This window comes from Pseudomonas sp. PME37.24/025, assembly GCF_055556615.1.
Map to the genome: position 1 here is coordinate 173015 of NZ_JBVHNK010000013.1, position 57671 is coordinate 230685.

Consider the following 57671-nt stretch of genomic DNA (forward strand, 5'->3'; position numbering starts at 1 on the left):
TGCGCATGGTCGGGGTCATTCAGATCAAACGATTACGCTTGGCGAAGTCTCGCAAGTGCACCGCTGCGTTCACCCCGAGCTTTTCGATCAAGCGAGTCTTGTAGGTGCTGACCGTCTTGTGGCTCAAGTGCATAAGCTCGCCGATCGCCTTGTTGGTCATACCCCGGGCCAGGTATTGCAGGATGCTCAATTCACGGTTGGAGAGTTTGTCGATCATCTGTTTTTCGCTGCTTTGCAGGGGGTTCTGCGAACCCGAAGGCAGTCGTGCGAAATAGGTGTAACCAGTCATCACCGCATGCACGGCCTTTTGCAATTGACTCAGGACGTTGGTCTTGGAGACATACGCCATGGCTCCGGCGCGCATGCAACGCTCTTGAAAAAACAGCGGATCCAGGGACGTAAAAACCAGTACCTGACATGACCAATCACTGGTACTGATCCGGTCCAGAAGCTCCAGCCCATCGCCTTCGGGCATGACCAGATCCAGCACCATCAACGTGGGTGAATGCTCCCGGAGCATCGACAGCGCCTCGCTACCGCTGACAGCCTCATGAATCCGTTTGAAGCCCTCCTTCTCCAGTACGATTTTGACTGCGGCGCGTACCACCGGATGATCGTCCACAATCAGCACTGACTTCATGACAACTCCCTGTGCAAAGACCTGACGATTGCGCACGAATGTACGCCGGATGACCACGAACCGGACGCAACGGCTGCGCTAAGACTTTTGCATGGAAGGCAGAAAGAATGTACCTGACAGAAGTGATAGTACCGACGAACGGTAGCCCCGAAAATCAACCGATCCGTTGCCGATATCGCTCTTGATTCAAGGAGGGTGCAGCTTCACACGCAGGCGGGTCGATGAGCGTCATCAGCCGTTGAATGGACGTAAAATCCGGCAGCGCCGAGTGGCTTATCTGAATCTTCCGCTCAACACCAACGACAGGAGTTGGCGGCAGTTGTACCTGCCGACCATCGTAAATCAAGGCATGACGAACCTGACGGTTATCGAGGAAGAACCCAGGCAGGTCCAATACCCCACCTGCCAGTGAGGCATTGATGACGACCAGATCAAATGGCTCGCAGCCGTACTCGACCAGGGTCAACATCTCCGCAAGGCTTTGCACCGGTGCCACCCGGTAATAACCGAGCTGATTGAACAACCGCTCGGTTTTCATTCGATGAAAATGCTGTTCGTCGGCGATCAGGATACGCAAGGTTTTGTTCGTCATCGCGTGCCTCCAGGTCAATGCCTGATGAGTGAGGCGGCAAGACTACGCAAGAGCCATGAAGCGTTCTGTAGGACGTTTCCTAAAAGCTGTGTCACTTATCCCTTCAGTACATGGCTCTCAGGGACGGGCCGGGATTCGCCGCGCAGTTGCAGTGCGGAGTTAGTCAGAAGGGTTCAGGATTCAAGATTTGTGGTGCTTTTGAGGGCCCCATCGCGGGCAAGCCCGCTCCCACAGGGATCTTCAGTGAACACCACTTGGGTGATTGAAGATCAAACTGTGGGAGCGGGCTTGCCCGCGATGGCGGCCTGGCAGGCGCCGAAGATTTAGCTGGCAGTGGCCAACAACAAATCCATCACCGACCGGCCATGCCCACGCGACTTGCCATGGTCATACAGCGAGCCGGCGATTTCATCGGCGCGGATCGGCAGGATCGACAGCAAGGTGTCGCTCAAACCGTGGCTGGCCTGGCAGAAGCCCTGCATGTAGATGCCGGCCTTGCAGCGCTCGTCGGTGATCAGTTTGTAGTGGCGATCGACCTCGAAATCGCCCAGGTACTGTTCCAGCGGTGCCAGCAGTTTGCGGTGCATCTGACGCTCGTAACCGGTGGCCAGCACCACGGCGTCGTAATGGCGAACGGTGACTTCACCGGTGGCGTTGTTGCGCACCGCCAGTTCGATACCGCGCTCGGTGGCGGTGGCTTTCTCGACCGTGGTCAGCGTGCGGAACGCATGACGTGCGATGCCCGAGACCTTCTGGCGATAGAAGATGCCGTAGATGCGTTCGATCAGGTCGATGTCCACCACCGAATAGTTGGTGTTGTGGTACTCGTTGACCAGACGCTCGCGTTCGCTGCTGGCCTGCTGGAACACCAGGTCGGTGAACTCCGGCGAGAACACTTCGTTGACGAAAGGGCTGTCATCGGCCGGCTTCAGGGCCGAGCCACGCAGGATCATGTCCACCTGCACCGACGGGAAGCTGTCGTTGAGGTCGATGAAGGCTTCCGCCGCACTCTGCCCGCCGCCGATGATCGCGATGCTCATCGGTTGGTTGTTCACGCACGGCTGCTTGGCCATGCGCTCCAGATACTGGGAGTGGTGGAACACCCGGCCGTCATCCTTGAGTGCCTTGAACGCTTCGGGAATGCGCGGTGTACCGCCGGCGCTGACCACCACCGAACGGGTGGTGCGCACATGCTGCAGACCTTGCATATCACGCGAAATCACCCGCAGCGCTTCGACCTGCTGCTGGTGCAGCACCGGTTCGATGGCCAGCACTTCCTCGCCATAGCGGCTCTGCTCGGTAAATTGCCCGGCGACCCAGCGCAGGTAGTCGTTGTACTCCATGCGGCACGGATAGAAGGTGCCAAGGTTGATGAAGTCCACCAGACGACCGTGGTGCTTGAGGTAATTGACGAAGGAATACGGGCTGGTCGGGTTACGCAGCGTCACCAGATCCTTGAGAAAGGAAATCTGCAGTTCGCTCTGGGTGACCAGGGTGTTGCCGTGCCAGCGGTAGTCCGCCTGCTTGTCGAGAAACAGCACATCCAGCTCGCCCTGGCTCGGCCCGCGCTCTTGCAGGGCGATGGCCAGAGCCAGGTTCGAAGGGCCGAAACCGACGCCGATCAGGTCGTGAACGATGGGCGATGCAATTGCCTGTGTCATTTCCAGTGTCCTCTGGATGAACCCCGGACCAGCGGGGATAACGCCTGGGTGACCTGACCGGCCTTGTTCGGCAGCAGATCGTCTGTTGAATAGAAACGAGGACAATGAAAAAAAATTTAACGAGGCCTGATTAAACGGTAATGCTGTTCACTTAAGGCTTGCCTGAATCCTTGTGGCGAGGGAGCTTGCTCCCGCTTGAGTGCGAAGCGCTCACAAAAGAGGGCTGCTGCGCAGCCCAGCGGGAGCAAGCTCCCTCGCCACAGAATCATTTCATCCGCTTAAGTGAACAGAATTACGACTAAACGTGCCGATCAGTGGGCGTCCCACTGGCGCATGCGCACCCGGCAATGCTTCATCGCATTGACGATGTGCTTTTCCACCAGCGCCCGGGAAATACCCAGGTGCTCGGCGATTTCCGGGTGCGACAAGCCATCGATCTTGCGCAACAGAAAACTCTCGCGACACAGCCGTGGCAACTCCGCCAGCGCGCGCTGGAGCATGTCCAGGCGTTGACCGTGATCGAGGCTGTTGTGGGGGGATGGCGTGAAGTAGCGCTCTTCGCTGTCGAGCACATCCAGGGATTCGACCTGCCGCAAGGCATTGCGTCGGTGGTCGTCGATCACCAGATTGAGCGCGGTGCGATAAAGAAACGCCCGGGGTTGTTCGATCGGCGTGTCACTGGAACGCTCCAGTACCCGCAGATAAGCGTCATGCACCACATCTTCGGCCACCTGACGGTTGCCTAGCTTGGCGTTCAGGAAACACACCAGCTCGCGATAGTAGTTTTCCAACATGACTCCCGGTTCTTGGGCCAATCTGTGCCATAAAGAGTGCGCCATAAAAGAGATGGCGGCACGATGATGGCAGCGCGCAAGGGGCGTAATTTATAGTAATTCTCATATAGATTTAAAGCACTGGATCCATTTGCCTGAGAAATAACCTCATTTGTCGTCCTGTAACCCCATGTATCAAGGCTTAAATTCTGCTCAGGGGTTCTCGTTTACAGGACAGCTTCCCGTGTCTGTCGGTCCACCGACAGCGTTCAGCGGCGCCGGTCACTGCCGCGTTCGCCGAGCGACGGGCCGATTTTCACCGGCTGGAACCCCGCATGAAACGTCCCCGCCCCACCCGACGCGCCCTGCTTGTCGCTTTGTGCCTGATCCCCGCCGTGGCCCTGGCCGCCTGGCAAGTGATCCCGCCGGGGCGTGAAAAACTTGCCACCGCCGCCGTGACCCGCGCCGATATCGAAAACAGCGTGACCGCCCTCGGCACCCTGCAACCGCGACGTTACGTCGACGTCGGCGCCCAGGCGTCCGGGCAGATCCAGAAGATTCATGTCGAGGCCGGCGATCAGATCAAGGAAGGCCAACTGCTGGTGGAGATCGACCCTTCTACCCAGAAAGCCAAACTCGACGCCGGGCGCTTTTCCATCGACAACCTAAAGGCTCAGTTGCAAGAGCAGCGCGCCCAGCACGACCTGGCGCAGCAAAAGTATCAGCGCCAGCAAAACCTCAAGGCCGGCGGCGCGACCCGCGAAGAAGATGTGCAAACCGCCCGCGCCGAAGTGCGGGCGACCCAAGCGCGCATCGACAGGTTCCAGGCGCAGATTCGTCAAGCCCAGGCCAGTTTGCGCAGCGATGAAGCGGAGCTGGGTTACACGCGGATCTACGCGCCGATGTCCGGCACGGTGGTCGCCGTCGGCGCCCGGGAAGGCCAGACGCTCAACGCACAACAGCAAACGCCGCTGATATTGCGCATTGCCAAGTTGTCACCGATGACCGTATGGGCCGAGGTTTCGGAGGCCGATATCGGCCAGGTCAAACCCGGCATGACCGCCTGGTTCACCACGCTCAGCGGTGGCAGCCGGCGCTGGAGCAGCACCGTGCGGCAGATTTTGCCAGTGCCGCCACGCCCGCTCGAACAGGCCCAGGGTGGCAACCCCACCAGCGGTCGCAGCGGCAGTGAACGGGTGGTGCTCTACACCGTGTTGCTGGATGTCGACAACGCCGACAACGCCTTGATGACCGACATGACCGCCCAGGTATTTTTCGTCGCCCGGCAGGCGCAGAACGTACTGACGGTGCCCACCGCGGCCCTGCAAAACGGCACCGCGGCGGATCGCCAAGTGGCGCAAGTAGTAGCAGCTAACGGCGAGGTTCAGCGCCGCGAGGTTCGGACCGGGATCAGCGACCGGTTACGTACGCAGATTCTCGACGGGCTGGCGGAAGGCGATCACGTGCTGAGTGCTCCGCCCACCGGCAGCGGAGGCTGAATGCAAACGCCCCTGATTGACCTGCGACAGATCCGCAAAGCCTACGGCGGTGGCGACAGCCCCTTGGTGGAAGTGCTGCGCGGCATCGACCTGTCGATCCATGCCGGCGAATTTGTCGCCATCGTCGGCGCTTCCGGCTCCGGCAAATCGACCCTGATGAACATCCTCGGCTGTCTCGACCGCCCTACCAGCGGCGACTACCTGTTCGCCGGGGAAAACGTCGCCGGCCTGGGCAGTGACGAACTGGCGTGGTTACGGCGCGAGGCCTTCGGCTTCGTGTTTCAGGGCTATCACCTGATCCCGTCCGGATCGGCCCAGGAAAACGTCGAGATGCCAGCCATTTATGCCGGCACCCCGGCGGTCGAACGCCATGCCCGCGCGGCGGCCCTGCTCGAGCGCCTCGGCCTGGGTTCGCGCACCGGCAACCGTCCGCACCAGCTCTCCGGTGGCCAGCAACAACGAGTGTCGATCGCCCGCGCCTTGATGAACGGCGGACACATCATCCTCGCCGACGAACCCACCGGCGCCCTCGACAGCCACAGCGGCGCCGAAGTCATGAGCCTGCTCGATGAACTGGCCAGTCAGGGGCATGTGGTGATCCTGATCACCCACGACCGCGAAGTAGCCAGGCGCGCCAATCGGGTCATCGAGATCCGCGACGGCCTGATCATCAGTGACACCGCCACCCATCCCTCGGCCGCCCCGCGCACGGCCCGTCCCGGCGCGCTGCAAGCCGTGGACCTGCGCCAGCGCCTGAGCGCCGGCAGCGAGCCCAATGGCGCCTGGAAAGGCGAACTGCTGGACGCGATTCAGGCGGCCTGGCGCGTGATGTGGATCAATCGCTTCCGCACCGCCCTGACGCTGCTGGGGATTGTCATTGGCGTCGCGTCGGTGGTGGTGATGCTGGCGGTGGGCGAAGGCAGCAAGCGACAGGTAATGGCGCAGATGGGCGCCTTTGGCTCCAACATCATTTACCTCAGCGGCGCCGCGCCCAATCCGCGTACACCGCCCGGAATCATTACCCTCAACGACGTCACCGCGCTCGCCAACCTGCCCCAGGTGCAGCGGATCATGCCGGTCAACGGCTCGACGGCCGGTGTGCGTTTCGGCAACGCCGATCACACCGCCTATGTGGGCGGCAACGACACCAACTTCCCGAGCATTTTCAATTGGCCGGTGGTTCAGGGCAGCTATTTCACCCAGGCCGATGAAGACAGCGCCGCCGCGGTCGCGGTGATCGGCCACAAGGTCCGGGAGAAGCTGTTCAAAGACCTGAGCGACCCGATCGGCCAGTACATCCTGATCGAAAACGTGCCGTTTCAGGTGCTCGGCGTGCTGGCCGAAAAAGGTTCCAGTTCCGGCGACTCCGACAGCGACAACCGCATCGCCGTGCCCTACTCGGCCGCCAGTGTGCGTCTGTTTGGCAGTCGCAACCCCGAGTATGTGGTGATCGCCGCCAAGGATGCGCACAAGGTCAAGGAGGCCGAGCAGGCGATCGAACAAACGATGCTGCGCGAGCACAACGGCAAGCGCGATTTCGAGCTGACCAACAACGCCGCGATGATCCAGGCCGAGGCCCGCACCCAGGGCACGCTGTCATTGATGCTCGGTTCGATTGCGGCGATTTCGCTGCTGGTCGGCGGCATCGGCGTCATGAACATCATGCTGATGACGGTGCGCGAACGCACCCGGGAAATCGGTATTCGCATGGCCACCGGCGCCCGTCAGCGCGACATCCTGCGCCAGTTTCTCACCGAGGCGGTGATGCTCTCGGTGGTCGGCGGTGTCGCCGGGATCGGCCTGGCGCTGCTGGTCGGTGGCGTGCTGCTGCTGAGCAACGTCGCGGTCGCGTTCCAGTTGTTCGCCGTGCTCGGCGCCTTCGGCTGCGCCCTGGTCACCGGTGTCATCTTCGGCTTCATGCCTGCCCGCAAGGCTGCCCGGCTCGATCCGGTCACGGCCCTTACCAGTGAATGATCGACCTATGAAAGTGCCCCTGACCCTTCTGGCGGCCAGCCTGTTGCTGGCCGCCTGCAGCAACCCTGCGCCGCGCCCCGACAGTGGCCTGCAACCACCCGCTGCCTGGCAATCGCCGAACACCGCGGCCGCTGCACACAGCAATCGGCAATGGTGGATGCAGTTCGGCAGCCCACAACTGAATCGCCTGATCGAACAGGCCAGTGTGGGCAGCCATGACCTGGCTGCCGCCGTCGCCCGGGTGCAACAAGCCCAGGCCAGCGCCACCATCGCCGGTGCCCCGCTGCTGCCCGAACTCAAGGCTGGCCTCAACGCCAATCGTCAACGCTTGCTGCATGGCAAGGGGTATAGCCAACTGGACGTCAACCCCAACAATCGCTCGCTGGATTATTACGATGCCGCGCTGAGCGCCAGCTATGAAATCGATTTCTGGGGCGGCAAACGGGCGGCCCGGGACAGCGCCCTGCTCGGCTTGCAGGCCAGCGAGTTCGATCGGGCCACCGTGGAGCTGACCTTGCAAAGCGGCGTGGCCAACAGCTACACCCAGGCCTTGTCGTTACGTGAACAGCAACGGATCGCCGAGCTGAACCTGGCCAACGCCCAAAGCGTGCTGCGATTGGTGCAGACCCGTTACGACGCTGGCAGCGCCACCGCGCTGGAACTGGCTCAGCAAAAAAGCCTGGTGGCCGAACAGCAACGCAAACTGCCGCTGGTGCAGCAACAGGCCCGGGAAGCGCGGATCACCCTCGCCGCCCTGCTCGGCCAACCGGTGCAGGCGCTGACACTGACGGAGCAGCCGTTCGATCAATTGCATTGGCCGCAGATTGCCAGCGGCGTGCCCAGTGAACTGTTGAGCCGCCGCCCGGACATCGCCAGCGCCGAAGCCAAACTCGCCGCCGCCCAGGCCGATGTGACCGTCGCCCGCGCGGCGATGCTGCCCACCCTGACGCTCACCGCCAGCCTGGGCACCGGCGCCGACCTGGCCTCGGATTTGTTGCGCACCACCTTTTACAACCTGTCCTCGGGGCTGGTGGCGCCGGTCTTCAACAATGGTCGCCTCAGCGCCACCCGCGACAAAGCCACGGCGCGTCAACAGGAACTGCTGGAAACCTATCGCGGGGCAATCATCAATGGCTTTGCCGATGTGGAAAAAGCGCTCAACAGCATTCACGGGCTGGACGAACAACGTCAGTGGCAAGGGGAAGAACTGAGCCAGGCGCAGACCGCTTTCGACATCGCCCAGAGCCGCTACCAGGCCGGCGCCGAAGACCTGCTCACGGTCCTGCAAACCCAGCGCACGCTGTATGCCGCCCAGGATCTGAATGTGCAACTGAGATTGTCGCGGTTGCAGGCCAGTATTGCGCTGTACAAGGCGTTGGGTGGGGGGTGGCAAGTCCTTTAGCTCAGTGTGAACATTGAGATTGCTATCGCGAGCAGGCTCGCTCCCACACTGGACCTGTGTTCGCAGGACTAATGTGGGAGCGAGCCTGCTCGCGAAAAAACGATAACGCGGTCTATCTGCTTAAACCGGCCATCCCTTGACCTTCAAATGCCGCGCATACCACGGCCGTCGCGGCACTTTGCGCAACAGGTCACTCATGTTGTCTTCATCGCCAAAAGTAATGCGCAACGCCAGCTTCATGGTTTCCGGGTCCATTTCCACCGAGCGCCCCGTTTGCAGGCCCGGGGTCGTGCTGCAGCCGTGAGTGTCCGGCCCGAGCCATGGGTCGCCCACTTCCACCCAACGCCCCGGCGCAAACCACGGCACGCCATTGACCTCCAGGCGGCTCAGCTCGCCGGGGTGAAAACGCTCATGGGCGCGGAACCAGTCTTCGATGCGATCGTCGATCCAGCCGTGGAAACGCCAGAACACCGGGTTGACGTGGGACGAAAACGGATCGCCGAGAAAATCGTTTTCCGGGGCATACCAGCGCGCCGCGAAGTCAGCCTGATCCCGGGCCATCGGCACCGGTATCTCGTTGGACGGGTCCCGGGCCACCGACGCCCAGCGCATGTGCAACCAGTCGTGCAGGCCCAGTTCGACCTCCGAGCCGAACTGGCCGAGGGTCAGTTTCGACAGGTAACGCGGATCGCGGTACTGCGACTCCCAGACCTGGAAGTTGCTGTGATAGGTCTCTGCGGCTTTGATGTCACTGACCCACTTGGTGTACTCGTCGTCGCCTTCGGTCAACCAGGTCGGCGGCAAGGCATTGCCATCGTGATTGTCGAAATAGCGCGCGAAGCCCTGGCGATCGCGCTCGAGTTCCGGCTGCGGCAAGGGGAACGCCGGCCATGAGGGCAAATCCTGCATGGACCGGGCAACGCCGAGCATGTGCCGGTGCATGAAGAAAAAATCGATGCCCGAACCGTTGCGGTCCTTGCGCGGCCCGCGGGCATCACGCTCCTTGTCCCGTGGGCCGGGTTGCCAGCCGATACCGCGCAACGCCTCGCGTTTTTTCTCCGAGAGCTTGTGCCATTTGTCCCGGGACGCGTGCCAGAGCTGATGAAACAATCGATGCTCGGGGGACACCAGCCACGCCAGAAACGTCGGATTGAGGGCAGTCCGCTCCCGCGCTTCGGGAAACCGGCGCTTGATGGCGATAAAGCGGTTGTCGAGTTCGGGCAAACCCAACGGGCGATTCAGGCTCAGTACCTGACCGCTGAACGTGCCGCTGCCGGCGTTGCCGAAAGCGGCCCAGACTTCGTCGAGCCTGGCTTTGAACTCATACACTGGCGCCACCAACGGGGCGTCGGTGCGCATCAGCCGCCAGTACAGTTCGGCGCCATTGGCCGGCGCCAGATCGCCGATGACCTGATAGCACGGCTGGCCTTCCCCGCGCAGGTGAGTGCCGGTGTCCAGGCAACCGCGCAACCCTCGCCCGCGATGAGCGATGTCGAGAAACAGCTCCAGCCCGTCCTGCGGCAAGCCATCAAGCCCGGCATCGCTGCCGACAAAACGAATGTCCCAGACTCCGCGCAAGCTGTCGGCCAGTTGCTGCCCGGTGGTGCTGGCCAGGTCGACCGTGGCCTCCCCCGGCGTGATCGGTTGCTTTTCCCGGGTCAACTCACGATGTGCATAAAAAGCGGCAGGCACCGCAGCGCTCGTGAGCGCCAGGCCTGCCATGAACCAGCGTCGAGAAATCGTCATTGCCCTACCTGTGTCAGCCCTGAAGCAGGCTTTATCCAAGCTAGAACGTTTGTTGTGGGGGGAAATTTAAGCGCACCAGGCAGTGCTTTGTGGGGGGATTACCTGTGGAGAGAGGGCTTTCCTGTGGCGAGGGAGCTTGCTCCCGCTGGAGCGCGGAGCGGTCCTGATTCTTCTCAGGCAGATCGCGTCTGCTGGATTTACGACTGCTTCGCAGCCGAGCGGGAGCAAGCTCCCTCGCCACAGGGAATCGCACAAGCCCTTAATTTTTTCTATTGGTCACTCGTTCCCCCCAGATAGCAAAGGCCCCTGCGCCTGCACCGGGGCGGCGAACCTGACTGAGATGGCGATGACAAAAACACGTTCGAAAAAAGCTCTGTACCTCGGCCTGCCACTGGCCTTGGCCATCAGTGCCGGCGCAGGCTGGCTGGTCTGGGATTACGGGTTCAAGGACAACCCCGGCTACCCGGTCAAGGTCATGAAACAGGCCACCGAACTGCAGGAGCGGATCCTTTCCTTCGACAGCCACATCACCGTCCCCCTGAGTTTCGGCGCCCACGGCAACGAGGCCGACAAGGACGGTTCCGGCCAGTTCGACCTGATCAAGGCCAACCGTGGCCGACTGTCCGGCGCGGCCCTGACGGTCTTCGGCTGGCCGGAAATGTGGAACGGCCCGAACGCGCCGCACAGGCCCACCGACGGTTTCGTCGAAGAAGCACGTAACCAGCAGGAAGTGCGCTACAAAATCATCTCCGGCCTGGCGCGCGACTTTCCCAATCAGGTCGGCATCGCCTACACCCCCGACGACTTCCGGCGCCTGCACGGCGAAGGCAAGTTTGCGATTTTCATCAGCATGCTCAACGCCTACCCGCTGGGCAATGACCTGAGCAAACTGGACCTGTGGGCCGGCCGCGGCATGCGCATGTTCGGTTTCAGCTACATCGGCAACAACAGCTGGGCCGATTCGTCACGACCGCTGCCGTTTTTCAACGACTCCCCCGATGCCCTCGATGGGCTGTCGGACATCGGCAAACAAGCGGTGCAACGCCTCAACGATTTGGGCGTGATCATTGATGTGTCGCAGATGTCGACCAAAGGCCTGGAGCAAGTGGCGCAACTGAGCCGCACGCCGATGGTGGCCTCGCACTCGGCGCCACGGGCTTCGGTGGACATCCCACGCAACCTCAGCGACAAGGAGCTGCAACTGATCAAGAACAGCGGCGGCGTGGTGCAGGTGGTCGGTTTCTCGCAATACCTCAAACCGCTGACCCAAGGCACACAGGACAAACTCAACGCCCTGCGCACGCGCTTCGATCTGCCGCCATTGCCCAACCTGGCGATGGCGCTGATGCCCGGCGACCCGATCATCACCGCCTGGTCCGAACAGAAGCTCGGTCAATACGCCAGCGGTCTGTACGCCATTCTTGAGGAAGAACCCAAGGCCACGCTCAAGGACCTCGGCGACGCCATCGATTACACCGTGCGCAAGGTCGGCATCGACCACGTTGGTATTGCTTCGGACTTCAACGACGGCGGCGGCATCAAGGGCTGGGAAAATGTCGGCGAGATCCGCAACGTCACCGCCGAACTGATCCAGCGCGGTTATTCCGAAGCCGACATCGCCAAGCTCTGGGGCGGTAACTTCCTGCGAGTCTGGGACCAGGTGCAAAAAGCCGCGAAGCCCACGCTGATTTCTCGCCAGGAAACGGTCAAGCCATGAGTGACCGTCGTACCTTTCTGAAACAGGCCGGGGTCCTCGCCGCCGGCCTGCCGTTGGGGGCCAGCCTCGGCTCACCGGTCGCCGCCGCGCAGATGCAAACCCTGCCCCGGGACAAATGGGCGCAGTTGCGGCAGTTGTTCGACCAGGACCCGAACTACATCCACTTCGCCAACTTCCTGGTGACCTCCCACCCCAAACCCGTGCGCGAGGCCATCGCCCGTCACCGCGCCGAGCTCGATAAAAATCCCGGGCTAGCCATGGACTGGGACTTGGGTGTGACCGAGCGGCGCGAAGAAAACGTGCGACTCTGGGCCAGCCGGTATTTGCAGGCCAAACCGACCCAGATCGCCCTCACCGGCAGCACCACCGAAGGCCTGGCGATGATTTATGGCGGTGTGCAAGTGCGCCCCGATCAGGAAATCCTCACCACGGTTCACGAGCACTACTCCACGAACAACATCCTGCGGTTTCGCAATCAGCGCGATGGCACCCGGGTGCGCAAGATTCGGTTGTTCGAGCAGCCACAGTCGATCTCGGCCGATCAGGTGCTGGATACCATCAACCGCAACATCCGCCCCGAGACCCGCGTACTGGGCATGACTTGGGTGCACTCGGGCAGTGGCGTGAAGCTGCCGATCAGCGATATCGCCGGCCTCGTCGTTGAACACAATCGCCAGCGCGACGACAAGGACCGGATCGTTTATGTGGTCGATGGCGTACACGGTTTCGGCGTCGAAGACCTGAGTTTCCCGACGATGAACTGCGACTTCTTCATTGCCGGCACCCACAAATGGATGTTCGGCCCCCGCGGCACCGGCATCGTCTGCAGCCGCAGCGAAGAGCTGAAATACGTCAGCCCGAGCGTGCCGACCTTCTCCGAAGCCACGACCTTTTCCACCATCATGTCCCCGGGCGGCTATCACGCTTTCGAACATCGCTGGGCCGTGGACGAAGCGTTCAAATTGCACCTGGAACTGGGCAAGGCCGACGTCCAGGCGCGCATCCATCAACTCAACAGCTACCTGAAACAGCGATTGCTGGAGCAACCGGGCGTTGAACTGGTCACCCCGGTCGATCCGAGGTTTTCGGCGGGTTTCAGCTTCTTCCGGGTCAAGGGTCAGGACGGCGATGCCGTGGCCGCTCACCTGATGCAAAACCGGATTGTCAGCGATGCGGTCAGCCGCGACGTCGGCCCGGTGATCCGCACCGCGCCGGGCCTGCTCAATACCGAAGCCGAGGTGGACCGCTTCATCGACGTGCTGGGCAAAAAGCGCTCCGCGTGAACCCTCGCTGCGAGGCCAATGTAGTTCACTCAAGAACATCTTGAGTCAGATAAACCTGTGGCGAGGGAGCTTGCTCCCGCTTGAGTGCGTAGCACTCACAAAAATCGGCAATGACTGGCAGATTTTTGGGGCCGCTACGCAGCCCGGCGCGAGCAAGCTCGCTCGCCACAAAAGCTCGCTCGCCACAAAAGGCAGGCATGACTGATGAGCGAGTTTTAAGTGAACAGCATTGCACTGCGAGGCACCGTTTTCCTTTAACCGAGACGATTTATGAAAACGCTCCATCTGCCCTCTTCCCTGCGAACATTATCGGCCCTGGCACTGACCGCACTGCTCGCCGGTGTGCTGCCCGGCACAGCCCAGGCCGCGAACCCGCCCGCCCCCGGCAAGGTGTTCAAGGACTGCAAGGACTGTCCGGAAATGGTCGTGCTGCCCGCCGGCCGCTACACCATGGGCACGCCAGAGGATGAAGTCGGCCACCAGCCCGATGAAGGTCCGCTGCATGAAGTGACCTTCACCCGCCCTTTCGCCATCAGTCGCTTCCAGGTCCTGGCCGGCGAATGGGACGCGTACGTGCGCGCCACCGGCAACACCCCCGCCGACTTCGATGATCGCCCGGGCCGTCGCTGCACGGCCGGCAAACCCAGCTTCAAACAGACCGCGCGCCACCCGGCCGTGTGCATGAACGTGGCCGAAGCCGAGGGCTACATTGCCTGGCTGTCGAAGAAAACCGGTCATGCCTATCGCATGCCCAGCGAGTCGATCCGTGAGTACGCTGCCCGCGCCGGCAGCACCGGGTCTTTCCCGTTTGCGTTCGATGAAGGTGCCGACTACCAGATCTCCAAAAACGCCAACACCTACGGCGCCGCCGACGGCTACAACTTCACCTCCCCGGCCGGCACCTTTCCGGCCAACGCCTTTGGCATGTTCGACATGCACGGCAACGTTTATGAGTGGGTCGCCGACTGTTACCGCGAAGACTATGTCGGCGTGCCCTCCGACGGCAGCCCGTGGCTGGAGCAGAACTGCAAACGCCAGGTCATGCGTGGCAACGACTGGGGCGAAGCGCCGGTGTTTTCCCGCTCCGGCAATCGCAACAGCAGCCTGCCCACCAGCAGCGGCGACTGGCTGGGTTTTCGCGTGGTGCGTGAGCTCTGAATCCTTTGTGGGGAGGGGGCTTGCCCTGATGCCGGTAAGTCCAGCCGCGCAACCTGTGGGAGCGGCGGTGCGGCGATCCGACTTGCCCGCGATGACGGCGGTACAGTCAACATTTATGTCGCCTGACACACCGCTTTCGCGGGCAAGCCCGCTCCCACAGGGATTCGCTTAACTGACTGACATTAGGTCAGGCCCCTCCCACAGGTTTGTGACTGACCAGCATTACCGTCCACCGCCTTTAAATAAAGTCCACAACCATTCGTTTTCCTTAAGTACCGGCACTCCCTCCGCACTCCGCACCGAAGCAGGAATCCTCCATGACCAAGCCAACGCGTGGGGCGATCAACGAATTGTTCGCCCTGCTCAAGCCCTTCCGCCTGATCGTCTCTGTGTCCATCGTGCTCGGCATGATCGGTGGCCTGAGCGTCACCGTGTTGCTGGCGACCATCAACAATGCCCTGCACTCCGCTGACGGCCTGACCCGCACCGTGGTGATGATTTTCGCCGGGCTGTGCGTGCTGGCGCTGCTGACCTCGATTCTGTCTGACATCGGCACCAACTATGTCGGTCAGCACATCATCGCCAGGCTGCGCAAAGAGCTGGGGGAGAAAGTGCTGTCGGCGCCCATCGACCAGATCGAGCGCTACCGCAGCCACCGGTTGATCCCGGTGCTGACCCATGACGTGGACACTATCAGCGATTTCGCCTTCGCCTTCGCGCCTTTGGCGATTTCCCTGACCGTGACCCTCGGTTGCCTCGGCTATCTGGCGATGCTGTCGTGGCCGATGTTTCTGATGATGCTGGTGGCCATCGCCATCGGCACCACCATCCAGGCCATCGCGCGGGCCAAGGGCATGCGCGGTTTCTACGCGGCGCGAGACTCCGAAGACGAGCTGCAAAAGCACTACAACGCCATCGCCGAAGGCGCCAAGGAACTGCGCATCCATCGCCCGCGGCGTCAACGCATGTTCGTGTCCGGCATCCAGAAAACCGCCGAGAAAATCTGTGACACGCAGATCCGCTCGATCAATACCTTCGTCATTGCCAAGTCGTTCGGCTCGATGCTGTTCTTCGTGGTCATCGGCCTGGCGCTGGCCCTGCAATCGTTCTGGCCCAGTTCCGACAAGGCCGTGATGAGCGGTTTTGTGTTGGTGCTGCTGTACATGAAAGGCCCGCTGGAACATCTGGTCAGCACGCTGCCAATCATCAGCCGCGCGCAGATTGCGTTTCGCCGGATCGCCGAGCTCAGCGAACAATTTTCCTCCCCGGAGCCGCACCTGCTGCTGGAGGATCAGGGCCACAAACCCGGCCCGGTCCACAGCCTGGAGCTGAGCAACGTGCGTTACGCCTTCCCGCCGGTGGAAGGCAGCGAACCCTTCCGCCTCGGCCCGGTCAATCTGCGTATTGAACAAGGCGACATCGTGTTCATCGTCGGTGAGAACGGCTGCGGCAAAACCACGCTGATCAAACTGCTGCTGGGCCTCTATGCGCCCACCGAAGGCGAGATCCGCGTGAACGACCAGCCGATCACCGCGCTCAACCGCGATGACTACCGGCAGAACTTCACCACGATATTTGCCGACTATTACCTGTTCGATGACCTGATTCAGGGCGACCGACAAGTGCCGCAGGATGCCACGCGCTACCTCGAACGCCTGGAGATCGCGCACAAGGTCAGCGTGCGCGACGGCGCGTTCAGCACCACCGATCTGTCCACCGGCCAACGCAAACGCCTGGCGCTGGTCAATGCCTGGCTCGAAGCACGGCCGGTACTGGTGTTCGACGAATGGGCGGCCGATCAGGACCCGACCTTCCGCCGCATTTTCTACACCGAACTGCTGCCCGATCTGAAGCGCCTGGGCAAAACCATCATCGTCATCTCCCACGATGACCGCTACTTCGACGTGGCCGATCAACTGGTGCGTATGGAGGCCGGCAAGGTCAAAAGCGAACTGCAACCCGCGTAATGGACAAGGCCGTGTAGGAGCCAGGCTTGCCGTAATGCCAGTCAGTTTAGGACTGGAACACCGCAGACCTGTGGGAGCGAGCCTGCTCGCGATAGCGGTGGGTCAGCCAATATTGATGCTGAATTTACCGCCGTCATCGCGAGCAGGCTCGCTCCCACAAGTTTGCGCGCCTTAACTGACTGGCATTGAGGCTTGTCCTTGAAAGTGCCTTCGCCGGCAAGCCTGGCTCCTACATGACCGGCATTGCCCCTGGACCGGAAAAATAATTTTCCGGTTTGCCGCGGCCTCCTCGTCTTAATGAGATGAATAAGAACCATTACCAACTATACCTGCCAAGGTCTTAACCTCATGTCCGCATCCCGCTTCATGCTTCGACCTCTGACCCGCGCCCTGTTAATGAGCAGCACGACCCGCTCGCGCATGACCTCCACCGGCCTCGGCCTGGCGATGACCCTGGCCATGACGCCGTATGTCCAGGCCCAGGAATGGACCCTGAACATCCCGGCCCAGCCATTGGCTCAGGCGCTGCAGACCCTCGGTCAACAGACCAATCTGCAAATCATCTACAGCCCGGAGAGCATTCAGAATCTGCGCTCCAGTGCCCTCAGCGGCCGCTATCAGGAAGATGATTCGCTCAGCGCGATGCTCAAGGGCACCGGCATCCGTCATCAGCGCGACGGCAACACGGTCACGCTGCTGGCGCCGGCCACCGGCAGCGCGATGGAACTGGCACCGACCAGTATCAACGGCCAGCGATTGGGTGCGACCACCGAAGGCAGCAACTCTTACACCACCGGGGCGGTGACCATTGGCAAAGGCGAGCACTCGCTCAAGGAAACCCCGCAGTCGGTCACCGTCATCACGCGCAAGATGCTCGATGACCAGAACCTGAACACCATCGAACAGGTCATGGAAAAGACCCCGGGCATCACCGTTTACGACTCGCCCATGGGCGGCAAGTATTTCTACTCCCGCGGTTTCCGCATGACCGGCCAGTACCAGTACGACGGCGTGCCGCTGGACATCGGCAGCAGCTACGTACAGGCCGATGCCTTCAACAGCGACATGGCGATCTATGATCGGGTCGAAGTGATGCGCGGCGCGGCCGGGATGATGAAGGGCGCCGGGGGCACCGCGGGCGCCGTGAACTTCGTGCGCAAGCGCGGCCAGGACACCCCGCACACTCAACTGTCGTTGTCTGCCGGGACCTGGGACAACTACCGTGGCCAGGTCGACACCGGCGGCCCGCTGAACGACGCCGGCACCATCCGTGGCCGCGCCGTGGTGACCCAGCAGACCCGTCAGTATTTCTATGACGTGGGCGAACGCAGGGACCAGATCTACTACGGCGCGCTGGACTTCGACCTGAGCGACTACACCACCCTGGGCCTGGGCATGGCCTATGAAGACGTCGATGCCACTCCGTGCTGGGGCGGCTTGCCGCGCTACGCCGATGGCAGCGACCTGAAGCTCTCTCGCTCCACGTGCCTGAACACCGCCTGGAGCAACCAGCGCAGTAAGCGGGCCACTTACTTTGGCGACCTCAAACACGAGTTCAACGACAACTGGGCGCTGAAGGTCGCGGGGGTTTACTCGAAAAACACCCAGGACATGGAATACGCCTTCCCGAGCGGAACGGTACCGGTTGGCGCCACCAGCACCAATACCCTGATGATCGGCAGCATCTTTGACTACGATCAGGTCGACTACGGCCTCGACGCTTATGTGGACGGCAAGTTTGACGCGTTCGGCCAAGAGCACGAGCTGATCGTCGGTGCCAACGCCAGCCGCTCCCACAAAGATGACTTCTACGCCGTGGCCCTCCTGCCTCAGACTCAGAATGTGCTGAACCCCAACCATCACCTGCCCCAGCCGGATGAAAGTTTCTACCTGGCCAACGCCACCCGGGGCGGGCCGGTGGACATGCGGATCAAGCAATACGGCGCCTACTCCACGGCACGCCTGAAACTGGCCGATCCGCTGACCTTTGTACTGGGCAGCCGCGTCAGCTGGTACAAGTCCGAAACCGACTCCGTCTCGTTCTGGCGCGGCGAAGGCACACCGATCAGTTCCGAGGCCAAGGAAACCGGGCAAGTCACCCCGTTCGCCGCGCTGCTGTTCGACATCAACGATAACCTGACCGTCTACACCAGCTACGCGGATATCTTCACCCCGCAAGGCAACTACAAGACCATCACCGGTTCGACGCTCAAGCCATTGATCGGTCAGAGCTATGAACTGGGGATCAAGGGTGAATGGTTCGACGGTCGCCTGAACAGCTCCTTCAACCTGTTCCGCACCGTCCAGAAAGACGCAGCCCAGGATGACCCTGCCTGCCCGGACAGCAGCTGCTCGCAGAACTCCGGCAAAGTGCGCGCCCAAGGCTTCGAAGCTGAAGTCAGCGGTGAAGTCATTGACCGCCTGCAATTGCTCGCCGGCTACACCTACACCCAGACCAAGGTGCTGGAAGACGCCGACGTCAGTCAGGATGGCGTGTCGTACAACACCTATGTGCCGCGTCACGTGCTGCGCGTTTGGGGCGACTATGCGCTCAGCGGCCCACTGGAACGCGTCACCGTCGGTGCCGGCGTCAATGCCCAGAGCGGCAACTACCGCGTCTCACCGACCAGCAACAACAACGTCACCCAGGCTGGCTATGCGGTCTGGAACGGTCGCATCGGCTACCGCATCGACGACACCTGGTCCGTGGCACTGAACGGCAACAACCTGTTCGACAAGCGCTACTACGCCACGGTCGGTACCGAAAGTTGGGGTAACTTCTACGGTGAACCGCGCAACTTCGTGATGTCGGTCAAGGCTGACTTCTGATTTGCAGCACCAATGAAAACGCCCCGCAATTGCGGGGCGTTTTTTTGTGCGGGAAAAGCTGACGTATTTATTTATCCGGGGCTTGACCCTGGGTTTGAGGGTGTTCTTTCGGGCCTCATCGCGGGCAAGCCCGCTCCCACAGTGATTGGTGTCGTTCACAAATCTTTTGGCCTAAGCGGATACCTGTGGGAGCGGGCTTGCCCGCGATGAGGCCGGTGCAGCCACCACAAGACCCACAGTCAGACCGCTAAACAAGCACTGTTTAATCGACACTTCCAGATACTCACTCAGGCTACCCATTCTTGCGCCGTTGCCTACGACTACGTCAGAATCCGCCGGCTTGTGCGCCTTGGGCCGGATCTCTATTGTTTCCCAGTCGCTGACCAATCAGCGATCGGGTTTAGCGACCCGAACCTCTGTAGGCGCAACAGCGCTCCACGCTCTCTTGCAGACTGTTCATGTCTGCGATTGTTGTCATGGCGGCTGTGCGCGGGAGATCTTCGGATCTGCCGGGCGCCTACACCCGGTTCGCTAACCTGCGTGCAGCCGCCACCCTCACTTGTTTAGCGACAAGTCTTGGTGGCTCCATTTTTTGTAGGAGTTTCACCATGTTCAAACCAACGCCAAATCCTCCGGAAACCGACGACGTTTCCCCCTACGAATCCCTCGATTCCAAAAAGCTCAACGAAGCTGCCGACCGCGCCCTCGACCACTACCTCAAGCCACCCATCCCCAAAGATACCAAGCGCAAACCCAGCACCATTTACCATGTGGGTGCGAAGGTCGATAACGAAACCCTACTGGTCAACGCCTGTGAAACCCTGGCGTCAGCGAGCATGATGCTCAGTGAGTTCGCCGGATTGATGGATATGCCACATCGCAACATGATGTTGGGGATTCAATCGGTGGTGATGCTTGGCGAGCTGGCGGTGAATCGGGTGCTGGATAACCTCGATCCGCCGTCCTGACCATTGATCTGAGGCCACAGGCATTTTGTGGCGAGGGAGCTTGCTCCCGCTCGGCTGCGCAGCAGTCGCAAAACCAGCGAATGCGGTTTATCAGACACAACCGGGTTGAATGGTTTTGGGGCCGCTTCGCGGCCCAGCGGGAGCAAGCTCCCTCGCCACATGGGGTGAATCAGGGCAAAGGCTTCGATCTTTTGATCTTGAAGCTCTATGGCAAAGGGACTTGTTGTGCAGTTTCCATGCTCAACCCAAATGCCGACTCAGCGCCCGACTCAAGCTTTCATGCACGCTCAGCACATCTGGCATGACCGATGCCAGCCTGAGCAGGTCATGGGTCAGGCCCGGGCAATGTTCGAGTTCGACACTCACCCCCTGCGCGCGGAGTTTATCGACGTAGGCCTGGCCTTCATCGAGCAACGGATCGAACCCGGCCAGCAGCACAATCGCCGGCGCCACACCGCGCAGTTCCTCGGCCAGCAACGGTGAGAAGCGCCAGTCCAGCAGGTCTTCGGGGCTGCGGGCGTAGTGCTGGTAAAACCAGTCCAGCGTGTCGTTCTCCAGCAGATACCCCTCACTGAACAACAAACGCGAATCGTGGGTGCGCGACGCATCAGTGACCGGATAACACAGCAGCTGCACCTTGGGGGCGATAGCTACGGTGTGTGGCTGAACCACCGCCTGCGAGGCCAGCACCGTCGCCAGCGTGGCACCGGCACTGTCGCCGCCGAACGCGACGCGACCGGCATCCAGCCCCAGGGCCAGCGCCTGTTCCGCCAGCCAGGACAAGGCGTCTTCACCGTCCTCCAGCGCCGTCGGGAAACGATGCTCCGGCGCCAGCCGATAGCCAACCGACAACACCGCGCACGGCGTGCGCCGGCAGAATTCGCGACAGACTCCGTCATGGGAATCCAGGCTGCCCACTACAAAACCACCGCCATGGAAATACACCAGCACCGGCATCGGTGCCGTCGCCCCGCTCGGGCGATACAAACGCAACGCCAGCGGCGCACCGTCCCGGGCCGTGGTGTTGACCTCCAGCACGTCAAGATCCTGAGGAGCATCCCAACACAATTGCGCGGTGGTTTGTTCGAAGATCGCCCGGGCTTCGACCGGTGTCATTTGATGCAATGCCGGCAGGCCTGCGTCCTGGCCGTCTTGCGCCAGGTCGAGGAAGGCTTCCAGATCAGGGTGTAACGACATCGAAAGAATCCTTGTGTCAGAAAGGGGCGTGACTGAGCACGCCCCCGGCAATGATTAAAACCCCACCCGCGCCATGCAATGCTCGATCAACGCCTCAAGCTCGCGCTGATAATCCTGCATGAACCGCTCCATGGTGCTGGCCCGATAACGCTGGGTGCTGTAGACGCAACGCAGCGCCAACTGACCGTCGTACACCTGGCCGACAACCTCCAGCCAGTTGCCAAGATTGGCCTGCAGGCTGTAGTTGTCGCCGGTTTCCTCCAGCGCCGGCACCAGCAACGCTTGCTCGTCGAAGCTCTGGTCGAACTGGCCCAGATAGTTGAACGTCACCCGTGCCTGCGGCAGGTCGGCCAATTGGCGGGCCAGTTGCGGGTCGGCCAGGTGACGCAACACGCCGTAGCCGATGCCCTTCTGCGGGATGGCCGCCAACTGCGCCTGCACGTTGACGATCGACGCGCCGATGTCCGCGCTGTCGGGAGTGAGCCGTACCGGGAACATGCTGGTGAACCAGCCCAGGCTGCGGCTCAGGTCGATGCTCTCGAACAGGTCCTCGCGGCCGTGCCCTTCCAGCAAAATCAGCGCCGACGGCTGTTCGCTCCAACGACACAGCGCCCGGCTCAGGGCCGACAGCAGCAAATCGTTGATCTGCGTGCGATAGACCGCCGGTGCCTGTTTGAGCAACTGTTCGGTGTGCTCGCGGGACAACTTGAGCCGCGCCTGGGCCTGGTGACGCACCTGATTCTTGCCGCGAAGGTTGTCGCACGGCAGGTCGACGCCCGGCTGATCCAGTTGCTCCAGCCAGTAACCCAATTCCTGCTCGGCAATCACCGGCGCCTGCGCCTGCAGGGCTTCGGCAAATGCGCGATAGCTGCTGGTGCGGATCGGCAGTTGCGGTTCGATGCCCATCACGCAAGCCTCGTAGGCCACCTTCAAGTCGTCGAGCAAAATCCGCCACGACACGGTGTCGACCACCAGATGGTGGATGACCATCAACAGCCGCGCCTGGCCGTCCGGCAAGGCGATGTGCACCACACGCCAGGCCGGTCCATCGTCGAGTTTGAGGCTGCGCTGAGTCAGGTTGGCCAAAGCCTCGACCTGCTCGCTGTTCTCGGCCTCGCGGCGCCACAGCACCGGCTCGCGGCGCTCGGTCGGGGCGGCATAGCGCTGCAACCAGCGCCCGCCTTCCTGACAGAAACGCAGGCGCAAGGTGTCGTGGTGGTTTTCGATCCAGCCCAGCGCTTGTTCCAGGGCATCCAGATCCAGCGTCTGACGCGCACTCAGCAAAAACGACTGGTTGTAGTGATGAGACTCGGCCATGCCTTCGGCAAAAAACCACTCCTGAATCGGCAGCAGATTGAACAACCCCTCACTGGCCACATGGGTGAGGTCCACCGACAGTTGCGCGGTGCCCGCCTTCACCACGTCCTGTTCGACGATGCCGGCGATGGTCTGGTAGCGCATCAGATCGCGAAGCTTGAGTTCCATCTGCAGGGTCGGATGGTTCCTGACCCGGGAAATCACTTGCAGGCTCAGGATCGAGTCGCCGCCCAGTTCGAAGAAGTTGTCGCTGATACCGACCTGCTCCACCTGCAACACCTGCGACCAGATGTCCGCCAGCAGTTGTTCCTGCTGATTGCGCGGGGCAACGTATTCCTCACTTTTGAATTCCGGCTCGGGCAATGCCTTGCGATCAAGCTTGCCGTTGGGGGTGATCGGGAAGGCACTGAGGCAAACGATCTGCGCCGGCACCATGTATTCCGGCAACGTGGTGCGCAGCCCAGCCTTGAGTTCATCGCCCAGCGCCTTATCATCCAAGTGCTGCCCGGCATCGGTGACGACATATCCGATCAGTTGTTTGCCGGAGGCGTTATCCCGGGCGATCACCAAAGCGTCGCGGACCTGCGCCAGTTGCCGCAGACTGGCCTCGACTTCGCCGAGCTCGATGCGGAACCCGCGTACCTTGACCTGATGGTCGATACGACCGACGTAATCGACCACGCCGTCCTGGCGCAAACGCACCAGGTCGCCGGTGCGGTACAACCGCTCGCCGCTGGCAAACGGGTTGGGCACAAAGCGTTCGCAGGTCAGGTCTGGCCGACCGTGATAACCACGGGCAACCCCGTAGCCACCGATGTACAACTCGCCGGCAAAACCTGGCGGCAGCGGATTCAGTTCTTCATCCAGCACATACAGCGAACGCGCGCCCACCGCCCGGCCGATCGGCGCATAAGCCGCTTCACACTGCTGGCTCACCGGCACTTTCCACAGCATCGGAGTGACCACGGTTTCCGTCGGGCCGTAGCCGTTGGTGAAGTACTCGGGACGCAGCGCTGCCTTGACCTGTTCGAAGGTCTGGTCCGGCACCGCATCGCCGCCGAAGCAATAGATGCGCACCGGTGGCGGCGCGATACCGCTGGCCGCGGCGTACTCGGCCAGTTGCTTGAGGTAGGCCGGTGGGAAGCAGGCGATGGTCACGCCGTACTCGTGCAGCGCCTGCCAGGTCTGCTCCGGCGTCCACAGGCAACCGTCCCGCACCACCAACCGGCCGCCGCTGTACAGCGTACTCAACCAGCGCTCATGGGCACCGTCGAAGGCGAACGACATGAAGTGCAGCTCGCAGCTGCGGGGGTCCATTTCATACAGTTTGGCGATGGCCTGACAGTGCATGCTCAGGGGGCCTTGAGTAACCGCCACGCCTTTTGGCCGGCCGGTGGAACCCGAGGTGTAAACCAGATAGGCCAACCCTTGCTCCAGCACGCGACGCACCGGCGCCTCATCGCCATAGCGGGATTCGTCGAGCTGATCCAGCTCAAGGCGTAATAACCCCTCGGGCGCCGGTAATGTCGTTCGCAGGCTGCTCTGGGTCAGCAGCAGCGCCATGCCGGAATCTTCGATCATGTACGCCAGACGCTCCGGCGGATAATCGATGTCCAGCGGCACATACGCCGCGCCGCTTTTGAGCACGGCGAGGAAGCTGACAACCATTTCCAGCGAACGCGGCAGTGCCACGCCGATCACCACTTCCGGCCCCGCGCCGTGCTCGATCAAGCAATGGGCCAGACGATTGGCGCGGCGTTCCAGTTCGCCGTAGCTCAAGCTCAGCCCGGCACATTGCACCGCAATGGCCTCGGGCTGACTCAAGGCGTGTCGGCTGATCAGCTCAGGCAACAGCTGCGGTTGATGCTCCGCCGGCGGCTCGGCGCTCCAGGTTTGCATCGCCTGCCATTGTTCAGGCGACAGGCGCTGCAGGTTACCCAGGCGTTCGTCAGGCGCGCGCATCATCGCTTCAAGGGTGTTTTCCAGGGTCAGGCGAATCCCCTCCACCGCCTCGGCACTGAAGTGGCTGCGCAGGTACAGGTATTCGATCGACAGTTCGTCGCCGAGCGTCACCGCCAGGTCCATCGGCACGTTCGTCACGTCATGGCCGATGGATTTTCCGAAGCTCAGGCCGGTATCGTTGTCCTCTTGCAGGCGGTCGTCGATCGGGTAGTTCTCGAACACGATGATGCTGTCGAACAGCGCCTGCCCGCCCAGGCCGGACCAGCGTTGCACGTCCGCCAACGGAGCCTGGGAATGCTCGCGGATATCCAGGTTGTAAGCCTGGATCCGGTTCAGCCAGTCTGCCAGAGGCTGATCCGGTTCCAGCGTTTGAATGATCGGCAAGGTGTTGATGAACAGACCCAGCATGTTGCCGACATTGGGCAAACTCTCGGGACGCCCGGACACCGTGGCACCAAAGGTCACGGTGTTTTTCCCGGTGTAGCGCTGCAACAGCAGCAACCATGCGCCCTGGATCAACGTGTTCGGCGTAATCCGCAGATCGCGGCAGAACTGCAGCAAACGACCGGTCTGTTGCGCGTCCCAATGGGAGTAAATGGCGTTGTGGCCGGGTTCATCGGACACATGCCGCGGATGGATCGCCTGGCTCAACGCCGTCGCCTCGTTGACCGGGGCCAGCCGGGCTTTCCAGAATAGCTCCCGGGCGTCCTGGTCCTGGGCTTGCAACCAGGCGATGAAGTCGCGGTAGCGGCCGTTTTCAGCGCTGATTTCACCCTTGGCGTAGTGCTGGATCACCTCACCAAACAGCCGCGAGCTGCTCCAGCCATCCATCAGGATGTGGTGACTGGTCCAGACCATCTGATACTGATCTTCAGTGCTGCGAATCAACAACACTCGCTGCAGTGGCGCATGGGTCAGTTCGAAGCCTCGCGCGCGGTCCTCGGCGGCCCGCGCGGCGATGTCCGCCTCGCTGACGTCGCGATCGCGCCAGTCGAGCACCTGCAAATCGAGCGTCGCCTGACGCTGGACAATTTGCAGCGGTTTGGCCAAGCCATCGTGCCAATGGAAGCTGGTGCGCAGGATGGCCTGACGCGCGATGACCGCCTCCCAGGCCTTGCGGAAACGTTCAACATCCAGACCGCCCACCGGCAAACTGATCTGATTGACGTACAGGCTGGAACCATTGTCCGACAAGGTGTGGAACAGCATGCCCTCTTGCATCGGCGACAGCGGATAGATGTCTTCGATCCGGGACGGGGCTACCGGCAAGGCGTCCAGTCGGGCCTGATCCAGATGCGCCAACGGGAAGTCCGACGGCGTGACGCCGTGGCTGTCCGGCTGGCAGCAATGCTCGATCAGCAGCTCCAGTTCCCGGGCGTACTCCTCGGCCAGGCGTTCGATGGTCGAGGCGTTGAACATATGCGTGCTGAACGACCAGCCGACACTCAACTCGCCGCCGTACACTTGGCCATTGAGCGTCAGCCAGTTACCCAGCAGCGCATCGTGACTGTGCTCTGCGCCCTTGACCTCATCGGCCGGCACAAACAAGGCACCGCTCTGGCTATCGAAGCTACCATCGAACTGGCCCAGGTAGTTGAAGGTGATACGCGGTGTCGGCAGGGTCCGCAGCGACGCCTGGCAAGCCTCGTCACCCAGATAACGCAGCACACCGTAACCCATGCCACGATCCGGAATCGCGCGCAGTTGCTCCTTGATTTGCTTGATCGAGCCGGCCAGCTCCCGGGTCGGGGTCAATTTGACCGGGAACAGGCTGGTGAACCAGCCTACTGTGCGGGTCAGATCGAGGCCGTCGAACAACTCTTCACGACCATGGCCTTCGAGCTGAATCAGCACCGACGACTGTTCGCTCCAACGGGCGATCACCCGTGCCAGCGCCGTCAGCAACAGGTCGTTGACCTGTGTGCGGTAAGCCGCCGGGGTCTGTTGCAGCAGTCGTCGGGTCAAGGTCGGGTTCAGGCGACTGTAAAGCGTCAAGGCATGGCGGCTCTGCAGGCTGCCCTGGGGGTTATCTTGCGGCAGCGTCGCGCCGTCCGAGCGCTGCGCCTGCCAGTAAGGCAGTTGTCCAAGCAGCGATTCACTGCGGGCGTGACGTTGCAATTGCTCCGCCCAATGCTTGAAGGACGTGGTCTTGGTCGCCAATGCCAACGGTTCGCCGGCCAGTAACTGGCGGTAGCTGCCCTGCAAATCCTCCAGCAGGATCCGCCACGACACACCATCGACCACCAGGTGATGAACGATCAACAACAAGCGCTGTTCGCCCTCAGGCAAATCGAACAACACCGCGCGCAACAACGGGCCTTGTTGCAGATCCAGGCTGCGTTGGGCGTGTTCGGCGACGCGTTCCAGGTGGGCGGCATCACTGACCGATTCCAGCCACAACGGCGACAGGCGCTGTTGTTCCACGGTCCGATAGCTCGCCGACCAGCTGCCTGGGGTTTGTGTAAAGCCCAGGCGCAGGCCGTCGTGATGATCGATCAGCGCCTGCAAGGCCTGCTCAAGCGTCGCGGCCACCAGAGGGTTCAACGGTTTGAGCAGCACCGACTGATTCCAGTGATGACGCTGCGGCAAGGGTTGTTCGAAGAACCATTGCTGAATCGGCAGCAACGGTGTCTCACCTGTCACCGGGCCCTGATCGGTTGGCGTCAGGGCTTTGCCGAGCTGCGCGACAGTGGCCAGCCCCTGGACGGTCTGCTGCTGGAACAGATCCTTGGGCGTGAAGCTGATTCCCTGCTGACGCGCCCGGCTCACCACCTGAATGGAGATAATCGAATCACCGCCCAGGGTGAAGAAGTTGTCGGTCACGCCGACCCGTTCGAGTTTCAGAATGTCTTGCCAGATCCCGGCAATCTGCTGTTCCAGCGCAGTGCGCGGCGCCACGTAATCGCGCTGCAACTGATTGGCATCCGGGGTCGGCAAGGCCTTGCGGTCGAGTTTGCCGTTGGGGGTCAGCGGCAATTGTTCGATGAACAACCATTGCGCCGGCACCATGTATTCCGGCAGGTGCGCCTTGAGTCCGGCCTTGAGCGCCTCGCTCAGATCGTCCTGCTGTTGCGGGCTCAGATCGGCCTGCGTCGGCACCACATAGGCCACCAGTTGCTGACCGCTATGGCCTTCCACCGCCAGCACCACGCCTTCGCGCACGCTGTCGTGGGCCAGCAGGCGTGCTTCGATTTCACCCAGTTCGATACGGAACCCGCGCACCTTGACCTGATGATCGATGCGGCCGACGTATTCGATCACCCCGTCTTCACGCAAACGGGTCAGGTCGCCGGTGCGGTACATCCGCTCGCCATTGCTGGCCAGCGGATTGGGCACAAAACGCTCGGCGGTCAGGCCCGGACGGAACAGATAGCCACGGGTAATACCGTCGCCGGCCAGGTACAGCTCAGCGGCAACCCCAATAGGCGCGGCTTGCAACTGGGCATCGAGCAAGTGTGCGGTAGTGTTCACCAGCGGCCGACCGATGTTCGCCTGGCCGCCGGCTTCGCGGCGGGTGCAGGTCGAATAGGTGGTGTCTTCCGACGGCCCGTACAAATCGTAAACGTGCTCGACCGAGGTCTCGCGGTACAGCGTGTCCACCAGGCTTTGCTTGAGCGGTTCACCCGCAAGATTGATGATGCGCACGCCTGGCGGGATCTGCCCGGCGCGCTGCAAGGCCGCGATGGCCGACGGCACGGTGTTGATCAGGCGCACCTGATCGCGCTCCGGCAGGTCGGGCAATTCCAGGGCGTTGCGCGCCATGATGATCGAACCGCCGCGGGCCAGGGTGACGAAAATCTCCCACACCGACAGGTCGAAGCACACCGAAGTCGAGGCCAGCACGCCTTGCAGGTCCTCTTCGCTGTACACCTCATGCGACCAGTGTATCAACGCCTGCACGTTGCGATGAGCAATCGCCACGCCTTTGGGTTTACCGGTGGAACCGGAGGTATAAATCACATAAGCCAGGTTGGCGGAGTCAATCCGGCCCTCAAGGTTGTGCGACGCCAGGTCGGCGAAGGCCTGCCCGCCCGCCTCGACCCACACCACTTGGGCTTGGGTCTCGGGCAACTGCGACAGCAAGTGCGGCTGGGTCAGCAACACCCGCGCCTGACTGTCGTCGAGCATGTAGGCCACGCGATCCGCCGGGTAGTCCGGGTCCAGCGGCACATAGGTTCCACCGGCCTTGAGCACCGCCATCAAGGCAATCACCAGTTCGGCGGAACGGGGCATCGCCACGCCCACGCGGATTTCCGCGCCGACACCCAGCGTTTGCAGATGACGGGCCAACTGATTGGCGCGGCGATTGAGTTCGGCATAGCTCAGCTCGGCGCCGGCATGGCGCAAGGCAATCGCCTGTGGCCGCGCTTCGACCTGGGCTTCAAAGCCTTGATGGATCAAGGCTTGGGTCGGATATGCGGCGTGATGGTCATTCCATTCGGCCAGCGTGCGCAGCTCGGTCGCCGGCAACAAGCCGATCTCGCCCAGCAAGCGTTGCGGTGCGTCGAGGAACTGACGCAGCACTTCTTCCAGATGAGCCGCCAGGCCGACAATGCTGCGCTCGGCGAAGTGCTCGGTGAGGTAATTGAAGTCCAGGCTCAACACCTCGCCGGCACCGGCGATCAGCGTCAGGCCGTAGTTGGTTTGCTCACGGTGTTCGAGACCGCTGAAACGCAAGCCGCCCGGATTGGCCTCCAGGGTGTCGGACACCGGGTAGTTTTCGAACACCAGCAAGGTGTCGAACAACGCGTCGCCGTTGAGCGCGGCCAGGCGTTGAATGTCTTGCAATGGCGTCTGTTCGTAATCGCGCAGCAGCAGGTTCTTGTCCTGCACGCTGCGCACCCAGTCGCTGACACTGCAGGTCGCTTGCGGGCTGGCGATCACCGGCAGGGTATTGATGAACAGGCCCAACTGTTGCTCGATACCCGGCAGGTCCACCGGGCGACCGGACACCGTCGCGCCAAACGCAACACTGCTCTGCCCGGTATAGCGCTGCAACACCAGCAGCCACGCGGCTTGCACCAGGCTGTTGAGCGTCACTTGCTGCTGGCGCGAGAAACCGTTGAGGCGCTGGGTGAAGGCTGCGTCAAAGGTCAGCTTATGCACGCCTTTGCCGGGGCCGGGCACGGTTTGCCCGTGGCAGGCCGAGGCCAACCGCGTCGGTTCATCCAGCTCGGCCAACTGCCCGCGCCAGAAGGCTTGCGCCGCGTCCTTGTCCTGGCGTTGCAGCCAGGCCAGGAAGTCGCGATAACGACCCTGCGCACTCGGCACCGGATGCCCGGCGTAATCCTGCAGCACTTCGCCAAACATCCGCGAGTTGCTCCAGCCGTCCATGAGAATGTGGTGGCAGGTGAAGATCAGGCGATGACGGTCATCGGCGGTGCGCAACAGGCACAGGCGCAGCAACGGCGGGTTCTGCAAGTCGAAACCACGTTCGCGATCGGCCAAGGCACGGGCCTCAAGCACGGTTTGCAAGTCCGGCTCCGCGCGCACATCCACTTCCGGCATTTCCAGGGTCAGCTGGCGATAGATCACTTGCAGCGGTGTATCGAGGCCGTCGCGGCCCCAGATGAAACCGGCTCGCAGCACTTCATGACGGTCCACCACCCGCTGCCAGGCTTGCTGGAAGCGCGGTACATCCAGACCGTCGATATCCAGCAGCATCTGATAGACGTAAGCGCTGGCGTCGGCGTCGTACAGGCTATGGAACAGAATGCCTTGTTGCATCGGTGCCAGCGGGTAAATGTCCTCGATCCGCTGCGCGGCGATCGGCAGGCTGTCCAGATGCGTTTGGGACAACCCGGCCAATGGCACATCGGAAGGGGTCAGGCCGCCGCTCGGATGGCTCAGGCAATGGTCGATCAACTCGCCCAGCGCAACTTCATAAGCGCGGGCCAGGGCGTTGATGGTCGCCTCTTCGAACACGTCACCGCTGTAAGTCCAGGTCAGGCTCAATTGCCCTTGATAGACGCGGCCGTCGATGGTCAGCCAGTTGCTCATCGGCGCCTGTTCATCTTGCCCGGCGCCTTTGTCTTCGGTGGCCGGCACCCACAGGGCGCCTTCGTCGAAGTTGTTATCGAACTGCCCCAGGTAGTTGAACGTCACCTTGGGTTGGGACAAGCCGCTCAGGGCCGTTTGCGCAGCGTCGCTGCCCAGATACCGCAGCAAGCCAAAGCCGATGCCTTTGTTCGGGATCGAGCGCAGTTGTTCCTTGATGCCCTTGATGGACGCTTCGAGGCTGGCCTGCGGAGTCAGGCGCACCGGGAACATGCTGGTGAACCAGCCCACGGTACGGCTGAGGTCGAGGTCATCGAACAGGTCTTCGCGGCCATGCCCTTCGAGCTGCACCAGGGCGCTGTCGGAGGCGGTCCATTCACACAAAACCCGGGCCAGTGCGGTCAACAGCAAATCGTTGACCTGGGTGCGATACACCGCTGGCGCCTGTTGCAGCAGTTGCCGGGTACGCTCGGCATCCAGACGGGTATCGACGCTGCGCTCGAAACGGTTCTGCAATTGTCCATCAGGGTTATCCAGCGGCAAATCCGCCGGGGCTTCGGCCAGTTGTCCGCGCCAGTAATCCAGCTCGGCTTCCAGCCCGGCGCTGCGCGCATAACCTTGCAGGCGTTCACCCCAATCCTTGAACGCCGTGGTCTTGGCCGGCAGGCGCAACGGCATGCCGGCGCTCAGTTGTTGATAAGCGGTTTGCAGGTCTTCCAGCAGAATCCGCCACGACACACCATCGACCACCAGGTGATGGATCACCAACAGCAGTCGCTGACTGGCGTCGGGCAGATCCACCAGGGCCGCGCGGATCAACGGGCCGTCGCTCAGGTTCAGGCTGCGCTGCAACGCCAGGCACAGCGCCGGCAAAGCCTCGCTGTCTGGCAACGCCACAGTGCGCAGCAGTGCGTTCGGCTGATCGACGGCGGCATGTTCCTGCACCCAGTCACCTGCAGTCTGGCGATAGCGCAGACGCAAGGCATCGTGATGCCGTTGCAGGTGTTCCAGGGCCTGCTCCAGCGCAGCCGCTTGCAGAGGCTCCGCCGGGGTCAGCAGGATCGACTGGTTCCAGTGCTGACGCTGAGGAATCTCGGTGGCGAAAAAGTACTGTTGAATCGGCGTCAGCACGGCAGCGCCGAGCACATCACCTTGCATCGCCCGCACCGCATCGCTCTGCTGTGCGACGGTGGCCAGGCGTTGCACGGTCTGGTGCTGGAAGATGTCCTTGGGCGAGAAGCGGATGCCCGCCTGCCGCGCCCGGCTGACCACCTGAATCGAGATGATCGAATCGCCGCCCAGTTCAAAGAAGTTATCGTTGAGCCCGACCCGCTCGACTTTCAACACGTCCTGCCAGATCTCGGCCAGGCGCTGTTCGAGTTCGCTGCGCGGTGCCGCGTAAGCCTCTTGCACCAGGCTCACATCAGGGTTGGGCAGTTGCTTGCGATCGAGCTTGCCGTTGGCGGTCAGCGGCAGGCGGTCGAGAAATACCCAGCTGACCGGCACCATGTAGTCCGGCAGGGTTTCACGCAATTGCGCCTTGATCGAATCGCGCAAGCTGGCGTGGGCATCTGCCTCCAGTGGCTCGCTCGGCACGATCCACGTGGCCAGTTGCTGCCCGCTGAGCCCTTCGACCGCCAGCACCACGGCTTCACGCACCGCGTCATGGTTGAGCAATTGGGTTTCGATTTCTCCCAGCTCGATACGGAAACCGCGAATCTTCACCTGATGGTCGATACGGCCGATGTACTCGATCACCCCGTCGCCGCGCAGCCGCGCCAGGTCGCCGGTGCGGTACAGACGTTCACCGGCCACAGGATTGAACGGATCCGGAACGAACCGGGTGGCGCTCATGCCCGGCTGGTTCAAGTACCCCCGCGCAAGCCCGGCCCCGGCGATGTACAACTCGCCGATGCACCCTTGGGGCACCAGGTTCAGCGCGTCATCGAGCAAGTACCACGACAGGTCGACAATCGGCTCGCCGATCGGGCTGCTGTGGGTCTGCTGCAAGTCCGCCATGGACAGCGGGCGATAGGTCACATGCACGGTGGTTTCGGTGATGCCGTACATGTTGATCAGGGTCGGCGCGTGGTCGCCGAAACGCTCGAACCAGGGACGCAGGCTCTGCACTTCCAACGCTTCGCCACCAAACACCACGTAACGCAGCGCAGGGTTGCGCGACGAAGCACTGGCCACCTGCATCAGCGGTTTGAACGCCGATGGCGTCTGGTTCAGAACGGTGACTTGTTCATCACAGAGCAAGGTGTAGAACTCTTCCGGTGAACGGGTGACGTCGTGGGGCACCACCACCAGTTTGCCGCCGTGAAGCAGCGCACCGAAAATTTCCCAGACCGAGAAATCGAACGCGTAGGAATGGAACAGCGTCCAGCTGTCCTCGGGGCCGAAACCGAACCAGTGATCGGTGGCGCTGAACAGGCGAATGACATTGCCATGGGGCAGCAACGCGCCTTTGGGCTTGCCGGTGGAGCCGGAGGTGTAAATCACATACGCGAGGTTGTCTGCGGTGGTCCGGCAAGGTGGATTGGCCGTGCTGCTTTCCGGTAGCGGTTGATTCAGGTCCAGACAGGCCAGCCCCGGTGGAATCGGCAACTGCGCCAGCAGATGTCCTTGAGTCAGCAACAACTCGATCCCGCTGTCCTCGATCATGTAGCGCAAACGGTCGTCGGGGTAGCTCGGGTCCAGCGGCACATAAGCGCCACCGGCCTTCAGCACGGCGACAATGGCGACGATCATGTCCAGCGAACGTTCCACCGCCACGCCCACCCGAACATCCGGGCCAACGCCACGGGCGATCAACTGAAGCGCCCATTGGTTGGCCCGGCAATTGAGTTCGGCATACGTCAGTCGTTGCCCGGAGAACACCACCGCTGGCGCATCTGGATGACGCTCGGCCTGAGCCTCGATCAACTGATGAATGCACTGGCTGACCGGGTGCACCACCGGGTTCGGGTTCCAGTGCGTGAGCAGTTGTTGTTGCTGCGCATCATCGAGCACCGGCAGCTGGGCAATGCACTGGGTCGGGTCCTGAACGATCGCCCGCAGCAGGTTGCGCCAGTGCTGCGCCAGGCGCTCGATGGTCGAAGCTTCGAACAGGTCGGTGGCGTATTTGAGCACCGCTTCAATGCCATGGACCTGCTCGGTGGTGTTCAGCACCAGATCGAATTGTGCGGTTGCGCTTTGCCATTCCAGCGGCTCGATGCTCAAGCCGTTCAACCGAGTCTCGACACTGATGCGGCTTTCGGCCTGGTGATTGAACATCACCTGGAACAACGGGCTGTGACTCAGGCTGCGTCCCGGCTCCAGGGCTTCCACCAGTTGTTCGAACGGCAGGTCCTGATGCGCCTGGGCTTCCTGGGCTGTTTGCCGAACCTGGCGCAGCAGATCGACGAAGCTGGCTTGACCGTCGACGTTTGCCTTGAGCACCTGAGTGTTGACGAAGAAACCGATCAGACGCTCGATCTCCACGCGTCCGCGGTTGGCCACCGGCACACCGACGCGGATGTCGGCCTGGCCGCTGTAACGGTGCAACAAGGCCTGGAACGAGGCCAGCAACAGCACGAACAGCGTGACGTTTTCCCGTCGGGCAAAGGCCTTGAGACTGTCGCTCAGCGTCGGGTCCAGGATCAGGTTATGGCTGGCCCCGGCAAAGCTCTGCTCCACCGGACGCGCGCGGTCAATGGGCAGCTCCAGCACCGGCTGCTCGCCGCCGAGCTTTTGTTGCCAGTAGGCCAGTTGACGTTCCTGTTCGCCGGCCTCCATCCACTGTCGCTGCCACAGGGCGTAGTCGGCGTACTGAATCGGCAAGGCCGGTAGCCCGGTGTCATGCCCGAGGTTGAAACCGGCATACAACTGCACCAGTTCCTCGATCATCACCTGCAACGACCAACCGTCCGAGACGATGTGGTGCAGGGTCAGCACCAGCACGTGATCATGCGGGGTGACTTGCAGCAGGGCCGCGCGCAACAGCGGGCCGGTCTGCAAATCGAAAGCTTGCTGGCTCTGGGTCTGGACGAAGGCCTGGATCGACGCTTCCGGGTTTGCCGCCAGTTCAGGGCTCAGCTCGTGAGTATCCAGGGTAAACGATTCTGCCGGCAGGATCGTTTGCAAGGGTTGCCCGGCGTCTTGAGTGAACACCGTGCGCAAGGTTTCGTGACGTTCAATCAGCGCCTGGACGCTGCGCTGCAACGCGGCCACATCCAGCGGGCCCTGCAAGCGCAAGGCCGTGGGAATGTTGTAGGCCGCGCTGTGCGGCGCCCATTGCCAGAGAAACCACTGGCGCTGTTGAGCGTAGGACAACAACAACGGTTCTTCAGCCGTGCGCTTGAAAACCGGGGCAATGTCAAAAAGGTTGACGCCTTTCTGCTTGAGCAGAACCGCCAGAGCCTTTCTTTGCTTAGCCGAAAGTTGTCCTACCGACTCGATTAACTCTTGCACGCGTTGTTCCCCTCAAGAAATCAGTTTTTCCAGATCATCGAGGGATAGACGTTTGAGGGCCTCCAGGGATTTAGCCAATTCGTCCTGAACCGGCGATAAATCGACGCGCAGCGCTTCGATGCGGGTGCAGAACGCTTGCAGGGTGTCGGCCTCGAACAGCTCCTTGAGCGGCACCTTGTCACCCAGGCGTTCCTTGATCCGGGTCACCACCAGCGTCGCCAGAAGCGAATGCCCGCCCAACTGGAAGAAGTTATCCGTCAGACCGACGCGCTCGACTTCCAGCACCTCTTGCCAGACGGTCGCCACTTCCCATTGCAGATCGGTGCGCGGCGCTTCGTAACGCTGCAGCGTCGGATTGCCGCCCAGCGCCATCAGGGCCTTGCGGTCGAGCTTGCCATTGGGGGTCAGCGGCAGCGCGTCGATTACGTGCAGATGGCTCGGCAGCATGTGCGCCGGCAAGCGGCTGGCCAGGGCCGCCCGCAGGCTCTCCACCAGCAACTGACGGTCGCTGACCGGTTGGCTCGCCACCACATACCCATGCAGATGCTTGCCCGCCGAGCCCTCCTGCGCCAACACCACGGCTTCGCGCACCTCGGGCTGCTCCAACAATCGGGCTTCGATCTCGCTCAGCTCAATGCGGAAGCCGCGAATCTTCACCTGATGGTCGGCACGACCGATGTACTCAATCGTGTCGTCTGGCCCCTGGCGCACCAGATCGCTGGTGCGATACAGCCGCTCCCCGCTAGTGGCGAACGGGTCCGGCACGAAGCGTTCAGCGGTCAGGCCGGGACGCAGCAGATAACCTCGGGTCACACCGGCACCAGCCAGGTACAACTCGGCCGCCAGCCCCGCCGGCAGCACTTGCAACTGGCTGTCGAGCAGGTAGGCCACGGTGTTGTCCAGCGGACGCCCGATGTTCGCCCGGCCATTGGCGGTGCGCAGGGTGAAGGTCGAATAGGTGGTGTCTTCCGACGGCCCGTACAGGTCGTAAACCTGCTTGACCGAGGTGCTGGCGTACAGCGTATCGACCAGCGTCTGCTTGAGCGGCTCGCCGGCCAGATTGATGGTGATGACCGACGCTGGAATCTGCCCGGCCCGTTGCAGCGCGGCAATCGCCGACGGCACGGTGTTGATCAGCGTTACTCGCTCGCGGGCCGGCAACTCAGACAGCGCCAAGGCGTTATCCGCCAGCACCATGCAACCACCGCTGGCCAGCGTGACGAAAATCTCCCACACCGACAGGTCAAAGCAGATCGAGGTCGAGGCCAGCACGCCACGCAGCTGCTCATCGCGGTAAACACCCTGCGACCACTGGATCAGCGCCGCGAGGTTAGCGTGGGTAATCGCCACGCCTTTAGGCTTGCCGGTGGAACCGGAGGTGTAAATGACGTAGGCCAGGTTCTGCGCCACGATCCGGTTGACGGGCGCCGTGGACGGATACCCGGCGAGCCATTCGGCGCCCTCTTCGACCAGCAGCACCTGAGACGGCAACGCCTCGGGCAACATCGCCTGCAACGCGGCTTCGGTCAGCAGCACCGCTGCGCAACTGTCCTCGAGCATGTGCAGCAAGCGCTCTTGCGGATACTCCGGATCCAGCGGCACGTAGGCACCGCCGGCCTTGAGGATCGCCAGCAGCCCCACCAGCATGTCCGGCGTACGGCGCATGCACACGCCGACCCGCACTTCCGGCCCGACGCCCAGCGTTTGCAGCTTGTGCGCCAGTCGATTGGCCCGGGCGTCGAGGGTGCGGTAATCGAGGGTCTGCTCGGAGAACAACACCGCCGGAGCCTGCGGTTGGCGTTGTACTTGCGCGTCGATACGCTCGACCACGCTGCGCGAATCCAGCGCCGTGACCGCTGCCTTGCCCCAGTCGACAGCCGCTTGACGCGGTGCGCCGTCCAGCAGTTGCAACGCGCCCAGAGGCTGCGAAGCATCCGCCATGAATTGCAGCATCAGGCCTTCGAGCTGGGTGCTCAGGTCGGCGATGGTGGCGTGATCGAAACAGGCTTGATCGAAGCTCAAGCCCAAGGTCAACTCACGACCGGTGACCGCCACCAGCGTCAGCGGATAATGGGTCTGCTCCTGACGCTCGATTGTGGAAAACTCCAGCCCGGTGGCAGAGCCTTGGGCCAGCGCTTCGGCCATCGGGTAGTTCTCGAACACCAGAATACTGTCGAACAGCGCGCCCGCGCCCTGCCCCGCCCAGCGCTGGATATCGTAGAGCGGCGTGTGTTCGTGTTCGCGCAGGGCCAGGTTGAGGCTCTGTACCTGCTGAATCCACTGGCCGACCGGGATCTCGGCGGACGGCGAAGCCACCACCGGCAAGGTATTGATGAACAGGCCGATCTGCTGCTCGACGCCAGGCAAGTCCGTCGGACGACCGGCAACAGTGGCGCCGAAAGCCACGGTGTCCTGGCCGGTATAGCGCTGCAACAGCACCAGCCACGCGGCTTGCATCAAGGTATTGAGGGTGACCTTCTGTTCGCGGGCAAAGCGGTTCAGGTCACTGGTCTGCTGTTCGCTGAACACATGCTGGTAATCGGCATAGCCGCTGGCCAACGTCTGACTGACCGGCATGGCGCTGGCCAGGCGGGTCGGCTCCTGAAGGTCAACCAATGCCGACGTCCAGAACTCGCGACTGGTCTGAACATCGCGCTGTCCCAGCCACTCAATGTAATCGCGATAACGTCCCGGGGTCGCCGCCGGGGTCATGCCGGCATAGCGTTGCAGCACTTCGCCGAACAACTGCGAGGTGCTCCAGCCATCCATCAAGATGTGATGACTGGTGTAGATCAAGTGATGCCGCGCTTCACCGGTTTGCATCAGCAGCACGCGCAACAGCGGAGCCTGGTCCAGCTCGAAACCGGCGGCCAGATCCTCCCGGGCTAACTGATCGAGCGCTGCATGCAGGTCATCACGACCGCGCCAATCCTGCACGGTCATGGGCATCTGCACCGTCTGCCTTACAATCTGCACCGGCGCATCGGCGTCCTCGGGCCAGACGAACACTGTGCGCAGAATCTCATGAGCCTCCAGCGTCTGCTGCCAGGCCTGACGGAAACGCTCGGCGTCCAGTTGCTGCACATCGACGCGCAACTGGTTGGTGTAGGCCGGGCCGTCCGGCTCGTTGAGGCTGTGGAACAGGATGCCCTGTTGCATCGGCGACAACGGATAGAGATCGCTGATATCCCGCGCCGACACCGGCAGCGCCGACAGTTGCGCCTGAGTCAGGCGCACCAGATTGAAGTCCGACGGCGTGACCCCGGCATGCTCACCGGCAGTGCAATGTTCGATCAGTCGTTCCAGTTCATGGCAATAAGCATCGGCCAGCACCTGAATGGTTTGCGGGCGGTACATGCCTTGGCCGAACGTCCAGCTCAATTCCAGCTCACCGCCATAGACTTGGCCATCGACGCTCAGCCAGTTGCCCAAGGGCGCATCGTCATCCTGATGCTCACCGGTGCTTTCGGCAGTCGGCATGAACAGTGCGCCATCAGCGGCACTGAACGCACCGTCGAACTGGCCCAGATAGTTGAAGGTGATGCGCGGCGGCGGCAGTTCACGCAGCGGTTCGAAACCTGCGAGGTAACGCAGCACGCCGTAGCCGATGCCTTTGCCCGGCACCGCTCGCAGTTGTTCCTTGATCGCGTACAGCGAAGTGCCCGGCTCTGCCTGTGGGGTCAGGCGCACCGGAAACAGACTGCTGAACCAACCCACGGTGCGACTTAAATCCAGATCGTCGAACAGGTCTTCGCGGCCGTGACCTTCAAGCTGGATCAGCACCGAATCCCGTTCGCTCCAGTCACACAGCACCCGCGCCAGGGCGGTCAGCAACAGGTCGTTGATCTGGGTGCGATAGGCCGCCGGTGCCACTTTGAGCAGCGAGTGGGTCAGCGCTTTGTTCAGGCGTGAGGTGGCCCGAGCGGCCTGACGGCGGGTCTGGACTGTCTCGGGGAAATCCCTCGGCAGGTCACTGTTGCCACCCTCCAGCGTACGCTGCCAGTAGCCGCGCTCAGCCTTCAAAATATCGCTCTGCCCGTAACGGTGCAGGTGTTGTGCCCAGGCCTGGAGCGAACTGCTTTTGCCCGGCAGGACAATCACCTTGCCTGCCGCCAACGCGGTATAGCCTTGCTGCAAATCTTCCAGCAGCACCCGCCAGGACACGCCATCCACCACCAGGTGATGAATCACCAGCAGCAAACGTTGTGTAGCGTCAGGCAGGTTCACCAGTACCGCACGCACCAGACGGCCCTGTTGCAGATCGAGACTGCGCTGGGCCTCGGTGGCCAGCGCGGGCAAATCGGCAAGGTCGTCCAGAGCCCGCACCCACAACAGGTCAGTGTGGCGCTGCGCCTGGAACGTCGCCTGCCAGCGCTCGCCCGACACCTGGAAACTCAGGTTCAGCGCATCGTGCTGCTCGATCAGGGCGGCCAATGCGTTGTGTAGATGAGTCACGTCGAGGGGCGATTGCGGCTGCAACATCACCGACTGGTTCCAGTGATGACGCTGGGGGATGTCGGTCTGGAAGAAACGGGCCTGGATCGGCAACAACGGCAGATCGCCGCTGATCTTTTGCGCGACGCTGGCCGCCGGTTTGCTCTCGATCAGTTTGGCGACTGCCGCCAACTGGCCGATGGTCTGCTTCTCGAACAGTTGCTTGGGGCTCAGCTTGATGCCCTGGCGTTTGGCCCGGGCGATGATTTGCAGGCTGAGGATCGAATCGCCGCCCAGCTCGAAGAAGTTATCGGCGCTGCCCACTTGTTCAAGCTTCAGGACATCGGCCCAAATGGCAGCAAGCTTCTGTTCGATCTCGCCCACCGGGGCAACAAATTGCTGCGTCACCAGCCCCGGCGTCGGCAAGGCACGCTTGTCCAGTTTGCCATTGGCAGTCAGCGGCAAGCGCTCCAGAACAACGATCTGCGCCGGCACCATGTACTCCGGCAGGCGCGCCTGTAGCTGCTGACGCAAAGCGTCGGCATTCAACGGCAGGTCAGGCGCGGCCACGCAGTACGCCACCAGTTGCAGGCGCGTTTCATCACCGTCCAGCGGCAAGGCCAATACTGCGGCCTCGCTCACGCCGCTCAGGCCCTGCACTACCCGGGCGACTTCCGCCGGCTCCACCCGATAGCCGCGCACTTTGACCTGATCGTCGGCACGACCAATGAATTCCAGCGCTCCCTGACGATTGCGGCGCACCCGGTCACCGCTGCGGTACACCCGCGCGCCGACAGCACCAAACGGATCCGGCAAGAAGCGCTCGGCGGTCAGCCCCGGCTGCCCGAGGTAACCCAACGCCACGCTGTCACCACCGATGTACAGCTCGCCCGCCACCTGATCGGCGACTGCGTTGAGCACATCGTCCAGCACGTAGACATGCGCACCCGACAACGGACGGCCGACCGGCACGCTGCGGGCACCCGAGTCGAGATCCTTGAGCTCATGGGTCAGCACGCCGACCGTGGTTTCGCTCGGGCCATAGTGGTTGATGAAACGGCAGCCCGGCTTGAGTCGCCGCACCTGCTCCAGCAATGCCGGCGAGCAGGCCTCGCCGCCCACGATCAGTGCGTGTTGCGGCAATACATCGGCGGCCCGGGACGCCTGCATCAGCGCCGCCAAATGACCCGACACGATCTTCAACACCCCCACTTGGTGCTCAGCCATGTAATCGGCAAACCGGTCCGGGTCGAAGCCCAATTCCTCCGGCAATACATGCAACAAACGACCGGAACACAGGGCGCCAAACAGCACGGTAAACCCCAGGTCCGCCGCAATGGTCGAGACCAGCGCCATGCTTGCCGCAGGTTCCAGCGCCAAGCGCTCCAGCGCACCGCGCACGTAACTGGCCAGAGCGCCGTGGCTCACCAGCACGCCTTTGGGTTGACCGGTCGATCCGGAGGTGTGAATCACATAGGCCGCTGCATCCGCCGACAATATCAGCGAAGGCTTCGTCGTCGGCTGGTCCTGCCAGCGTTCGGGGGCGAAGGCCAGCCCCTGGCAACCGGCGACCGCCAGGCTGCTTTCCCGCGCGTCGCCTGCGGCACACAGCAGGACTTTCGCTTGCGCGCCTTCGAGCATCTGCTGCAATCGCGCGGCCGGCGCCTTGACGTCCAGTGGCATGTACACCGCCCCGGCCTTGATCACCCCTAACACACAGGTCAGCCATTCCAGTGAGCGCTCCATCAGCACCGCCACTGGCTGCCCGTTTTGCACGCCTTGGGCTCGCAGGTAGTGGGCCAGGCGATTGGTGTCCTGATCCAGCGCCTGAAAACTCAAGGTCCGTTCGAGACAGCGTGCGGCCAGCGCCTCAGGCTGCGCGGCAACCTGACGATCCCATTGCTGCAACACCGACTCCGCCGGCTGCCGTAGCGTCAGCGCCGGTGGTACTGACATGGTTGCAAGACTGTGCAACGGCGCCTGCGGGGCGCTCAGCAATTCGCGGAACAGGCCGAGCAACATCGGGATAAACCCCTCGATGGTCGAGTGCCGGTACAGGTCGCTGGCGTAAGTCATTTGCCCGTGGATCAGCGTGCCGTCATCGGTGATGTCCAACGCCAGATCGAAGTGCGTGCCTTCTTTGTCCAGTGGGTACTCGGTGACGCTCAGGCCCGGCAGGTTCATCGAACGCTGGGTCTGCATGCCGACGTTCTGGTTGAACTTGGCCTGGAACAAAGGGTTGTGGCCCAGGGTTCGCTCGGGCACCAGTTCATCCACCAGTTGCTCGAAGGGCAGTTCCTGATGGGCCTGGGCTCCGAACGACGTTTCCCGGACCCGGGTCAGCAAATCGTCGAAGCTGCCGCGCTCATCGACCTGGCAACGCAACACTTGAGTGTTGACGAAGAAGCCGATCAGTCCTTCGACCTCGGAGCGCCCACGGTTGGCGTTGGGCACACCGACGCGAATATCGCGCTCGCCGCCAAGACGTGACAGGAACAGCGAAAAACCGGCCAACACCAGCATGAACAAACTGATGCCCTGAGCCCGGGCAAAGCCATTCAACTGCCGGGACAAGTCTGCACCGAAATCAAAGCTCAGGGTCTGGCCCTCGAAACTCTGGGTCAGCGGCCGAGGGAAATCCGCCGCCACGTCCAACAGCGGATGCTCTTCACCCAACTGCTGGCGCCAGTAATCGAGTTGCCGCTCGCCCTCGCCGGCCTCCAGCCAGCGGCGCTGCCAGATCGCGTAGTCGGCGTACTGTAAAAGCAACGCCGGCAACTGCGGTTCGCGCTCCAGGCTGAAGGCCTGATAGCACTGCACGAATTCCTTGACCATGACGTCCATCGACCAGCCATCGGAGACGATGTGATGCATGCTCACGATCAGCACATGTTCATCGTCCGCCAGACGGAACATACTGGCCCGCAGCAATGGCCCGTGGAGCAAATCGAACGGTTGCGCGGCCGCTTCCTGAACTCGCCGCGCCAGCTCGGTTTCACGTTCTTGCACGGCGACGTTCGACAGATCGACGCGTTGCAGTGGCACGCGCTGCTGGTCGAGGATGACCTGGCTCGGCGGGTCATTGTCGGTCTGGAACACCGTGCGCAGCACTTCATGGCGCGCCACCAGATGATCGAACGAACGCAACAGCGCGACCTCGTTCAGCTGTCCGTGCAAGCGCAGGCCGGCGGCCATGTTGTACGCGGCACTCTGCGGGTCGAGTTGCCAGAGAAACAGCAAGCGCTGCTGGGCAAACGACAGCGGGATCACCGCGCAGTCGTGACGACTGACCGGCAGCGGCAACAGACTGAAGTCCTTGCCCTCCTCGCGCAGTTTGGCGAGAAACAGTCGACGTTGCTCCAGCGGCAAACCGACGAACCTTTTAGCGATACGCTCCGCCATAGTGCCGCTCATACTTCTACTCCCTCCAAAGAACTCATGAACTGATCCATGTCGGACCAGTCGTTATCGCTTGCACCGTCTGCCAGCGCGGCCAACTCCAGCGCCAGATCGCCCAGCAGTGGCGTCTCGAACAGACTGCGCAACGGCAGCACCACGCCCAACTGGCTTTTGATTCGCGCGATCACTTGCGCGGCCAGCAACGAATGCCCGCCCAACTCGAAGAAATGGTCATCGACACCGACCCGTGGCACCTGCAGCACCTCGATCCAGATCTGCGCCAGCGCCTGTTCGGTGTCGGTTTGCGGTGCGCGATAGGCGCTCTGCAATTGGCTCGGATCGGGGATCGGCAAGGCCTTGCGGTCGAGTTTGCCGCTGGGGGTCAGGGGCAGGCGCGGCAACAGCAGCAAGTGGCCGGGCACCATGTAGTCCGGCAGGTTCTTCTGCAGATCGCTTCTGATTTGCTGACGCAAAATCGCCTGCTCTGCCGCGCTGCCGAGCACCCTTTGATCAACCACCAGATATGCCACCAGTTGTGGTCCGCCATTCAGCGGCAAGGCCAGCACCACCGCCTCACGAATCCCCGAACATTGCTGCAACCGCGACTCGATTTCCCCCAACTCAATGCGGAACCCGCGAATTTTCACTTGGTGATCGATGCGACCGATGTATTCCACCGCGCCATCGTCCCGCAGCCGGGCACGGTCGCCAGTGCGGTACAGGCGCTCGCCGACCGCGAACGGATCGGCGATAAACCGCTGGGCGCTGAGCGTCGGTTGCTGGTGATAACCACGGGCCAGACCCGGCCCCCCGATGTACAACTCGCCCACTGCTCCTTGCGGCAGCAGGTTCAAATCGTCGTCGAGTACGTACAACCGGCGTTGCTCCAGGCCGTGACCGATCGGTATGCCGCGCCACGACACCGCCTCGGCGGTCAACCCGCTGCAATCGTGGATGGTCGAAACCACTGTTGCCTCGGTCGGGCCGTAGGTGTTGAGCAAACGCACATGGCCCAACCCGGCGCGTTGCCACAGGCGCAGCCCGTCCACCGCCATCGCCTCGCCGCCCACATGAATCTGGCGCAAGGCAGCGAAATGGGCTGGCGGGTTGGCCGCGTAATCCTGCACCACCGAGTACCAGTAAGCGGCCGGCAAATCCGCCAGGGTAATGCCCTGTTCGACGATCACCTGATGCAAGGTCGCACTGTCCCACAGGCCCGCATCGCGCAGGACGACACAGGCGCCATGGCACAGCGGCGGGAAGAATTGCTCGACGAAACCGTCAAAACTGCTGGTGGCGAATTGCAGTACGCGATCGCCTTCACGCAAGTCGCTGTAGTCGATCGCCCGCGCGATGAACTCGCTCAGCGCGCCATGGCTGACGGCCACGCCCTTCGGCCGGCCGGTGGAGCCGGAGGTGTAAATCACGTACGCGAGGTTCTGCGGGTCTACTGTCACTTGCAGGTTGTCTTGATTCGCCGCGTCGCAGTCCGGCAGTCGGTCCAGACACAGGCAGTCGATGCCATCGAGCGCCGGCAAACTGCTCAGCAGCGGGCTCTCGGTCAGCAACAGTTTCAACCTGCTGTCATCGAGCACATGGCGCAAGCGTTCGGCCGGTGTGTGCGGGTCCAGCGGCACATAGGCGCCGCCGGCCTTGAGCACGGCCAGCAATGCCACGGCCAGTTCCAGCGAGCGACCCAACGCCACACCGACCAGCACATCGGGGCCGACACCTCTGGCGCGCAACTGATGGGCCAGACGATTGCTGCGAACATTCAATTCGGCATAGCTGAGTGAGGGCGACTGATCGCCCGCCAGAATCACTGCGGTGGTGTCGGGAGTGCGCGCCGCTTGGGCCTCAAACAACTGCGGCATGCCGGGCAGCAACGCCGGGATGGCGACGGGTTGAATCAAGTGCTCGCGCTCATCCGTGCCGAGCATCGCCACCTCGCCCAGCGGTTGTTGCGGATCACGGCAGACCGACGCCAGCACGTTGTGCCAATGCTCGGCCAACGCGGCGATGGTCTGTGCGTCGAACAGGTCGGTGGCGTAGGTGAACGCGGCGAACAGTTGCTCGCCCTCCTCCCGGGTGTCGAGCATCAGGTCGCTGGTGGCTGCATGCTGACGCCCGCTGCCGGCCAGTTGCTGCTCACTCAGATAGCCGACCTGCAATCCGCAATCGAGCCGCACGTCCTGCAGATCGGTGACCAGTGGCTGGTGGTTGAACATCACCTGAAACAACGGATTGTGGCTTTGGCTGCGGGCCGGTTGCAGGGCTTCGATCAACGCGTCGAACGGCAGCTCCTGATGCGCCTGGGCGCCAAGCGCCGCCTGACGCAGGCTCTGCAGCAGGTCGCTGAAACGGGTCTGTGGGGTGACCTCGCTGCGTAGAATCTGCGTATTGACGAAGAAGCCGATCAAGCCTTCGGTTTCACTGCGGGTACGGTTGGCGATCAAGCCGCCGACGCGGATGTCGGTCTGGCCGCTGTAGCGATGCAGCAAGGTCTTGAAGGCGGCCAGCAGCACCACGAACAGCGTCACGCCCTGGCGCTGGGCGAGGGTTTTCAGCTCCTGACGCAGGGCTCCGTCGATGACTTTTTCCAGGCGTGCGCCCTGGTGGCTGGACTGGGCCGGATAGGCACGGTCGGTGGGCAATTCGAGGATCGGGTGCTCTTCGCCCAACTGCATGCGCCAGTAATCGAGCTGACGCTCGCGCTCCCCGGCTTCCAGCCAACTGCGCTGCCACAGGGCATAGTCGCGGTAGTGCACGGTCAATTCCGGCAAGGTCGGTTGTCGTCCCGCCACCAGCCCATCGTAGGTGCGCATGAACTCGTCGATCAGAATGTTCATCGACCAGCCATCGGCAATGATGTGGTGCAGCGTCAGCAACAGCACGTGTTCCTGTTCGGCCAGGCGCAACAGGCGAATGCTCAGCAGCGGTCCCTGTTGCAAGTCGAACGCCTGAGTGGCTTCAGCCATCATGTGCTGCTGCGCCTGCGGCCAGCGCCGCTCTTCAGGCAAGGCACTCAGGTCGTTGATCGCCAGCGTCAGGTCACGGGGTTCGGCCACCCGCTGGAACGCACGCTCGCCCTCCTGGCCGAAGGTGGTGCGCAGGCACTCATGACGCGCCACCAACAGGCTGAACGCACGCTCAAGCGCATCGGTTTGCAACGCACCGTTCAGGCGTACCGCCATCGGCAAGTTGTAGGCCGCGCTCTGCGGATCCAGCTGCCAGAGAAACCACATCCGCTGCTGCGCATAGGACAGGCCGTCACGCTCGTCGACGCCGACGCAGGAGGTCATGGGAAGCTGCGCAAAATCGATGCCTTCGCGGGCCATGCCGGCCAGAAACAAGCGGCGCTTGTCCTGCGGCAGTTCGATAAAGCGGCGGGCGAGTTTCTGTGCGTCTGCGGCATTCATGCATTGGGTCCTTGCTGATCGGCGGCGTGACCAGGAGGCCCGGTCGTATCAACAAGAACGAATGGCTGATGCGATGATTTAGCGGCACCGACAAACGCGGGCGCTTAAACAAGCTCCTCAGTCATACCGACCTTTGTGGCGAGCGAGCTTGCTCGCGCTGGGCTGCGGAGCGGCCCCAAAAAATCTGATAACAATCACCGATTTTTGTGAGTGCTCCGCACTCAAGCGGGAGCAAGCTCCCTCGCCACAGGTTTCTCTGACTCAAGACGCTCTCAAGTGAACACAAAAACGCCGAAGCCGGTGCAAGACCGGCTTCGGCGACAGGTGCATCAGGGCCCGATCAGTTCAGCGCGCGTCCTGGGAATGCCCTTCGGCCATCGCGACGATCACCTTGCGCTTGCCTTCGAAGGGCGCGCGGGCGTGGGCCGAGAGCATGTTGTCGAGCATCAGCACATCACCCTCCTGCCAGGGAAAACTGATGGCGCAGTCATCGAGCACGGCGCGAATTTCATTGAGCACCTCATCCTCGATGGGCGAGCCGTCGCCGTAGTAGACGTTACGCGGCAGGTCTTCCTCGTCGACGATGTCCAGCAGGGTTTCGCGCACTTCCGGCTGAAGGTTGGAAATGTGGAACAGGTGAGCCTGATTGAACCAGACTATGTCGCCAGTCACCGGATGACGCGCCACCGCCTGACACGTCTGGCGCGTGCGCAATTCTCCGTCATCCTTCCACTCGCAAATGATGCCGTGGGCCTTGCAGTAGGCCTCGGCCACCTCGCGGTCTTCGGTGTTGAACACTTGCTCCCAGGCCACGTCCAGCCCGTTACCGAAATTGCGCACGTACATCAGGCCCTTGCTGATGAAGCGCTCGCGGATTGCGACAGGCATGCGGCGATAGACTTCCCGGCTGTCGGCAATCGGCGTTTCACCGCCGGAGGTCGCGGCGATCATGCTGTAGAACCAGATTTTCATCGGCCAGTCCCGGGAGTAGGCCTGCTCGTTGTGCAACGGAATGCTCTGATGCGCCGGGTATTCGGTAGAGGTGTAGACCCCTTGGGTGACGTTGGTGCGCGGCGTCGAGCCGAACTCATAATTGAGCAGCGGATGGCCGAAGCCGGCGGCGAATTGGCGGAACTGCTCGGCGCCATCCAGCTGGAAGCCGCGAAACAGAATGCCGCCGTCACGCAGCAAATGCTCATCCACCAGCTCATTCAATTCATCGAACACCGCCAACAGGCTGGTATTCGGCTCGGTCGCCTCCACCAACAGCGGCAAGCGACCCCGCGCCGGCAGCAACGGCCGAACGGCAAAACCCACAGCAACACCCATGACGGGCCTCCTGTTAACACCGATAAAGTGAACCGCGCGCGCTAAAAAACCGGCGCGGCCAGTTGCGCATGACGTCGGTGATGGACTTCCAGATGATTTTTGATAATCCGGATCACCTTGGCTTCATGCTCATGAATGAAGAAATGCCCGCCGGTCATCATGTCCACCGAGAAACTGCCCAGGGTTTCCTGGCTCCAGCCGATCAATTGCTCGGTGGTGGCCTTGTCTTCCTTGCCGCCGAGCACGTGCACGGGGCACTTGAGCAGCGGGCGCTGCATCGGACGGAAGCGACCGCAGAGCATGAAATCGGCGCGCAGGATCGGCAGCGTCAGGCTCATCAACTCCTGATTGGCCAACACGTCCTCGCTGGTGCCCTGGAAGGTGCGCAGCTGCTCGATCAACTGTTCGTCGCTCTGCGGCTCGGCGAAGCCACGATCATAGTCACTGCGCATAGTCGGGGCGGCCGTGCCGGAAGCAAACAGCGCCACTGGCTCAGGAGCACCGAGGGCACGAAAGGCGTGGGCCATCTCGCAGGCCAGCAACGCCCCCAGACTGTGACCGAACAGGGCGTAAGGGCCGTGCAAGGACGGCTTGTGCTCCCTGGCCAATTGCAGGGCCAGGGCTCGCATGTCGGTCTGCAAGGGCTCGTCATAACGGGCGCCCCGCCCCGGCAGCTCCACGGGTTGCAAGTGCAGCCACGGCGGCAACTGGCGCCGCCAGCGGCTATAGACCATGGCGCTGGCGCCCGAATAGGGCAGGCACAGCAGTGTCAGCTTTGTCACCGCGTTTACCTCAATGGGTTATCTGTTTAGGAGAACGGATGAGGTGTGGTGAGAATTAGTCTGTGGGATGGATCAGAGTTACCAGTGTGGCGAGGGGGCTTGCCCCGTTCGACTGCGAAGCAGTCGTAAAACCAGTCACCGCTTTCTAATTCAGTGACTGGATTCAGGTGCGCTTCGCACCCCAACGGGGGCAAGCCCCCTCGCCACACAGGTAACAGTAGTCAGTTATCACTTGAGGTGGCGATAGCTCTGCACCGCCGAACCCAACACCACGGCACCCGCGGCAATCGACACCCAGAACCCGCTGCGCGCACCGAACGCATCCACCAGCCAGCCCGAACCGGCCGCGCCGATCGCCACGCCGATGCTCAAACCGGTGACCAGCCAGGTCAGGCCTTCGGTGAGTTTGGCCGGCGGCACGATGCGTTCTACCAGCGCCATCGCCACAATCAGGGTCGGGGCAAAGAACAGCCCGGCGACGAACACCGCCAACGACAGCCCGACAATATTCGCCGCCAACAGCAACGGCAATGTAGTCACTGCCGTTGCCACCCCGCCGTAGAGAAACAGTAGAGGCAGTGGCAGTTTCGAACGCAACGCGCCGAACGCCAACCCGGCCACGCACGAGCCAATGGCATACACCGACAGCACAAGACTCGCCGCCGCCGGTTGCCCCTGCTGCTCGGCGAACGCGACGCTGACCACATCCACCACACCAACGATGGTGCCCATGGCGACCATCAACAGCATCATCAACTGAATCTCGCTCGAACGAATGATCGAGCCCTGATGGTGTTCTTCGTGAGGATGCACCGGCGGCTCGGTGCCGCGCTGCAACACAAACGCCGTAACCCCGATCGCCAGCATCAGCAACGCCACCAACGGCCCCGCCTCCGGGAACACCACCACGCACAACCCCACCGACAGCGGCGGCCCGACAATAAAGCTGACCTCGTCCAGCACTGATTCCAGCGCATAGGCGGTTTGCAACTCAGGGCGACCGCGATACAACTCGGTCCAGCGCGCCCGCACCATCGCCGACATGCTCGGCATGCAACCGGCCAGCGCGGCAAACGCAAACAACGTCCAGTGCGGCGCCTGCAAACGGGTACAGAGCAACAGCAGCAACAGCGCCCCGCCACCGACCAGTGCCGACACCGGCAAGATCCGGCTTTGCCCAAAACGGTCCACCAGCCGCGAAACCTGCGGCGCACAAAATGCCGTGGCCAGGGCAAAGGTCGCGGCGATGGAGCCGGCCAATCCGTAACCGCCCTTCAATTGCGAGAGCATGGTGATCAGGCCGATGCCGGTCATGGAAATCGGCATGCGCGCGATCATGCCGGCCAGCACAAAGGCGCGTGCGCCTGGGGCATTGAACAGCTCGCGGTAGGGGTTTGCCATGACATCCTCACGACTGTTTTGGACGTGCACGGTGCCATAAACCTTTGCGGATCGAAAGATCGTCCGAGTACGGCCGATCTTCGCCAATCATTTACAAATTAACCGTTGGCTCATGACTCGTCAGGTGGGTCCTGCTCATCCACAAGCCCCATAGATTGCACAAATCAATTAACCGTCTGCGCAAACAAAAAAGCTCTATACAAAAACTTGCCCCCCCCAAAACCTCCAACTAGATTTGAACCACACATGAATATCGTCTGAATTTCCCTAGATAGTATGGTCAGCAGTAACGTCCAGTAGCGAAGACACAATAGTGGAGTCTTGCTATGGAAGAGTTACTGGTTCTGGTCGACCGGCACGATCGCAAAAAGGGTTACGCGCCCAAACTACAGGCCCATCAACAAGGCCTTCTGCACCGAGCATTCTCGATATTCATTTTCGATCATGCCGGCCGTCTCTTGCTGCAACAACGCGCCTTCGGCAAATACCATTCTCAAGGCCTGTGGACCAATACCTGTTGCGGTCACCCTCGGCCTGGCGAACGGACGCTGGCGGCGGCAAAACGCCGTTTGCAGGAAGAAATGGGCATGACCTGCTCGCTACGCAAAGTCTCCACCCTGCTCTACCGCGAACAGGTTTCAAACCAGCTGATCGAGCATGAGTTCGACCACATATTCGTAGGTATCAGCCATCGCGATCCTGTCGCCAATCCCGAGGAAGCCCAAGCCTGGCAATGGCTGACGCTTTCGCAAGTCTGCGAGCGCATCGCCGCCACCCCCGAGAGTTTCACTTTCTGGTTCCGCCAGATACTTCAGACCATCGGACCTGCCGAGATGAGCGATTGGAAAGAACTCGCAAAATCCGCTAAAGAAAGGAGAGCCATATGACTCATCAGCCAACCCCGGCGGCAGGCCCCCATGAGCTGACCATTGCACCTTTTGTGGTGCGCCCGCTCCGCTGTCCATCGCCAGTACGGATCGATGAAGCTCTCGGAATGGAGGTCAATCATCGGTTGATGTCCTGGATCAAGGGTATTGGGATCTTCGCAGGCAAGCTTGAAAAGATCCGCGATTCGGATTTCGGTCGCTACGCCATGTTGTGTCACCCGGATACGGAAGATCCTGATCGTCTTTTGCTACAGGGCCAGTGCCTGGCGGCACTGTTCGCGGTCGATGATCATTTTTGCGATGACCGGTCGCTCGGCTGCAACCCCGAACAAGTTGCACCTCGCCTTTCGTTTGCCATCGCAGCCATGGATCCGGTCTATCTGCCTCGACCATTCGACACTGAACTGGAGCGCCAACTCGACAGCGATCCGGTTTTGGTGGGGCTGCGCGCTTACATGAAGCGGGTCGAACAGTTCTGCACGCCATCACAAGTGGCCAGGGTCCGTCAGATAAGTATCGCCATGTTCGTAACCATGGCCGCCGAAGGTGCCTGGCGCGTCCACGGCACCAAACCTACCATCGCGGAATACCTGGCCAGCAGACAGGTGAACAGCTTCTGGCCGTGCATGGTATTGATCGATCCTATTGGTGGGTACGAGATACCAGCCAACTTGTATTCACAACCTGAGGTCCATCACATCACCGCACTGGCGTCCCTCGCAACTACGCTGGTCAACGACCTTTACTCTGCTTACAAAGAGCATGCAAACGAAGTAGGAGAATTCAAGCTGCCTTATCTACTTGCCGCCCAGCACAGCTGCTCCCTGCAAGAGGCGATTGATAAAATTGCCGATATTCATGACAACGTCATGCGCGATTACGAAGCCGCCGAGCACAAACTGCTGACCCACGCTTCGCCTGTGCTCAAACGCTACTTAACGGGCCTGCAGGCATGGATCGCGGGAAACTGGGAATGGCATAAACATAGCGCGCGATACCACGTTGAACCGATATCACTGAATCAGCGTGCATAGATCAGCCAGTGACGGTTTTTTCATTTTTCGACGTGAACTCTAGCTGCAGAGCGCCAGTCACCTAGTCAGGTCCTTAACTCAAGGCGTTGACGTTCATGCAGATTTCCCTCGACCAACAAGGTGCCCATAGCATCGGCGCCAGCGTGGCCCTGGCCATGACCGGTGCCGCCATAGCGATCAACTGCAACGCCCAGGCGATTCCCATCGCGCAAGCATCGGCACTACCCTGATCATCGACGGCGGTATGACCCTCTATCTGGAGCTCTGCAACAATGGTTGATCATTCCGAACGACAAAGCGCCATCGACGCCCACGGCATCATTGGCGACATGCGCAGCGCAGCGTTGGTGAACGACAAGGGCAGCGTGGACTTTTTCTGCTGGCCGGAATTCGACAGTCCGTCGATCTTCTGCTCGCTGCTGGACAGCCCCGAAGCCGGCATTTTCCAACTGGCCCCGGACCTGCCCGACGCCCGTCGCGAACAGATTTACCTGCCCGACACCAACGTCCTGCAAACCCGCTGGATGAGCGATCACGCGGTGGTCGAAGTCACCGACCTGCTGCCCATCGGCGACAGCGAGGACGATTTGCCGATGTTGATGCGCCGGGTGCGGGTGGTCAGCGGACAAGCGACGATCCGCATGCACTGCGCCGTGCGTCATGACTATGCCCGGGCTCACACCAAAGCCCGGACACGCGGTCAGAGTGTGTATTTCGAGGCCTCTGGTCAGCCAGCCATGCAGCTGTGTTCGAATCAGTCCTTGCGCGTCGAGGGCCATGCGGCCGTCGCCGAATTCATCCTCGAACAGGACCAGAGCGCCGAGTTCCTGCTCGGCGGCGTTGACGATGCCCGCCTCAAGGAAGGCGCCGCCGCACTGTGCCTGGAACGCACCTTGAAGTTCTGGCGCGACTGGATCGGCCAGTCCAATTATCGCGGTCGCTGGCGGGAAATGGTCAATCGTTCAGCCCTGGCCTTGAAGCTGCTGACCTCGCGCAAGCACGGCGCCATCCTCGCCGCCGCCACCTTCGGCCTGCCGGAAACCCCCGGCGGCGAACGCAACTGGGACTACCGCTACACCTGGATTCGCGACGCCTCGTTCACCGTCTATGCCTTCATGCGCCTGGGCTTCGTCGAGGAGGCCAACGCCTACATGCGCTGGCTGCGCGGCAGGGTCAGCGATTGCCGCGGCAAGCCGATGAAACTCAACATCCTCTACGCCATCGATGGCCGTCAGGAACTGCCGGAAGTTGAACTTCCACACTTGTCCGGCCATGGCGGCGCGGCGCCGGTGCGTATAGGCAATCAGGCTTACGATCAAATCCAGCTCGACATCTTCGGCGAGCTGATGGACGCGGTGTACCTGGTCAACAAGTACGGTGAGGCCATCTCCCATGAAGGCTGGAAACACACCGTGGAAGTGGTCGATCAGGTCTGCGAAACCTGGCAGCAAAAAGACGTCGGCATCTGGGAGATGCGCGGAGAGCAGTATCATTTCCTGCACTCGCGACTGATGTGCTGGGTGGCCGTGGACCGGGCCATCCGACTGGCCTCCAAACGCTCGCTGCCCGCCCCGTTCGCCCGCTGGGACCAGACCCGTCAAGCGATCTACACCGACATCTGGAGCAACTTCTGGAACGAAGAACGCGGGCATTTCGTCCAACACATCGGCGGCACCGGCCTCGACGGCTCGATGCTGCTGATGCCGCTGGTGCGCTTCGTCAGCGCCAAGGATCCGCGCTGGATCGCGACCCTCGAAGCCATCGAGAAAACCCTGGTGCGCGCAGGCATGGTCTACCGCTACCGCAACGACGACAACCAGATCGACGGCCTGCCCGGCACCGAAGGCGCCTTCGCCGCGTGCTCGTTCTGGTACGTCGAATGCCTCGCCCGGGCCGGCCAGGTGGAGAAGGCGCACCTGGAGTTCGAACAATTGCTGAAGTATGCCAACCCACTGGGGCTGTATGCCGAAGAGTTCGACAGCCATGCCCGGCATTTGGGCAACACACCACAAGCACTGACGCACCTGGCGCTGATCAGCGCAGCGAGTTTTCTGGATCGGAAGTTGAGCGGGGAGAAAAACTTTTGGCAGCCTTGAAGACCGGCGTCGCCTTCTTCTCGGGCCAGTCGGATCGCCGCATCGCTCGCTCCTGCAGGTTCAGCGTGAATCCGTAGGAGCGAGGCTTGCCCGCGAAAGGGCCATCAGCCCAACACAAGCCTCACTGCCGCCAAAACCCGTCGGAAATGCCTGCTTTCACTGCACTTTTTGTAGGAAAAAGGCTTACTCGCGATAAACAAAAACACGCTCCATCCGACACTACTGACCTCCTGTAGCGAGGGAGCTTGCTCCCGTTGGCGCGCGCAGCGCGCCCTGAAATCTACAACCACATTCCTCCAGAACCACCGCATTTGCTGGCTTTACGGCTGCTGCGCACCCGAACAGGGACAAGCCCCCTCACCACAGGATCGCGTAATCCAAACACCTACAACGATTAAACAAGGCCACCCAATCAACACGCAGTCACTCATTCCTACATCCGGAAATACCTTGTTGCCAGCGCTTACATCCATCCCTACCATCCACGCTCAACGGGTACAGCGGAGCTGTCCAACAAAACCCGAATTCAAGGAACCAGAATGACCCAGCGCATCCATCGCAGCATCGACACCCCACTCCGATCAGGCCTGAACCGGGATGAACTGTGGGAAGGCCACGACAAAGGCCTGATCAAATGCTGGGAAATCGGCCGCCAACGCGCCGCCCGCTTCCCCGACCTCGCCCAACAATGCCTCACCGACGAACTTCCGGTGCTGGGCTGGAAAGGTGGCGTCAGCCGCAGCCTGAAGAAACTCGAAAAGTACGGTTCCCTCAAATACCTCGCCCAATGGCAGGGGTTGCGCGGGGAAGATCTGGATATTGATTTGAGCGCAGAGCGGGCGCTGACCTGTTCCAGGACCAAAATGATGGTGACGTTTACGCCGGATCGGTCGAAGTATTTCAATCAGGTGGCGGACGTGGAAGCCTGAGGAAAAGGCCCCGGGTCGATTTGAGTCAGCCCTCTCAAAACAGCGGTTTACCGGCCCTTACGAACGCCTAGTACTGGCGGGCGTCGGGCATAGCATTCCGGAGGAAGCGCCCGAGGCGACGCTTAAGGCAATACTGGATCTGCTGGAGCACTGACGGAAAACCGCTCGCGATAGGCTTGCGGTGTCACGCCCATGGCTCGCAGAAAACTGCGGCGCAAAGTTTCTTCGCTGCCAAACCCGCATTGCACCGCGACCCGTTTGATCGGTACGCCGGTGTCGCTGAGTAGCCGTCGCGCGGTCTCGACCCGAATCAGTTCGATGGCCCGCGCCGGGGTCTGTCCGGTGTCGGCGCGGTAGTGACGGACGAAGCTGCGCTCGCTCATGCCGGCCTGCAAGGCCAAGGTCGGGATGCCGAGGTCTTTAGTTAGATTTTCGCTGATCCAGGCGTGAAGTTCGTCGAAGCGGTTGCCTTCCTTTTGCAACGACAAGGTCACGCTGAACTGCGACTGGCCACCCGGACGCTTGAGAAACACCACCAGTTGCCGGGCGACGTCCAGAGCCATGGTTCGGCCGAGGTCTTCTTCGACCATCGCCAAAGCCAGGTCGATACCCGCGGTGACCCCGGCCGAGGTCCAGACCGGGCCGTCGTTGATGAAGATCGGGTTGGGTTCGACCTGGAGTTTGGGATGCTGGTGCGCCAATTGCTCGCAGCGGGTCCAGTGCGTGACCACCCGCCGGCCATCGAGCCAACCGCTGGCCGCCAGCAAAAACGCCCCGGTACACACCGACGATACCCGCCGACACCCCGTCGCGTGCTGACGTACCCAAGCCACCAGCGACTCGTCTTTCGCCGCCGCGTAAACGCCCCAGCCACCGGCAATGATCAAAGTGTCGCTGCCCTGATCCGGCAGTGGCTCTGCCAATAGCGCCAACCCCGCCGACGACATCACCGCCCCGCCACCGCTGGCAATCACCGACGGCGCATAGGGCGGTGGCAAACCTTGCTGGCGAGCAATGTCGTTGGCCGAGGCGAACACCTGCAACGGCCCGGTGACGTCGAGCAGTTGCACGTTGGCAAAGGCCAGCACATGGATGGTTTTCGGGTTGTTCGGCATGTTTGGCGTAATTCGCGGGGTTATTGGCGTATGCGCCAAATCCTACGAGCCTACAGTGAAGCCGTCCACCCCAACCAGGAGAAAAAACGCCATGACGTTGCAGATCGGTTTTCTGTTGTTTCCACAGCTTCAACAACTGGACCTGACCGGCCCTTATGACGTGCTGGCCTCGCTGCCGGACGTGAAAGTGCATCTGATCTGGAAGGACCTGGTCCCGATCACCGCGAGCACCGGGCTGGTGTTGAAACCGACCATCACCTTCGACGATTGCCCGCCACTGGATGTGATCTGCATTCCCGGCGGTGGTGGCGTCGGGCCGTTGATGGAGGATGATGAAACCCTGGCCTTCATCAAGGTGCAGGCCGCTAACGCGAAGTATGTCACTTCGGTTTGCACCGGCGCGCTGGTGCTTGGCGCGGCGGGGTTGCTCAAGGGCAAGCGCGCCACCACTCACTGGGCGTACCACGAATTGCTCGGGGTTTTGGGAGCGATTCCGGTGAATGATCGGGTGGTGCGCGACGGCAATCTGCTGACCGGTGGCGGGATCACCGCGGGGATCGATTTTGCCCTGACCCTGGCGGCTGAATTGTTCGATAAGGACACCGCGCAATTGGTGCAGTTGCAGCTGGAATACGCCCCGGCGCCGCCGTTTGCTTCGGGAAGCCCGGAGACTGCTCCGGTCAGCGTGCTGGATGAAGCCCGCAAACGCGCTGCCGCGTCGTTGAAATTACGCTCGGAAATCACCGAACGTGCAGCGGCGAAACTCGCTCTCCAGTGAAAGAAACGGCTGCGGGAGCTATCACCCCCGCAGCGAGTCACTCAGGCCGGAAATCCGTTGCCAGCAATATGGCTTTCCACTGAAGGCTGCGTAGCAGTCGCAAAATCAGACGCTGCGGTCTTTCAGGTATACCGTGTTTGTAGGGTCCACGACTGCTGCACAGCCGAACGCAGCCTTCGGCGGCTGCTACACGGGAAAGGGTTTCAGTTTTCTGCAGACGAAAAAAAACCCGCCGAAGCGGGTTTCTCAAGACCATTGCGACATCCTGTCGGCAGCCATCCTGGCATATGGTCGATCATCCGTGATCCTGAGCACGTCCTGTGCTTCAGTTGATGAGTCCATATTAGACACATCGGTGAAGCATCAAAAGACGACATACCACTGGCTACGTGTAAGCCATTGACCATTCAGCGCCTTACAACCTGCCCTTGTAGCAGCTTCCGAACGCAGCCTTCGGCAGCGGCTACAAGAAACCGGATTACAGTTTTCTACAGACGAAAAAAAACCCGCCGAAGCGGGTTTTTCCCAAGACCATATCGACTCCCTGTCGGCAGCGATCCTTGCTATGGTCGATCATCCGTGACCCTGGAGCACTTCCTGTGCTTCAGTTGATGAGGCTAGATTACGCTTGGGATCCAATCCGCAATAGACGACATAGCTACTACCGCGTGTAAGACATTCGCTATAGTCGCCCCTCCGAAAACCCTTTGAAGAGTCAGCCATTCTGCGCTGAAGCCACGAATTTCGTGGCCTGCAGCCATCAGCCGCCCTGATGCTCATGGTTCTTGGTATTTGTTTCCAGAAATTGTTCGATATTGCTCATCTGCTCATCCCAACCCCGGCTGTCCATTCGGAACGCCTTGAGCCTGCGCGACTGAGGGATGTGATCGAAACCGGACTCGACAACCGTCAACAACGTGCCTTCGTCCAT

General features: G+C 61.7%; 30 protein-coding genes and 1 pseudogene (2 of these 31 running past the window's edge). 16 read left to right on the forward strand and 15 right to left on the reverse strand.

Annotation, left to right across the window (positions count from 1 at the left end; translation table 11 throughout):
- The 5 genes from ACZ3HH_RS23465 to ACZ3HH_RS23485 all read right to left on the reverse strand — a co-directional run.
- Positions 1-7 carry the 5' portion of a transporter substrate-binding domain-containing protein gene (locus ACZ3HH_RS23465; RefSeq protein ID WP_465808114.1) on the reverse strand. The gene continues 3206 nt to the left of window position 1, outside the view, so only the first 7 of its 3213 coding nucleotides appear in the window; its start codon is at positions 5-7; the stop codon falls past the left edge of the window.
- Between the two features lie 12 nt (positions 8-19).
- On the reverse strand, positions 20-640 hold the full coding sequence (locus tag ACZ3HH_RS23470; RefSeq protein ID WP_465808116.1) for a response regulator: 621 nt from the start codon (positions 638-640) through the stop codon (positions 20-22).
- A gap of 154 nt (positions 641-794) precedes the next feature.
- Positions 795-1232, reverse strand: a complete 438-nt coding sequence (locus ACZ3HH_RS23475; protein WP_465808118.1) for a response regulator — start codon at positions 1230-1232, stop codon at positions 795-797.
- Positions 1233-1555: 323 nt separating this feature from the next.
- Positions 1556-2893: a lysine N(6)-hydroxylase/L-ornithine N(5)-oxygenase family protein gene (locus ACZ3HH_RS23480; RefSeq protein WP_465808120.1), complete on the reverse strand. Its 1338-nt coding sequence runs from the start codon at positions 2891-2893 to the stop codon at positions 1556-1558.
- Positions 2894-3204: 311 nt separating this feature from the next.
- Positions 3205-3687, reverse strand: coding sequence for a sigma-70 family RNA polymerase sigma factor (locus ACZ3HH_RS23485; RefSeq protein ID WP_465808122.1), 483 nt, complete (start codon positions 3685-3687; stop codon positions 3205-3207).
- 314 nt (positions 3688-4001) lie between these two features.
- Between ACZ3HH_RS23485 and ACZ3HH_RS23490 the strand changes: the two genes are divergently transcribed.
- From ACZ3HH_RS23490 to ACZ3HH_RS23500, 3 genes are read left to right on the forward strand one after another with little or no spacing between them, the layout of a single operon-like run.
- Positions 4002-5165, forward strand: coding sequence for an efflux RND transporter periplasmic adaptor subunit (locus ACZ3HH_RS23490; RefSeq protein ID WP_465808124.1), 1164 nt, complete (start codon positions 4002-4004; stop codon positions 5163-5165).
- A complete protein-coding gene (locus ACZ3HH_RS23495) occupies positions 5166-7139 on the forward strand; it encodes a MacB family efflux pump subunit (RefSeq protein WP_465808126.1) in 1974 nt (657 codons plus the stop codon).
- A 7-nt stretch (positions 7140-7146) separates the two neighbouring features.
- A complete protein-coding gene (locus tag ACZ3HH_RS23500) occupies positions 7147-8541 on the forward strand; it encodes an efflux transporter outer membrane subunit (protein ID WP_465808128.1) in 1395 nt (464 codons plus the stop codon).
- Between the two features lie 120 nt (positions 8542-8661).
- Here the strand turns inward: ACZ3HH_RS23500 and pvdP are convergent, their stop codons facing one another.
- Positions 8662-10287, reverse strand: a complete 1626-nt coding sequence (gene pvdP, locus ACZ3HH_RS23505; protein WP_465808130.1) for a pyoverdine maturation tyrosinase PvdP — start codon at positions 10285-10287, stop codon at positions 8662-8664.
- A 346-nt stretch (positions 10288-10633) separates the two neighbouring features.
- On the opposite strand from pvdP, the gene pvdM reads away from it, so the two are divergent.
- From pvdM to ACZ3HH_RS23535, 6 genes are all read left to right on the forward strand, one after another.
- Positions 10634-12004, forward strand: a complete 1371-nt coding sequence (pvdM, locus tag ACZ3HH_RS23510) for a pyoverdine-tailoring dipeptidase-like protein PvdM (RefSeq protein ID WP_465808132.1) — start codon at positions 10634-10636, stop codon at positions 12002-12004.
- Positions 12001-13287 carry a pyoverdine-tailoring periplasmic protein PvdN gene (gene pvdN / locus ACZ3HH_RS23515; protein WP_465808134.1) on the forward strand — a complete coding sequence of 429 codons (1287 nt, stop codon included), beginning with the start codon at positions 12001-12003 and terminating at the stop codon, positions 13285-13287. The genes pvdM and pvdN overlap by 4 nt, the downstream gene beginning before the upstream one ends.
- A gap of 270 nt (positions 13288-13557) precedes the next feature.
- Positions 13558-14445 (forward strand): dihydropyoverdine dehydrogenase, encoded by an 888-nt coding sequence (pvdO, locus tag ACZ3HH_RS23520; RefSeq protein WP_465808136.1) that lies wholly within the window; start codon positions 13558-13560, stop codon positions 14443-14445.
- Positions 14446-14762: 317 nt separating this feature from the next.
- A complete protein-coding gene (locus ACZ3HH_RS23525; RefSeq protein ID WP_465808138.1) occupies positions 14763-16412 on the forward strand; it encodes a cyclic peptide export ABC transporter in 1650 nt (549 codons plus the stop codon).
- Positions 16413-16760: 348 nt separating this feature from the next.
- Positions 16761-19241, forward strand: a complete 2481-nt coding sequence (locus ACZ3HH_RS23530) for a TonB-dependent siderophore receptor (RefSeq protein WP_465808140.1) — start codon at positions 16761-16763, stop codon at positions 19239-19241.
- A gap of 608 nt (positions 19242-19849) precedes the next feature.
- Positions 19850-20209 (forward strand): DUF6124 family protein, encoded by a 360-nt coding sequence (locus ACZ3HH_RS23535; protein ID WP_465808142.1) that lies wholly within the window; start codon positions 19850-19852, stop codon positions 20207-20209.
- A 240-nt stretch (positions 20210-20449) separates the two neighbouring features.
- Here the strand turns inward: ACZ3HH_RS23535 and ACZ3HH_RS23540 are convergent, their stop codons facing one another.
- From ACZ3HH_RS23540 to ACZ3HH_RS23570, 7 genes are all read right to left on the reverse strand, one after another.
- Complete coding sequence (locus ACZ3HH_RS23540; protein WP_465808144.1) at positions 20450-21406, reverse strand: alpha/beta hydrolase; 957 nt, start codon at positions 21404-21406, stop codon at positions 20450-20452.
- A 54-nt stretch (positions 21407-21460) separates the two neighbouring features.
- Complete coding sequence (locus ACZ3HH_RS23545; protein WP_465808146.1) at positions 21461-35137, reverse strand: non-ribosomal peptide synthase/polyketide synthase; 13677 nt, start codon at positions 35135-35137, stop codon at positions 21461-21463.
- Positions 35138-35149: 12 nt separating this feature from the next.
- The gene (locus ACZ3HH_RS23550; RefSeq protein WP_465808148.1) at positions 35150-42985 is read right to left on the reverse strand and encodes an amino acid adenylation domain-containing protein; all 7836 of its coding nucleotides are present in this window, start codon (positions 42983-42985) and stop codon (positions 35150-35152) included.
- Complete coding sequence (locus ACZ3HH_RS23555) at positions 42982-46389, reverse strand: amino acid adenylation domain-containing protein (RefSeq protein ID WP_465808150.1); 3408 nt, start codon at positions 46387-46389, stop codon at positions 42982-42984. Before ACZ3HH_RS23555 ends, ACZ3HH_RS23550 begins: the two co-directional genes overlap by 4 nt.
- A gap of 345 nt (positions 46390-46734) precedes the next feature.
- On the reverse strand, positions 46735-47718 hold the full coding sequence (locus tag ACZ3HH_RS23560) for a TauD/TfdA family dioxygenase (RefSeq protein ID WP_465808152.1): 984 nt from the start codon (positions 47716-47718) through the stop codon (positions 46735-46737).
- A gap of 41 nt (positions 47719-47759) precedes the next feature.
- A complete protein-coding gene (locus ACZ3HH_RS23565; protein WP_465808154.1) occupies positions 47760-48500 on the reverse strand; it encodes a thioesterase II family protein in 741 nt (246 codons plus the stop codon).
- Positions 48501-48728: 228 nt separating this feature from the next.
- Positions 48729-49901 (reverse strand): MFS transporter, encoded by a 1173-nt coding sequence (locus tag ACZ3HH_RS23570; RefSeq protein WP_465808156.1) that lies wholly within the window; start codon positions 49899-49901, stop codon positions 48729-48731.
- A gap of 326 nt (positions 49902-50227) precedes the next feature.
- Between ACZ3HH_RS23570 and idi the strand changes: the two genes are divergently transcribed.
- From idi to ACZ3HH_RS23600, 6 genes and pseudogenes are all read left to right on the forward strand, one after another.
- Entirely contained in the window at positions 50228-50788 is a 561-nt protein-coding gene (gene idi / locus ACZ3HH_RS23575) for an isopentenyl-diphosphate Delta-isomerase (protein WP_465808158.1), read from the forward strand.
- Complete coding sequence (locus ACZ3HH_RS23580; RefSeq protein WP_465808160.1) at positions 50785-51822, forward strand: terpene synthase family protein; 1038 nt, start codon at positions 50785-50787, stop codon at positions 51820-51822. The genes idi and ACZ3HH_RS23580 overlap by 4 nt, the downstream gene beginning before the upstream one ends.
- Before the next feature lie 95 nt (positions 51823-51917).
- The gene (locus ACZ3HH_RS23585) at positions 51918-52052 is read left to right on the forward strand and encodes a hypothetical protein (RefSeq protein WP_465808162.1); all 135 of its coding nucleotides are present in this window, start codon (positions 51918-51920) and stop codon (positions 52050-52052) included.
- Between the two features lie 42 nt (positions 52053-52094).
- The gene (locus ACZ3HH_RS23590; RefSeq protein ID WP_465808164.1) at positions 52095-53918 is read left to right on the forward strand and encodes a glycoside hydrolase family 15 protein; all 1824 of its coding nucleotides are present in this window, start codon (positions 52095-52097) and stop codon (positions 53916-53918) included.
- Between the two features lie 539 nt (positions 53919-54457).
- Positions 54458-54847, forward strand: a complete 390-nt coding sequence (locus tag ACZ3HH_RS23595) for a hypothetical protein (RefSeq protein ID WP_465808166.1) — start codon at positions 54458-54460, stop codon at positions 54845-54847.
- Between the two features lie 43 nt (positions 54848-54890).
- Positions 54891-55001, forward strand: a pseudogene (locus tag ACZ3HH_RS23600) (alpha/beta hydrolase); the annotation flags it as partial.
- On the opposite strand, the gene ACZ3HH_RS23605 reads toward ACZ3HH_RS23600, so the two are convergent.
- A complete protein-coding gene (locus ACZ3HH_RS23605; RefSeq protein WP_465808168.1) occupies positions 54970-55962 on the reverse strand; it encodes a GlxA family transcriptional regulator in 993 nt (330 codons plus the stop codon). The pseudogene ACZ3HH_RS23600 and the gene ACZ3HH_RS23605 sit on opposite strands and share 32 nt — an antisense overlap.
- 91 nt (positions 55963-56053) lie before the next feature.
- On the opposite strand from ACZ3HH_RS23605, the gene inhA reads away from it, so the two are divergent.
- Positions 56054-56740, forward strand: a complete 687-nt coding sequence (inhA, locus tag ACZ3HH_RS23610; protein WP_465808170.1) for an isonitrile hydratase — start codon at positions 56054-56056, stop codon at positions 56738-56740.
- 760 nt (positions 56741-57500) lie between these two features.
- Here the strand turns inward: inhA and ACZ3HH_RS23615 are convergent.
- On the reverse strand, positions 57501-57671 hold the final stretch of the coding sequence (locus ACZ3HH_RS23615; RefSeq protein ID WP_460145216.1) for an SRPBCC family protein. Its footprint extends 318 nt past the window's final position; only the last 171 of its 489 coding nucleotides appear in the window; the start codon falls outside the window, past its right edge; its stop codon occupies positions 57501-57503.

Excerpts from the sequence above, each read along its gene's own strand:
- pvdP (WP_465808130.1), bottom strand. The coding sequence starts at position 10,287 with ATGACGATTTCTCGACGCTGGTTCATGGCAGGCCTGGCGCTCACGAGC.
- ACZ3HH_RS23490 (WP_465808124.1), top strand. The coding sequence starts at position 4,002 with ATGAAACGTCCCCGCCCCACCCGACGCGCCCTGCTTGTCGCTTTGTGC.
- ACZ3HH_RS23550 (WP_465808148.1), bottom strand. The coding sequence starts at position 42,985 with ATGAGCGGCACTATGGCGGAGCGTATCGCTAAAAGGTTCGTCGGTTTG.
- idi (WP_465808158.1), top strand. The coding sequence starts at position 50,228 with ATGGAAGAGTTACTGGTTCTGGTCGACCGGCACGATCGCAAAAAGGGT.
- ACZ3HH_RS23500 (WP_465808128.1), top strand. The coding sequence starts at position 7,147 with ATGAAAGTGCCCCTGACCCTTCTGGCGGCCAGCCTGTTGCTGGCCGCC.
- ACZ3HH_RS23585 (WP_465808162.1), top strand. The coding sequence starts at position 51,918 with ATGCAGATTTCCCTCGACCAACAAGGTGCCCATAGCATCGGCGCCAGC.
- pvdO (WP_465808136.1), top strand. The coding sequence starts at position 13,558 with ATGAAAACGCTCCATCTGCCCTCTTCCCTGCGAACATTATCGGCCCTG.
- ACZ3HH_RS23595 (WP_465808166.1), top strand. The coding sequence starts at position 54,458 with ATGACCCAGCGCATCCATCGCAGCATCGACACCCCACTCCGATCAGGC.
- ACZ3HH_RS23605 (WP_465808168.1), bottom strand. The coding sequence starts at position 55,962 with ATGCCGAACAACCCGAAAACCATCCATGTGCTGGCCTTTGCCAACGTG.
- inhA (WP_465808170.1), top strand. The coding sequence starts at position 56,054 with ATGACGTTGCAGATCGGTTTTCTGTTGTTTCCACAGCTTCAACAACTG.
- ACZ3HH_RS23530 (WP_465808140.1), top strand. The coding sequence starts at position 16,761 with ATGTCCGCATCCCGCTTCATGCTTCGACCTCTGACCCGCGCCCTGTTA.
- ACZ3HH_RS23480 (WP_465808120.1), bottom strand. The coding sequence starts at position 2,893 with ATGACACAGGCAATTGCATCGCCCATCGTTCACGACCTGATCGGCGTC.
- ACZ3HH_RS23525 (WP_465808138.1), top strand. The coding sequence starts at position 14,763 with ATGACCAAGCCAACGCGTGGGGCGATCAACGAATTGTTCGCCCTGCTC.
- ACZ3HH_RS23470 (WP_465808116.1), bottom strand. The coding sequence starts at position 640 with ATGAAGTCAGTGCTGATTGTGGACGATCATCCGGTGGTACGCGCCGCA.
- ACZ3HH_RS23560 (WP_465808152.1), bottom strand. The coding sequence starts at position 47,718 with ATGGGTGTTGCTGTGGGTTTTGCCGTTCGGCCGTTGCTGCCGGCGCGG.
- ACZ3HH_RS23535 (WP_465808142.1), top strand. The coding sequence starts at position 19,850 with ATGTTCAAACCAACGCCAAATCCTCCGGAAACCGACGACGTTTCCCCC.
- ACZ3HH_RS23495 (WP_465808126.1), top strand. The coding sequence starts at position 5,166 with ATGCAAACGCCCCTGATTGACCTGCGACAGATCCGCAAAGCCTACGGC.
- pvdN (WP_465808134.1), top strand. The coding sequence starts at position 12,001 with ATGAGTGACCGTCGTACCTTTCTGAAACAGGCCGGGGTCCTCGCCGCC.
- ACZ3HH_RS23485 (WP_465808122.1), bottom strand. The coding sequence starts at position 3,687 with ATGTTGGAAAACTACTATCGCGAGCTGGTGTGTTTCCTGAACGCCAAG.
- ACZ3HH_RS23590 (WP_465808164.1), top strand. The coding sequence starts at position 52,095 with ATGGTTGATCATTCCGAACGACAAAGCGCCATCGACGCCCACGGCATC.
- ACZ3HH_RS23580 (WP_465808160.1), top strand. The coding sequence starts at position 50,785 with ATGACTCATCAGCCAACCCCGGCGGCAGGCCCCCATGAGCTGACCATT.
- ACZ3HH_RS23570 (WP_465808156.1), bottom strand. The coding sequence starts at position 49,901 with ATGGCAAACCCCTACCGCGAGCTGTTCAATGCCCCAGGCGCACGCGCC.
- ACZ3HH_RS23540 (WP_465808144.1), bottom strand. The coding sequence starts at position 21,406 with ATGTCGTTACACCCTGATCTGGAAGCCTTCCTCGACCTGGCGCAAGAC.
- ACZ3HH_RS23475 (WP_465808118.1), bottom strand. The coding sequence starts at position 1,232 with ATGACGAACAAAACCTTGCGTATCCTGATCGCCGACGAACAGCATTTT.
- pvdM (WP_465808132.1), top strand. The coding sequence starts at position 10,634 with ATGACAAAAACACGTTCGAAAAAAGCTCTGTACCTCGGCCTGCCACTG.
- ACZ3HH_RS23555 (WP_465808150.1), bottom strand. The coding sequence starts at position 46,389 with ATGAATGCCGCAGACGCACAGAAACTCGCCCGCCGCTTTATCGAACTG.